Source organism: Oceanicoccus sp. (assembly GCF_029238675.1).
Classification (GTDB): domain Bacteria; phylum Pseudomonadota; class Gammaproteobacteria; order Pseudomonadales; family Dasaniaceae; genus Oceanicoccus.
This window is the reverse complement of record NZ_JAQWFR010000008.1, coordinates 57,672-115,342: the sequence shown is the minus strand read 5'-3', so window position 1 is coordinate 115,342 and position 57,671 is coordinate 57,672. Positions and strand designations below refer to the sequence as shown.

The 57,671-nt window shown below is 47.6% G+C and carries 56 protein-coding genes (1 of these 56 only partly in view); 34 read left to right on the top strand and 22 right to left on the bottom strand.

Annotation, left to right across the window (positions count from 1 at the left end):
• Nucleotides 1-82: 82 nt before the first annotated feature.
• The 5 genes from infB to pnp all read left to right on the top strand — a co-directional run bounded on the left by infB (nt 83) and on the right by pnp (nt 6,723).
• A complete protein-coding gene (gene infB / locus P8H32_RS03775) occupies nt 83-2,722 on the top strand; it encodes a translation initiation factor IF-2 (RefSeq protein ID WP_301088505.1) in 2,640 nt (879 codons plus the stop codon).
• 33 nt (nt 2,723-2,755) lie between these two features.
• On the top strand, nt 2,756-3,145 hold the full coding sequence (gene rbfA, locus P8H32_RS03770) for a 30S ribosome-binding factor RbfA (RefSeq protein WP_297291334.1): 390 nt from the start codon (nt 2,756-2,758) through the stop codon (nt 3,143-3,145).
• 5 nt (nt 3,146-3,150) lie between these two features.
• Nucleotides 3,151-4,110 (top strand): tRNA pseudouridine(55) synthase TruB, encoded by a 960-nt coding sequence (truB, locus tag P8H32_RS03765; RefSeq protein WP_301088504.1) that lies wholly within the window; start codon nt 3,151-3,153, stop codon nt 4,108-4,110.
• Between the two features lie 137 nt (nt 4,111-4,247).
• Complete coding sequence (gene rpsO / locus P8H32_RS03760; protein ID WP_297291338.1) at nt 4,248-4,517, top strand: 30S ribosomal protein S15; 270 nt, start codon at nt 4,248-4,250, stop codon at nt 4,515-4,517.
• An 82-nt stretch (nt 4,518-4,599) separates the two neighbouring features.
• Entirely contained in the window at nt 4,600-6,723 is a 2,124-nt protein-coding gene (gene pnp, locus P8H32_RS03755; protein WP_297291332.1) for a polyribonucleotide nucleotidyltransferase, read from the top strand.
• Between the two features lie 195 nt (nt 6,724-6,918).
• On the opposite strand, the gene P8H32_RS03750 is transcribed toward pnp, so the two are convergent.
• Both P8H32_RS03750 and P8H32_RS03745 read right to left on the bottom strand, forming a co-directional pair.
• Entirely contained in the window at nt 6,919-7,236 is a 318-nt protein-coding gene (locus P8H32_RS03750) for a Rieske 2Fe-2S domain-containing protein (RefSeq protein WP_297291111.1), read from the bottom strand.
• A 36-nt stretch (nt 7,237-7,272) separates the two neighbouring features.
• Nucleotides 7,273-7,545, bottom strand: a complete 273-nt coding sequence (locus tag P8H32_RS03745; protein ID WP_297291110.1) for a TfoX/Sxy family protein — start codon at nt 7,543-7,545, stop codon at nt 7,273-7,275.
• 100 nt (nt 7,546-7,645) lie between these two features.
• Between P8H32_RS03745 and P8H32_RS03740 the strand changes: the two genes are divergently transcribed.
• Together P8H32_RS03740 and P8H32_RS03735 are read left to right on the top strand one after the other, a co-directional pair.
• Complete coding sequence (locus tag P8H32_RS03740) at nt 7,646-8,371, top strand: M15 family metallopeptidase (RefSeq protein WP_301088503.1); 726 nt, start codon at nt 7,646-7,648, stop codon at nt 8,369-8,371.
• A 294-nt stretch (nt 8,372-8,665) separates the two neighbouring features.
• Nucleotides 8,666-9,151, top strand: coding sequence for a hypothetical protein (locus tag P8H32_RS03735; RefSeq protein WP_297292552.1), 486 nt, complete (start codon nt 8,666-8,668; stop codon nt 9,149-9,151).
• An 81-nt stretch (nt 9,152-9,232) separates the two neighbouring features.
• On the opposite strand, the gene ppa is transcribed toward P8H32_RS03735, so the two are convergent.
• On the bottom strand, nt 9,233-9,760 hold the full coding sequence (gene ppa / locus P8H32_RS03730) for an inorganic diphosphatase (RefSeq protein WP_297292551.1): 528 nt from the start codon (nt 9,758-9,760) through the stop codon (nt 9,233-9,235).
• Nucleotides 9,761-9,959: 199 nt separating this feature from the next.
• On the opposite strand from ppa, the gene P8H32_RS03725 reads away from it, so the two are divergent.
• The 6 genes from P8H32_RS03725 to P8H32_RS03700 all read left to right on the top strand — a co-directional run bounded on the left by P8H32_RS03725 (nt 9,960) and on the right by P8H32_RS03700 (nt 15,798).
• Nucleotides 9,960-10,235 carry a PilZ domain-containing protein gene (locus P8H32_RS03725; protein ID WP_301088502.1) on the top strand — a complete coding sequence of 92 codons (276 nt, stop codon included), beginning with the start codon at nt 9,960-9,962 and terminating at the stop codon, nt 10,233-10,235.
• A gap of 94 nt (nt 10,236-10,329) precedes the next feature.
• Nucleotides 10,330-11,703 (top strand): UDP-N-acetylmuramate:L-alanyl-gamma-D-glutamyl-meso-diaminopimelate ligase, encoded by a 1,374-nt coding sequence (gene mpl / locus P8H32_RS03720; protein ID WP_301088501.1) that lies wholly within the window; start codon nt 10,330-10,332, stop codon nt 11,701-11,703.
• 43 nt (nt 11,704-11,746) lie between these two features.
• Entirely contained in the window at nt 11,747-14,320 is a 2,574-nt protein-coding gene (locus P8H32_RS03715) for an MMPL family transporter (RefSeq protein ID WP_301088500.1), read from the top strand.
• A complete protein-coding gene (locus P8H32_RS03710) occupies nt 14,317-14,577 on the top strand; it encodes a YkgJ family cysteine cluster protein (RefSeq protein WP_301088499.1) in 261 nt (86 codons plus the stop codon). Before P8H32_RS03715 ends, P8H32_RS03710 begins: the two co-directional genes overlap by 4 nt.
• Before the next feature lie 2 nt (nt 14,578-14,579).
• Complete coding sequence (locus P8H32_RS03705) at nt 14,580-15,173, top strand: LON peptidase substrate-binding domain-containing protein (protein WP_301088498.1); 594 nt, start codon at nt 14,580-14,582, stop codon at nt 15,171-15,173.
• 121 nt (nt 15,174-15,294) lie between these two features.
• Nucleotides 15,295-15,798 carry a hypothetical protein gene (locus P8H32_RS03700; RefSeq protein WP_301088497.1) on the top strand — a complete coding sequence of 168 codons (504 nt, stop codon included), beginning with the start codon at nt 15,295-15,297 and terminating at the stop codon, nt 15,796-15,798.
• Here P8H32_RS03700 and P8H32_RS03695 read toward each other — a convergent pair.
• Nucleotides 15,783-17,075: a hypothetical protein gene (locus P8H32_RS03695; protein ID WP_301088496.1), complete on the bottom strand. Its 1,293-nt coding sequence runs from the start codon at nt 17,073-17,075 to the stop codon at nt 15,783-15,785. The genes P8H32_RS03700 and P8H32_RS03695 overlap by 16 nt on opposite strands.
• A gap of 5 nt (nt 17,076-17,080) precedes the next feature.
• Complete coding sequence (locus P8H32_RS03690; RefSeq protein ID WP_297292543.1) at nt 17,081-17,659, bottom strand: tRNA-(ms[2]io[6]A)-hydroxylase; 579 nt, start codon at nt 17,657-17,659, stop codon at nt 17,081-17,083.
• 125 nt (nt 17,660-17,784) lie between these two features.
• Here P8H32_RS03690 and fabV point away from each other — a divergent pair, with 125 nt between their 5' ends.
• The 5 genes from fabV to P8H32_RS03665 all read left to right on the top strand — a co-directional run bounded on the left by fabV (nt 17,785) and on the right by P8H32_RS03665 (nt 22,392).
• Complete coding sequence (fabV, locus tag P8H32_RS03685) at nt 17,785-18,975, top strand: enoyl-ACP reductase FabV (protein ID WP_301088495.1); 1,191 nt, start codon at nt 17,785-17,787, stop codon at nt 18,973-18,975.
• A gap of 94 nt (nt 18,976-19,069) precedes the next feature.
• Nucleotides 19,070-19,906, top strand: coding sequence for an MBL fold metallo-hydrolase (locus P8H32_RS03680; RefSeq protein ID WP_297292541.1), 837 nt, complete (start codon nt 19,070-19,072; stop codon nt 19,904-19,906).
• Nucleotides 19,907-19,948: 42 nt separating this feature from the next.
• Nucleotides 19,949-20,674, top strand: a complete 726-nt coding sequence (locus P8H32_RS03675) for a GDSL-type esterase/lipase family protein (RefSeq protein ID WP_297292540.1) — start codon at nt 19,949-19,951, stop codon at nt 20,672-20,674.
• Nucleotides 20,675-20,964: 290 nt separating this feature from the next.
• The gene (locus P8H32_RS03670; RefSeq protein ID WP_301088494.1) at nt 20,965-22,047 is read left to right on the top strand and encodes an OmpA family protein; all 1,083 of its coding nucleotides are present in this window, start codon (nt 20,965-20,967) and stop codon (nt 22,045-22,047) included.
• An 84-nt stretch (nt 22,048-22,131) separates the two neighbouring features.
• Complete coding sequence (locus tag P8H32_RS03665) at nt 22,132-22,392, top strand: DUF5062 family protein (RefSeq protein ID WP_297293263.1); 261 nt, start codon at nt 22,132-22,134, stop codon at nt 22,390-22,392.
• Nucleotides 22,393-22,412: 20 nt separating this feature from the next.
• On the opposite strand, the gene P8H32_RS03660 is transcribed toward P8H32_RS03665, so the two are convergent.
• The 11 genes from P8H32_RS03660 to gcvT form a co-directional block, all read right to left on the bottom strand.
• A complete protein-coding gene (locus P8H32_RS03660; protein WP_297293264.1) occupies nt 22,413-22,664 on the bottom strand; it encodes a hypothetical protein in 252 nt (83 codons plus the stop codon).
• 2 nt (nt 22,665-22,666) lie between these two features.
• On the bottom strand, nt 22,667-23,524 hold the full coding sequence (locus tag P8H32_RS03655) for a putative RNA methyltransferase (RefSeq protein WP_301088493.1): 858 nt from the start codon (nt 23,522-23,524) through the stop codon (nt 22,667-22,669).
• An 8-nt stretch (nt 23,525-23,532) separates the two neighbouring features.
• The gene (gene dapE / locus P8H32_RS03650; protein WP_297293266.1) at nt 23,533-24,669 is read right to left on the bottom strand and encodes a succinyl-diaminopimelate desuccinylase; all 1,137 of its coding nucleotides are present in this window, start codon (nt 24,667-24,669) and stop codon (nt 23,533-23,535) included.
• A 240-nt stretch (nt 24,670-24,909) separates the two neighbouring features.
• Nucleotides 24,910-25,563: a DUF2959 domain-containing protein gene (locus tag P8H32_RS03645; protein ID WP_301088492.1), complete on the bottom strand. Its 654-nt coding sequence runs from the start codon at nt 25,561-25,563 to the stop codon at nt 24,910-24,912.
• Between the two features lie 33 nt (nt 25,564-25,596).
• Complete coding sequence (locus P8H32_RS03640; RefSeq protein WP_297293268.1) at nt 25,597-25,794, bottom strand: YqaE/Pmp3 family membrane protein; 198 nt, start codon at nt 25,792-25,794, stop codon at nt 25,597-25,599.
• A 59-nt stretch (nt 25,795-25,853) separates the two neighbouring features.
• On the bottom strand, nt 25,854-26,489 hold the full coding sequence (locus P8H32_RS03635) for a methyltransferase domain-containing protein (RefSeq protein ID WP_297293269.1): 636 nt from the start codon (nt 26,487-26,489) through the stop codon (nt 25,854-25,856).
• Between the two features lie 16 nt (nt 26,490-26,505).
• Nucleotides 26,506-26,967 carry a chemotaxis protein CheX gene (locus P8H32_RS03630; RefSeq protein ID WP_297293270.1) on the bottom strand — a complete coding sequence of 154 codons (462 nt, stop codon included), beginning with the start codon at nt 26,965-26,967 and terminating at the stop codon, nt 26,506-26,508.
• Between the two features lie 187 nt (nt 26,968-27,154).
• Nucleotides 27,155-27,925, bottom strand: a complete 771-nt coding sequence (locus P8H32_RS03625; protein ID WP_301088491.1) for a DUF1499 domain-containing protein — start codon at nt 27,923-27,925, stop codon at nt 27,155-27,157.
• A gap of 79 nt (nt 27,926-28,004) precedes the next feature.
• Nucleotides 28,005-28,544: a PepSY domain-containing protein gene (locus P8H32_RS03620; RefSeq protein WP_301088490.1), complete on the bottom strand. Its 540-nt coding sequence runs from the start codon at nt 28,542-28,544 to the stop codon at nt 28,005-28,007.
• A gap of 82 nt (nt 28,545-28,626) precedes the next feature.
• Nucleotides 28,627-31,515: an aminomethyl-transferring glycine dehydrogenase gene (gcvP, locus tag P8H32_RS03615; protein ID WP_301088489.1), complete on the bottom strand. Its 2,889-nt coding sequence runs from the start codon at nt 31,513-31,515 to the stop codon at nt 28,627-28,629.
• Nucleotides 31,516-31,563: 48 nt separating this feature from the next.
• Entirely contained in the window at nt 31,564-32,691 is a 1,128-nt protein-coding gene (gene gcvT, locus P8H32_RS03610; protein ID WP_301088488.1) for a glycine cleavage system aminomethyltransferase GcvT, read from the bottom strand.
• Nucleotides 32,692-32,953: 262 nt separating this feature from the next.
• Here gcvT and P8H32_RS03605 point away from each other — a divergent pair, with 262 nt between their 5' ends.
• From P8H32_RS03605 to P8H32_RS03545, 13 genes are all read left to right on the top strand, one after another.
• Entirely contained in the window at nt 32,954-33,817 is an 864-nt protein-coding gene (locus P8H32_RS03605; protein WP_301088487.1) for a LysR substrate-binding domain-containing protein, read from the top strand.
• 77 nt (nt 33,818-33,894) lie between these two features.
• Nucleotides 33,895-34,998, top strand: a complete 1,104-nt coding sequence (gene hisC / locus P8H32_RS03600) for a histidinol-phosphate transaminase (RefSeq protein ID WP_301088486.1) — start codon at nt 33,895-33,897, stop codon at nt 34,996-34,998.
• A 27-nt stretch (nt 34,999-35,025) separates the two neighbouring features.
• Nucleotides 35,026-35,913 (top strand): prephenate dehydrogenase/arogenate dehydrogenase family protein, encoded by an 888-nt coding sequence (locus P8H32_RS03595; RefSeq protein WP_301088485.1) that lies wholly within the window; start codon nt 35,026-35,028, stop codon nt 35,911-35,913.
• Between the two features lie 215 nt (nt 35,914-36,128).
• Complete coding sequence (gene aroA, locus P8H32_RS03590; RefSeq protein WP_301088484.1) at nt 36,129-37,418, top strand: 3-phosphoshikimate 1-carboxyvinyltransferase; 1,290 nt, start codon at nt 36,129-36,131, stop codon at nt 37,416-37,418.
• A 1-nt stretch (nt 37,419) separates the two neighbouring features.
• Nucleotides 37,420-38,106: a (d)CMP kinase gene (gene cmk, locus P8H32_RS03585; protein ID WP_301088514.1), complete on the top strand. Its 687-nt coding sequence runs from the start codon at nt 37,420-37,422 to the stop codon at nt 38,104-38,106.
• 165 nt (nt 38,107-38,271) lie between these two features.
• A complete protein-coding gene (gene rpsA, locus P8H32_RS03580; RefSeq protein ID WP_301088483.1) occupies nt 38,272-39,948 on the top strand; it encodes a 30S ribosomal protein S1 in 1,677 nt (558 codons plus the stop codon).
• A 158-nt stretch (nt 39,949-40,106) separates the two neighbouring features.
• Complete coding sequence (gene ihfB, locus P8H32_RS03575; protein WP_085756999.1) at nt 40,107-40,400, top strand: integration host factor subunit beta; 294 nt, start codon at nt 40,107-40,109, stop codon at nt 40,398-40,400.
• A 231-nt stretch (nt 40,401-40,631) separates the two neighbouring features.
• A complete protein-coding gene (locus tag P8H32_RS03570) occupies nt 40,632-40,970 on the top strand; it encodes a LapA family protein (protein ID WP_297291413.1) in 339 nt (112 codons plus the stop codon).
• A 2-nt stretch (nt 40,971-40,972) separates the two neighbouring features.
• Entirely contained in the window at nt 40,973-42,169 is a 1,197-nt protein-coding gene (lapB, locus tag P8H32_RS03565; RefSeq protein ID WP_301088482.1) for a lipopolysaccharide assembly protein LapB, read from the top strand.
• A 27-nt stretch (nt 42,170-42,196) separates the two neighbouring features.
• Nucleotides 42,197-42,892, top strand: a complete 696-nt coding sequence (pyrF, locus tag P8H32_RS03560; RefSeq protein ID WP_297291415.1) for an orotidine-5'-phosphate decarboxylase — start codon at nt 42,197-42,199, stop codon at nt 42,890-42,892.
• A gap of 111 nt (nt 42,893-43,003) precedes the next feature.
• Nucleotides 43,004-43,291: a ComEA family DNA-binding protein gene (locus P8H32_RS03555; protein ID WP_301088481.1), complete on the top strand. Its 288-nt coding sequence runs from the start codon at nt 43,004-43,006 to the stop codon at nt 43,289-43,291.
• A gap of 258 nt (nt 43,292-43,549) precedes the next feature.
• Nucleotides 43,550-44,512: a DHH family phosphoesterase gene (locus P8H32_RS03550; RefSeq protein ID WP_301088480.1), complete on the top strand. Its 963-nt coding sequence runs from the start codon at nt 43,550-43,552 to the stop codon at nt 44,510-44,512.
• 23 nt (nt 44,513-44,535) lie between these two features.
• Nucleotides 44,536-46,314, top strand: a complete 1,779-nt coding sequence (locus P8H32_RS03545; protein WP_297291427.1) for an SLC13 family permease — start codon at nt 44,536-44,538, stop codon at nt 46,312-46,314.
• Nucleotides 46,315-46,568: 254 nt separating this feature from the next.
• Here the strand turns inward: P8H32_RS03545 and P8H32_RS03540 are convergent, their stop codons facing one another.
• The 5 genes from P8H32_RS03540 to glgA form a co-directional block, all read right to left on the bottom strand.
• Complete coding sequence (locus tag P8H32_RS03540; RefSeq protein WP_301088479.1) at nt 46,569-47,309, bottom strand: slipin family protein; 741 nt, start codon at nt 47,307-47,309, stop codon at nt 46,569-46,571.
• A 14-nt stretch (nt 47,310-47,323) separates the two neighbouring features.
• Nucleotides 47,324-48,682: a nodulation protein NfeD gene (locus P8H32_RS03535; protein ID WP_301088478.1), complete on the bottom strand. Its 1,359-nt coding sequence runs from the start codon at nt 48,680-48,682 to the stop codon at nt 47,324-47,326.
• Between the two features lie 12 nt (nt 48,683-48,694).
• Complete coding sequence (locus P8H32_RS03530; protein ID WP_297291423.1) at nt 48,695-49,189, bottom strand: c-type cytochrome; 495 nt, start codon at nt 49,187-49,189, stop codon at nt 48,695-48,697.
• A gap of 251 nt (nt 49,190-49,440) precedes the next feature.
• The gene (locus P8H32_RS03525; protein WP_297291422.1) at nt 49,441-50,028 is read right to left on the bottom strand and encodes a hypothetical protein; all 588 of its coding nucleotides are present in this window, start codon (nt 50,026-50,028) and stop codon (nt 49,441-49,443) included.
• Nucleotides 50,012-51,520, bottom strand: a complete 1,509-nt coding sequence (gene glgA / locus P8H32_RS03520; protein WP_297291421.1) for a glycogen synthase GlgA — start codon at nt 51,518-51,520, stop codon at nt 50,012-50,014. The genes P8H32_RS03525 and glgA overlap by 17 nt, the downstream gene beginning before the upstream one ends.
• A 184-nt stretch (nt 51,521-51,704) precedes the next feature.
• On the opposite strand from glgA, the gene P8H32_RS03515 reads away from it, so the two are divergent.
• The 3 genes from P8H32_RS03515 to glgP are packed head-to-tail and all read left to right on the top strand — an operon-like array spanning nt 51,705 to nt 57,411.
• Complete coding sequence (locus tag P8H32_RS03515; RefSeq protein WP_301088477.1) at nt 51,705-53,417, top strand: glycoside hydrolase family 57 protein; 1,713 nt, start codon at nt 51,705-51,707, stop codon at nt 53,415-53,417.
• Nucleotides 53,417-54,916 carry a 4-alpha-glucanotransferase gene (gene malQ, locus P8H32_RS03510; protein WP_297291419.1) on the top strand — a complete coding sequence of 500 codons (1,500 nt, stop codon included), beginning with the start codon at nt 53,417-53,419 and terminating at the stop codon, nt 54,914-54,916. The genes P8H32_RS03515 and malQ overlap by 1 nt, the downstream gene beginning before the upstream one ends.
• A complete protein-coding gene (gene glgP / locus P8H32_RS03505) occupies nt 54,913-57,411 on the top strand; it encodes an alpha-glucan family phosphorylase (RefSeq protein WP_301088476.1) in 2,499 nt (832 codons plus the stop codon). Before malQ ends, glgP begins: the two co-directional genes overlap by 4 nt.
• A 249-nt stretch (nt 57,412-57,660) precedes the next feature.
• Here glgP and P8H32_RS03500 read toward each other — a convergent pair whose 3' ends face one another.
• Nucleotides 57,661-57,671, bottom strand: the final stretch of a protein-coding gene (locus P8H32_RS03500) for a permease (RefSeq protein ID WP_301088475.1). The gene runs 1,030 nt beyond the window's last position; only the last 11 of its 1,041 coding nucleotides appear in the window; its start codon lies beyond the right edge, outside the window; its stop codon occupies nt 57,661-57,663.

Sequence of the window (57,671 nt, the reverse complement as noted above, 5' to 3'; positions counted from 1 at the left end):
GAGTCGATTGTTGAAATTGTCGAGGTCAGTTGCATTAGCAAATTGACCGAAGATGCCGAAGAAAGGTACTGGAGAGAACTGAATGGCAGAAGTTACAGTAAGCCAACTAGCCGAAGTCGTTGGCGCACCTGCCGACCGTCTGTTAACGCAGATGAAACAGGCAGGCTTAAAACACACCTCCGTTGATGAGGTGGTGTCAGATGAAGATAAGCAAACTTTGCTGTCGTTCTTGAAAACCAGCCATGGTGAATCAACGGATGCGCCAAAGAAAATCACGCTGAAAAGAAAAACCCTAAGCACGCTAAAAACCAGCGGTAGCCAGGGCAGAAAAACCGTTAATGTAGAAGTGCGTAAAAAACGTACCTACGTTAAGCGTGATCCTGCCGAGCTATTAGCGGAAGCCGCTGAAGCCGAACGTTTGGCTGAAGAAGCCGCGGCAGCTCCTGCTGAGGCACAAGCGTCAGAGATTGAAGAAACTCCGGTTGAAGCATCAAAAGCAGAAGAGCTTGTTGCCAGTACAGATGAGTTTGTTGAAGAAATTCAGGATAAGTCCCAAATGGATCCTGAAATGCTACGTCAACATGCGGCAGTCAAGCGCAAAGACAAAGAAGCCAAAGATAAAGAATTACAGCAAGCCGCGATTGCTGCTAAGAAAGCTGAGCAAGAGCGTGCAGAGAAAACCAAGGCGGTAGATAAGACCGCCGATGAAAAACCGGTTCGCCGGCGCCATGAAGCACCATCAGCTGCGAAAGATAAAGAAGACGAACTTTCTGATAAGAAAAAGAAGCGTAGCGGCAAGCTGGCACCAAAGACCCGGGGTAAAAACCGTACCCATAATATTAAAAACGTTGATGCCTTTATGGATGGTGAAGGTACCGATCATCGCGGCCGCCGTAAGCAGCGCGTATTAAAATTGCCTGCAGGTGCAAAAACACACGGCTTTGCCAAGCCAGCGGATACTAAAACTGTGCTTAATGTCGATATTCCTGAAGCTATTACGGTTGCTGAATTAGCAGCAAAAATGAATGTTAAAGGTATTGTGGTTGTTAAAGAGCTAATGAAGCTTGGTGTAATGGCGACTATCAACCAAAGTCTTGATCAGGAAACTGCGCAGTTAGTGGTTGAAGAATTAGGGCACACCGCCAACTTGGTGACTGGCCTGGAAATGGAAGAGCAGCTGGAAGATAGCTTAAACCTCCACGAAGGCACCATGGAAACAAGAGCGCCGGTTGTTACTGTTATGGGTCACGTTGACCACGGTAAAACATCGCTACTGGATTATATCCGTGAGTCCCGTGTTGCCAGTGGCGAAGCCGGTGGTATTACCCAGCATATCGGTGCCTACCACGTAGAAACTGATAAAGGCATGATCACCTTCCTGGATACACCGGGACACGCCGCGTTTACTGCTATGCGTGCACGGGGTGCCAAGAGTACCGATATCGTTATCCTGGTTGTTGCCGCCGACGATGGCGTTATGCCACAAACTGAAGAGGCGGTGAAGCATGCTCGCGCTGCTGGAGTACCATTAGTGGTTGCGGTTAACAAAATTGACAAAGAAGGTGCTGATCCCGATCGTGTACGTAACGAATTAGCTGCCAAAGATGTTATCCCTGAAGACTGGGGTGGTGATACACAGTTTATTAATGTGTCTGCTCATTCCGGTGAAGGTGTTGATGATTTATTAGAAGCTCTGCTACTACAAGCCGAATTGTTAGAGCTTGAAGCGCCAGCAGATATTCCGGGTAAAGGTATTGTGATCGAATCCCGTCTGGATAAAGGTCGTGGTTCTATTTCATCGGTATTGGTTCAGGCGGGTACATTACGTAAAGGTGATGTGGTACTGGCGGGTCAACAGTTTGGTCGCGTTCGCGCCATGCTCGATGAAAACGGTAAGCCTATTGATGTGGCTGGCCCCTCTATCCCCGTTGAAATTCTAGGTCTTGATGGTACACCGAATGCCGGTGATTCTTTTGTGGTGCTGGAAAATGAAAAACGCGCCCGTGAAATGGCGGAGTTCCGCCAGATTAAAGACCGTGAAGATAAACTCAAACGCCAGCAAGCGTCCAAGCTGGAAAATATGTTTGCCAATATGGGCGAAGAAGAAAGTAAGTCGCTCAATATTGTTGTGAAGGCCGATGTGCGCGGTTCCCTGGAAGCTATTCAAAGCTCATTATTAGAAATGGGCAACGAAGAAGTTCAAGTGAATATTGTGAGTGGTGGTGTCGGTGGTATTACTGAAACCGATATTACATTGGCGCTAACCTCTAATGCGGTTGTGTTTGGTTTTAACGTCCGTGCTGATGGCGCGGCCCGTAAAGCGGTTGAAGAAGAGGGCGTTGACCTGCGTTACTACAGCGTTATTTATGATTTAATCGATGATGTTAAACAAGCTCTGTCAGGTATGTTAAGTCCTGAAATGCGCGAAGAAATTAACGGTACGGCCGAAGTTCGTGATGTATTTAAGTCACCGAAGTTTGGTGCGATAGCCGGTTGTATGGTTATTGACGGTACTTTATATCGCAGCAACCCAATCCGCGTATTACGCGATGATGTAGTTATCTATGAAGGTGAGTTGGAATCACTGCGTCGCTTTAAAGATGACGTAGCAGAAGTTCGCAACGGTATGGAATGTGGTATCGGTGTGAAAAACTACAACGATGTTAAGCCTGGCGATAAAATTGAAGTGTACGAAGTGAAGGAGTATGCACGGACGCTTTAAGCGGGCGCGTGTTGTCTCAATAGAGCAAAACTGATGGCGAAAGAATACAGTCGTACGCAACGGGTTGGTGATTTCCTAAAACAGGAATTGGCCAGCCTGATACAGTTTGAAGTGCGTGATCCTCGCGTCGGTATGGTCAGTATTACCGATGTGGAAGTGAGTCGCGATATGTCCCATGCCAAAGTCTTTATGACAGTGCTGGGCAAAGATAGTGAAGAGGAAGCCTCTGAGTCTATCGAAGTATTAAACAAGGCGGCGGGCTTTTTGCGAACGCAAATTGCGAAAAATAATAATGCCCGCACTACGCCAAGACTGCGGTTTTATTTTGATAGCAGTGTTGGGCGCGGTCAGCATTTGTCGAATTTGATTGATAAGGCTGTTTCTGCAGATAAAGCTTTTTCAGATGATGAAAAGAGTCGTTAGAAACTGTGGCAAAAAAACGTCGCGGTAGACCGGTTAACGGCGTATTAATCGTCGATAAGCCAGCGGGTCAAAGTTCTAATCGGTCGCTGCAAATTGCCAAGCGATTGTTCTTTGCCCAAAAGGCAGGACATACCGGTAGTTTGGATCCATTGGCTACCGGTGTGCTGCCGGTGTGCTTTGGTGAGGCGACCAAGTTTTCCCAGTTTTTACTGGACTCTGATAAAGCGTACCGAAGTACTTTTTTATTCGGAGTGATCACCGCCAGCGGCGATGCCGATGGTGAAGTGTTGGAAGAGCGTGATGCCAGCGCGGTTACAGAGGCTGATGTATTAGCATTGCTACCCAGGTTTTCGGGTGAGATAGAACAAGTACCTTCGATGTTTTCAGCATTAAAACATCAAGGGCAGCCGCTGTATAAATTAGCGCGCAAAGGTATAGAAGTAGAGCGAAAGGTTCGTCAGGTAACGATATTTGATATTCGTTTAGAGGCGTTTCGCAGTGCAGAGGAAACCGGTGGCCAACCGGAAGCCGATGTTTATATCCACTGTAGTAAGGGCACTTATGTTCGCTCTATTGCAGAAGATTTAGGTTTAGAGCTGGATTGTGGCGCACATGTTAAAGCGTTACACCGAGTACAAGCGGGGCCTTTTAAAGAGGCTCAAGCGGTTTCCCTAACCACGCTGGAAGCTTTGGCGGAAAAGGTTGAGACCGAAGGCTATGAAGCCCTGGACGCTTTGCTAGAACCGGTTGATGTAGCAGTTATGCATCTGCCCGAAGTGACGCTAGCAGAGTCCGCCGTATTTTATATGTTACGTGGGCACGCTGTTTCAGTATCGGTGATGCCTGAAAACTGTCATGAAGGTGACATAGTAAGAATGTACTCTGAGTCGAGAGATTTTATCGGCATTGGAGAAGTGTTAGACGGTGGCCAGGTTGGGCCAAAGCGTTTAATAGCTGCGAATTAAGAGTTAACAGGTAGGGCGCTTACGAGTGTGTTACCGGTTGAAATAGCCTGTCTGTAAATATGCACGGTCAGGCTGAATAAATGGCAAAGCATAAAAGTGCTTTGCTTTTGCATATTAACTTTAATGAGGAAAGAAAAATGGCATTATCAGCCGCTGAGAAATCAGAAGTAGTAAAAGAGTATCAAACTGCAGAAGGCGATACCGGCTCACCAGAAGTGCAGGTTGCATTACTAACAGCCAATATCGAAAAATTGCAGGGTCACTTCAGTGATCACAATCACGATCACCACTCTCGTCGTGGTTTGATTCGTATGGTTAACCAGCGTCGTAAATTACTGGATTACTTGAAAGGCAAAAATTCAGAGCGTTACACCAGCCTGATCAAGCGTTTAGGTTTACGTCGTTAAGTAGTAAAAGTCGTGAGCCCCGGTGATGTAGGTTGAAGAACCCGGGGCTTTTATTGTTATCCCACAAGGGAGGATTTCATCAGTGAATCCAGTTAAAAAATCATTTCAATTCGGTGAACACACCGTAACTCTAGAAACAGGTCGCATTGCCCGTCAAGCTACAGGTGCCGTATTGGTATCTATGGGCGACGTACAGGTACTTTGTACTGTTGTAGCCGCCAAGTCAGCCAAAGAAGGCATGGACTTTTTTCCATTAGGCGTTCATTACCAGGAAAAAGCGTATGCGGTTGGTAAAATTCCCGGTGGTTTCTTCAAGCGTGAAGCGCGTCCTTCTGAAAAAGAAACGCTAACCTCACGTTTAATTGACCGTCCAATTCGTCCGTTATTCCCTAACGGTTTCAAAAATGAAGTACAGGTTGTTTGTACGGTTATGTCTGCGGATACGGAGACTGATCCAGATATCGCAGCGTTGATTGGTACTTCTGCAGCATTGTCTATTTCTGGCGTACCGTTTAATGGTCCAGTCGGTGCAGCCCGTGTTGGTTTCACTGCTGAGTCAGGTTATATCCTAAACCCAAGCTACAGCCAGTTGGCTGAAAGCTCGTTGGATATGGTTGTTGCCGGTACTGCTGATGCCGTACTAATGGTTGAATCAGAAGCGCAAGAGCTGAGCGAAGATCAAATGTTGGGCGCGGTTTTGTTTGCCCACCAGGAAATGCAAGCTGTTGTTAAAGTGGTTGCAGAATTAGCCGCTGAAGTTGGCAAGCCCCGTTGGGATTGGCAGCCAGAAGAAGAAAACACAGCGCTATTGGCCGCCGTTGCCACAGGCTTTAAGCAGGGCGTTGGTGATGCTTACCGCGTGATCGATAAAGCAGAGCGTTACAGCAAGCTGGGTGACTTAAAGACTCAGGCGATTGAGCAGTTGGCTTCAGGTGATGAAGCTGAATACGCCGCTGGTGACGTTCAGGACGTTTTCAAGAAGTTGGAAAAAAATACCGTTCGTCAGCGTATCCTTAATGGTGAAGCGCGTATCGATGGCCGTGACAGCAGCACTGTTCGTCCGATCAACGTTGAAGTTGGTGTATTGGATAAAGCTCACGGTTCAGCACTATTTACCCGTGGTGAAACTCAGGCGATTGGTGTTACCACTTTAGGCACTACCCGTGATGCACAGTTAATCGACGCCCTTGAAGGTAAGCGCGAAGATAACTTTATGTTGCACTATAACTTCCCTCCTTACTCTGTTGGTGAGTGTGGCCGTATTGGTTTCACTAGCCGTCGTGAAGTAGGTCATGGTCGTTTGGCGCGTCGTGGTGTTGCTGCTGTTCTGCCTAATGCTGAAGACTTTCCTTACACTATCCGTGTTGTTTCAGAGATTACTGAATCTAACGGTTCCAGCTCAATGGCTAGTGCCTGTGTAGCTAGTTTGTCGATGATGGAAGCGGGTGTACCGTTGAAAGCACCGGTTGCTGGTATCGCCATGGGTCTGGTTAAAGAAGGCGAGCGTTTTGCGGTATTGACCGATATCCTGGGTGATGAAGATCACCTGGGCGATATGGACTTTAAAGTAGCTGGTACTGCCGATGGTATTACTGCTCTGCAAATGGATATCAAAATTGAAGGTATCAATGAGCAGATCATGAGCATTGCTTTAGAGCAGGCTCTTGAAGCGCGTCTACATATCCTTGGCCAGATGAATCAGGTATTGAGCGAGTCCCGTACTACGGTTTCTGACAACGCGCCAAGCATGGCTACTTTTAAAATCGACAGCGACAAGATTCGTGATGTTATCGGTAAAGGTGGTGCAACTATCCGTTCTATTACTGAAGAAACCGGCGCTACTGTTGATATCGATGATGACGGTACTATCCGCATTTACGGATCTGATGCCGCCTCTCGTGACGCAGCGGTAGCTAAAGTAGAAGAAATTACTGCTGAAGCTGAAGTCGGTGCTATCTACGAGGGTACGGTTGCCCGTATCGTTGATTTCGGTGCTTTCGTTAATATCCTGCCTGGTAAAGATGGTCTGGTACACATCTCACAGATCTCTCAGGAACGTGTTGAGAAAGTGACTGACTACTTGGCCGAAGGTCAGGTGATCAAAGTTAAGGTACTCGATGTCGACCAGCGCGGTCGCATTAAGCTATCTATGAAAGAATTGGAAGAAGCGGCTCCAGCTGCTGAAGAAGATTCTGCAGCGGAGTAATTACTGCTGTAAAACATTAAGGGAGCCTATGGCTCCCTTTTTTGTACCCCGTCATTCCCGCGATACCTCGTCATTCCCGCGAAGGCGGGAATCCAGACTGCATCCTTATACTGTTATTTCCGCCAGAGCGGAAATAACAGCACTGGATTCCCGCCTTCGCGGGAATGACGGTCTTTTTTGGGGGTACTCCTACACTTAATCAACTAAGCTAATCATCCCATCAACAATCCCAAACCCAACCGCTTGCAACTGCTGCCCCTGACAAGGCCCCGAAACACAAGCCCCATCCTCAATTAAAAACAAGGCACCATGGGTAGAGCACTGAATCAACATCCCATCCATATCCAAAAATTTATCTTCCTGCCAATTCAATTCAACACCCAGATGTGGGCAGCTATTGCGATAAAGAAAAACCTGCCCATTCTTTTTAACGGCAAACAAGTTGTCGCCACCGACTTCAAAGCCTTTGGATTGCTCGTCGTCGATATCATCGATATGGCATAGTACGGTCATTTGCGATTAGCTCGAGAGGGGGGGTATTTGTAACGACTATGCGGTATTCGAATTAGCCAAATTTTCCGCTTGTTGTAAAAGCTCTTGCTTGGTTTGATTGTCCAGATCATTCCAGTGTGTATCTGTCATGGCCCCATGCAGTGCGTAAAGTAAGACTTTAGATACCCGAATACCGCGACCTTTAATCTCACTATAGGCCTCTACGACCCCTTTGTTCTGCAGGTCTTCACGGCTTTGTACACCAATAGCGCGCAGCCAGTTAATAGAGGTATTACCGAGGTTTTTCAGTTCTAGCAAATCACTTTGCATGCTTGTTCTCTGGTATGTTGTTATTATAAGTTGATTACATCCTGAACTTATAATAGCTATTTTTTTATAGATCAATCAACCATTAATTATCGGCGTTCTTATGCAGGCAGCGACTTCACTAACGGCAGGCCACCTCTATGGGTTGGACAGTAGCGATATCGACTTTGAAACGATGGGTTGCGGCATTCATCGAGAGGCCCTGAGGCCTTTTCAGAGGCTCCAGCTAGAGGCTAAAGCGGCAGGTTTTGAGTTGGTTATTGCCAGTGGCTACAGGGATTTTGAGCGCCAGCTATTGATCTGGAACGCCAAAGCCAATGGTGAGCGCCCCGTGCTGGACCAGAGTGGACAACCGGTTGATATGGCGCAGCTGGATCCGTGGCAACAGGTTCAGGCTATTTTACGTTGGTCGGCATTACCCGGGGCATCCCGCCACCACTGGGGAAGTGATATAGATATCTATGACCGTGCAGCCATAGCCGATGATTACCAACTACAGCTCACCACTGAAGAAACCGTCGGCTCTGGCCCCTTTGCCCCGTTACATCAATGGCTTGATCAGCAAATAAATACTGATAATGCGCAGGGTTTTTTTCGCCCATACCAGATTGATCAAGGCGGTATTGCACCGGAGCGCTGGCACTTAAGTTTTGCGCCTTTATCATCGTCATTTCAGCAAGAATTTGCACTGGACGATTGGGTTGCAGTGATTCAGGCGCGACCTGTCGCTTTAAAAAATACCCTGCTGGAAAATATTGATAGAATTTTTCAGCATTATATTGATATCCCCCAGGAAAATTATCCGCAAGCCTTTCAATTAACTGAATAATTAACAGCTTAACCAGCCAGAAAAAGCGGCTGGTAGTTTTTATAACAGCCACTTAGTTGTAATACTAAACCCTTGTTATTTAGCTAGTCCTTTAGACGTATTAACGGATAGACATTTCTTAATTACTATTTATACTTCTTACATCTAAGATATTATTTTGAATGCTTATTAAAGCATGGGGCCTCAAAAGATATTGCGGATGTTTTTTGGAAAATATTTGAATCGTCAAATATTGGTTATACAAGGCAGTGATCGTTTTATTTCACGGCCATGTACTTAATGGAGTGGATTATAGTGAGTATAAAACTTTTAGATAATGAAGCGTTTTATGGATATCGTGTTCGACGTACAGTGAATGGAAAGCTTTACCAGGAATATTTCTCACTGAAAAAAGACGGTAAACGCATGGTGCCCAAACTAAGAAAGCAGGTTGAAATGCTTGCCATTGCTCGTGATGAGGCGTTGTCCGAGGAGCAGATTAAGGTAAAGAAAAAGTTGAAAGCCTACCGATGTTTTAATGATGACGGATCCGTTAAGGGGATAAGTTATTTATGTAAAACTGAGAAAAGCGGTACAGTAACCCCTATATTTCAAGTGGGAATTGCTTCTGAGTTAGAGAATAAAATATTTTGTACCAGTTTTTCTATCCGGGCTCATGGAAAAGAGGAGGCGTGGTTGCAAGCTGTTAATGCTTACGCGAAGCACAAGCTGATTAATAGAAAAACCAAGCTTTATAAAAAACTGGTCGGTTCCTCTCCGAAGAAAGTCAGGGCAAAATAAAACCTGACAATAAGTCGTTGTAATATTACGTGCACAAAAAAGCCGGACATAAAGTCCGGCTTTTTTGTGTAGTTAATCTGCTTAGCCCTTATAGGCTTCAGCTGATTTCATAATCTCAGCTTTGGCGGCTTCACTGCCAGCCCAGCCATCAATCTTAACCCATTTGCCTTTCTCTAAATCTTTATAATTTTCAAAGAAGTGCTCGATCTGCTTGATCAATAATTCTGGCAGATCAGAAGGCTCCTGGACGTCTTGATAAATAGTAGACAGTTTGTCATGAGGTACAGCGATCAGCTTGGCGTCTTGGCCAGCTTCGTCGCTCATGTTCAAAATACCGATTGGACGGCTGCGGATAACAGCACCCGGTGCAACTGGATAAGGAGTAACAACCAATACGTCTAGTGGGTCGCCATCTTCAGATAAAGTGTTAGAGATATAACCGTAGTTGGCAGGGTAGAACATAGGTGTTGCCATAAAGCGGTCAACCAATAGGCAATCCATATCTTTATCAATTTCATACTTGATTGGGTCGTGGTTGGCAGGAATTTCAATAACGACATAGATATCGTTTGGCAGGTCTTTACCTGCTGGGATGTTGTTAAAGCTCATGATAAATGTCCAGATTGCAGTGTGTATTCGGGTTGTGCTTAAAAGTGTGCTCAAAAATAGCAGGCGCGATTATAAACTGACCAGCGAGGAATACCAATAAATCTGACTGGATTCTCTAAATCATTGAATCTATTGCTGTTTGTATGGTCTATGCTAACCTTATTAAAGTGAGTTTGAGTTTAAATACAAGGAAATAACAGTGTCCGGTAGCAATAAACGTGAACATGTAAGAACCAAGCTGCGTGCAGACGTAAAACTTTCCCATCCAGAGATCGGAGACCTTAATCTTCATACCGGCGATATTTCTGATGGTGGGGCGTATATTCTGGCAGAGGGCAACAGCTTGCCGCCTATTGGAGAGACGGTCAGTGTGCAGGTTCAGGGTATGGGGGGCGGAGATGCTCCTATTGTTAAAATGAAAGTCGTCCGGTTGGATAACGATGGTGTTGGCCTGGCCTTCGTCAAAGAAGATTAAGCGTGTCTCAGTACTTGGCCAATGTTACTATCAGCGCCAATAAAAATATCGACAATCCCAAATTGAGCTATCTAAATAACAAGAAGGGTCATTAATGCATATCCATATCCTGGGTATTTGTGGGACTTTTATGGGCGGTTTGGCCATATTGGCTCGCCAGTTGGGTCATACCGTCACCGGTTCTGACACTAATGTTTACCCCCCCATGAGTACCCAGCTTGAGGAACAGGGGATTAGCCTGACCCAGGGCTATGATCCTGTTCAATTAGATCCCGCTCCCGATTTAGTTGTAGTGGGCAATGCCATGTCCCGTGGCAACCCCTGTGTTGAGTACATGCTTGATCGCGGTCTGCGTTATACCTCGGGCCCGCAGTGGTTATCTGAACATCTATTACAAGACCGCTGGGTACTGGCCGCCGCCGGCACTCACGGCAAAACCACCACTAGCAGCATGCTGGCCTGGATCCTGGAATTTGCCGGTATGAAGCCAGGCTATTTGATTGGTGGCGTCCCCGGTAACTTTGGCGTGTCTGCCGCCCTGGGCGATTCGGCATTCTTTGTGATTGAAGCCGATGAATACGATAGCGCCTTCTTTGATAAACGTTCCAAGTTTGTCCACTATCGCCCTCGCACCGCCATACTCAATAACCTTGAGTTTGACCATGGCGATATCTTCGAAGATCTGGCCGCTATCCAAAAGCAATTCCACCATCTGGTAAGAATTATCCCCGGCAATGGTCGTGTGATAGTGCCAGCTGGTGACAATAACCTGCAGCAGGTACTCGACCAGGGGCTTTGGTCGGAATTGGAAAAAACTTCACTCACCGATAACTCGGCCCAGTGGCTGGCTAAAGCCAACAAAGCCGATGGCAGTGATTTCGATGTGCTATTTAACGGCGACACAGCCGGCACAGTACAGTGGTCCAATACCGGCGAGCACAATATCAATAATGCCTTGGCTGCGATTGCCGCCGCCAGGCATGTGGGCGTCACTCCCGAGATTGCCATAGAGGCTTTGCAACAGTTTCAGGGTGTAAAGCGTCGTATGGAATTAATCTATGATGATCGCGGCATCCTGGTTTACGATGACTTTGCCCATCACCCCAGCGCAATAGCAACTACTCTGGCGGGGTTGCGGGCACAGGTTAATGCACAAGCCGGTGAGCAACGCATTATTGCCGTTATAGAACCCCGCTCCAATACCATGCGCCTGGGTTCACATCTGGATCGGTTGGCCGAAGTCACCGCAGAGGCTGACCAGGTTATTTGGTATCAACCTGAGGGGCTGGACTGGTCACTACAATCGGTGGTCGACCACAGTGAGGGCAGGGCAGTCATCAGTGATTCAATCCCGTCGATCGTGCAGCAACTGGCGGCGGACAGTAAGGCCGGTGATCATATTGTTATTATGAGCAACGGTGGTTTTGGTGGTATTCATCTATTATTAACGACTGCATTGTCACAGTAGTCACTGTCACAGCAGTAACAGAATCAGTAGTAAGGATCATTTAGTGAGTAAAATTTTTTCCATCTATGACGTTTTGATTTTACGGCGCCCACTGTTGGCCCTGATACTCTCATTAGGCTTGATCGCTTGGCTGGCCACCCATATCCCCAATTTTAAATTGGATGCCTCGGCAGATGCCCTGGTTCTGGAGGGCGATCAATCCCTGAAATACTCTCGGGAAATCAGCACCCGCTATGCCTCGGAAGATTTTTTGCTGGTCACCTATCAGCCCAAACAAGATTTATTATCCAAACCGGTATTGGCCGAACTGGATAAACTGCGCACAGAGCTAGCGGCCCTTGAAGGGGTTTCTTCCGTGACGACTATTTTGGATGTGCCACTACTAGCCAGCCCGCAAGTCACCTTTGATGATGTATCCGATGGCGTTGTTGGCAGTTTACGCAACCCGAATATCGACAAGGAGCTGGTTAGGAAAGAGCTGGCAGAAAGCCCCATTTATAAAAACCTGCTAACCAGCAGCGATGGACGAACCACCACCTTGCAAGTCAATCTGGTTAGGGATGAAAAATACTTCGCCCTGCAAAACGCTCGGGATAAAATTTGGGAACAGCAAGCCAGCAACGGTTCAACGCCTGCACTGGAGGCTGAGCTGGCAGAGATTGTACAGGAACTTCGCAACCATACCGTCATGGCCAATGACAGGCAGTCGGTACTGGTAGCTAAAGTGCGCGTGCTACTCGATAACTACCGCGACAATGCCACCTTATTCCTCGGCGGCGTGCCGATGATTGCCACCGATATGATCAGCTTTGTGAAAAGTGATTTGATGGTTTTTGGTATTGGTATAGTGACGTTTATTATTATCACCATGTCAGTCATTTTCAGGCATTTGGTTTGGGTGGTGTTACCGTTATTAAGCTGCCTGTTATCGGCTACTTTTATGCTGGGCTTAATTACCTTGCTGGATTGGCGCATGACCATTATCTCCTCCAACTTTGTGGCCATTCTTTTAATTATCTCTCTATCCATCGCTATCCATTTAGTGGTGCGCTACCGCGAACTACTGGCGGCCAACCCGGAACAAGCGCAACAGGAACTGGTTAAAAATGCCACCTTCCTGATGATAAAGCCCTGTATCTATACCGCGCTGACTACCATCGTGGCCTTTGCTTCTTTAGTTGTCAGTGGTATTCGTCCGGTGATTGATTTTGGTTGGATGATGACGGTTGGGGTAACAGCCTCGTTAGTGATTACCTTTATTGTTTTACCCACGGGGCTATTACTATGGGGCAAGCCTTCAAGTATTCCCTCTAATAACAACAAGAGCGCAACAACAAGACGTTTTGCTGTATTTACCGAAGGTCATGGCTCGCTGATTTTATGGGGCGGTGCTTTGTTGGCCGTTGTCAGTATCTTTGGTATAAGTCAGTTAAAAGTTGAAAACCGCTTTATCGATTATTTCCATGACACCACTGAAATTTATCAGGGTATGGAAGTGATTGATGCCGAGTTGGGTGGCACCATTCCATTGGAAGTGATTATTGATGCCGCCCCTGAGCCTGATTTTGAAGTTGCGGTTGAAGTTGCGGTTGAAGAGGCTGTCGTTGAAACTGTAATTGATGATGGTTTTTTTGATGAGTTTGAAAATGATTTCGGTGGCGACGACTTTGGTGATGATTTCAGCGACGACTTTGCCGATGAAGAAACGGCAGACCCCAGCTATTGGTTTAACCGCGCGGGCCTAAGCCGAATTGAAGCAGTCCACGATTATCTTGATTCATTACCCGAGACCGGCAAGGTGTTATCACTGGCAACGCCTTATAAAGCCTTGCGCACTATAGCCACCGGTATTGATGATATTCAGCTGGCCTTAATTCAGCGTGCATTGCCGGAGGATATCAATGAAATATTGATCCACCCTTATTTAAATGAAGAGATTGACCAAACCCGGATCACGGTTCGAGTAAAAGAAACCAGCCGCACCTTAAGGCGCGATGAATTACTGGCGCAAGTGCATGAGCACCTGATTAACGACATGGGTTTTGCAGAAGAACAGATCCATCTAACCGGTATGTTAGTCCTGTATAACAATATGCTGCAAAGCTTGTACCGCTCACAAATTTTAACCCTGGGTGCTGTGTTTATTGCCATCCTGGCAATGTTTATCGTGTTATTCCGCTCCCTTCCCATTGCACTGATTGCACTGGCTCCCAATATTTTAGCGGCGGGTATGGTACTGGGTGGTATGGGCCTGGCAGGCATTCCACTGGATATCATGACGGTAACCATTGCAGCTATTTCAGTGGGTATAGCCGTGGATGATACGATTCATTACGTCCATCGTTTCCGCAGTGAGTTTGCCAAAGACCAGAATTATGTGGCGACCATGTATCGCTGCCATGGCTCCATTGGCAAGGCTATGTTTTATACCTCGGTGATTATCGTGATTGGCTTCTCAGTACTAGCGCTATCCAACTTTAACCCCAGTATTTATTTTGGTTTGTTAACCGGTACGGCCATGTTTGCGGCTTTAATGGGTGCGTTATTATTATTGCCACAACTACTGATTACTTTTAAGCCTTTGGGCCCCAATGTTGAACTTGCAAAAGACGCATGAGCTTTGAATGCCGGCAGCATTGTGGCGCTTGTTGTATAGCGCCTTCCATTAACGAGCCAATGCCCGGAATGCCCGAGGGAAAACCGGCGGGAGTGCGTTGCCTGCATCTGGATGAAAGTTATGGTTGCCAGCTATTTGGTAAACCGGAGCGACCTTTGCTATGTGAGCAGTTTCAAGCCGAAGCTTCCGTCTGTGGTGAAAACCGCCAGCAAGCTATCAAGCTGATTAACGCCTTAGAACAGGCAACGGAGTCATAAGCATGGAAACCATCCCCCTGTTTCCTTTAAGTACAGTGCTTTTTCCAGGTGGTAAAATTCCCCTGCAAATTTTTGAGCCCCGCTATCTCGATTTAATCAGTTCCTGTCTTAAGCATGATTCCGGATTTGGTGTCGTTTGGCTTCGTGAGGGTAGTGAGTTTTATCAGCCTGAAAAAGAACTGGACCCCCGTTTAGCGCAGGTGGGGACCTTTGCCAAAATAGTTGATTGGGATTCATTACCCAATGGCTTGCTGGGTGTCACCATTGCAGGCACAAAAAAATTTCGAGTTATCTCCAGTCACCAGCGCGACGATAAGCTCCATATGGCTGATATAGAGTGGGTAGAGCCCGAGCCCATTATTTCGCTACCAGAGTATTCTGATGAAATGGAAGGTCTGCTTAAGCAACTGCTTGACCACCCCCATATTGCCCGATTAAAACTCTCTCCTGTTATTGAAGATATAGCCGCGATGAGCTGCCTGTTAGCCCAGTTGCTACCCATTGATGAAAAGATAAAGTTTGAATTGCTATCCATCAGTGATCCCGAATTACGCATGGTGCAGCTAATGGATTTATTGGACGAATATAACCAGTAACGCCTTAGGTTTATTTCTTACATATCCACCAATATTGTCTATAATTTATCCATGCAATAATCATCAAACCGCATCGGGACGGTGCTACACCAAGCACTGCATGCAAAGCAGGAATACCATTATGCGACCCATTATTCTTGATGTTGAAGCGTCTGGATTAGGCCGAGGTAGCTACCCGATAGAAGTGGGTGTGGCTAATACAGAAGGGCAGGTTAATTGCTCTATTATCCGTCGTGAGCCGCAGTGGCAACACTGGGACCCCAGGGCTGAAATACTGCATGGTATCAGCCGCGAAATATTGCTGGAGCATGGTAAAGCACCTGCCGTGGTTGCAACGATGCTGAATGAACAATTAGCGGGCCAGATTGTTTATACGGATGCCTGGGGTAATGACAGCAGCTGGATAGCCCTGTTATTTGATGCGGCTGAACTCCCCCAGCAATTTCGGCTGGAATCCCTGCGCAGTTTGTTATCGGATGGTCAGGTAGATATCTGGCATAAAACCAAAGAGAAAGTCACCGCCGAGCTCGGCTATACCCGTCACCGTGCCAGCCATGATGCGTTAATCTTGCAGCAAACTTTTTGCCAAACCGCCGAGTTGGCCCAGCGTCAGAAAGTTGGGTAGTCTGCAATACGCAGGCTTAAGCTATCCATGGTGTTGTTCCCTTTAAAAGAGTAATCTCCTTTTAGCCAGTCCTGATAACTAACAGGCTGTAACTGCAAGCCTCGCAATAAATGAATAAACTTCAGGGTTTTAAAACCATCAAACCAATGGTGTAGGTGTTGTAAACGTATGGCGGGTGATTTGCCTTGTTGGTAGCAATGGGTCAAGGCTGCGGATAATTTTAATTTTTCAGCAATGATAACGAACAGTTCAGTATCAAGCCCATCGATAGTAGAAAACTTTTCACAGGCGGTAGTAAGGTCACACTGATCTTCAGCAAGCTTCGCCAGTAACTCAAGAAAGTATTTTAAATAATAAAAACTGTCAGGGTGATAAAGCGGCATCAATAAAGGGTTTTCGTTAGCGGCTAATTCAGTCACTGCTGGCCCCGTACCAAAAGGCACTCGGTCAGACTCTCTGGCCTGCAGTTTTATCACCGGCTGTTGCAGGGAAATAATCGAGCCGGTTTTAGCGAGTTTACTTAACAGGTAAAAATCTTCCGCCCCGGAACGTTTCGGAAATCCCCGCACCATAGCGTAATGGTTATAACGCATGGCAATGGTACTGCCCAGTGTCTGGTAGGCATAGGGAGAGCCTGCCCATTGCAATCCCGCCACATAATAATGCAGAGAAAACTCATACAATAACGTTGGCAGCCTGGGTGTATCATCGACAAAAATATGTTGGTAAGGAAAAATCAGCGCGGCAGAATAATCATCGGCGGCGCTATATTCCGCCAGGGTGTCCCTATAATTATCCGGCAGTATGGCATCGGCATCTGTATTGGCGATCCAGGGCGAAGTCACACAGTCCTGGGTGATTAGCTGGCAGGCAATATCGGCACCGATCTTTCTGGCCTGCCCGACACCTTGCTTATCGGCAATGGCCGCTCCTTTAATACAGCGGTCAACCAGCAAAATGCCTGATTGATTATCAAGCCCGATCAGCCGTAGTAGTTTATTGGCTGACTGCCATAAAACTTGTCCCTGACTAATGGTTGGCATCGCCAACAAAAGCTCCGCCCACTGAGTGTCTCGGTTAGACTCTGGGCGGTTGATAACAGCAACCAGCAAACAGTGGCTATTGCGCTTGGCAAAATCACAAAAACGTTGCAGTGTTGCCGTTGTTTCACGGTAAAAGGGAATAACGATACTTTGCGAAAACCCACTGGGAAATCCCTCAAGCTGCTGCACTTCCGGCTCCGCGTAAGTCTTTAAATATTGCGTGAGGGCCTTCATTGGATTTAATGCAGTGCAGCGCGTAAGGGCAGGGCAGCCACAATACCCGCTTCAATATCGATCAATTCTTGCAGGCGATTAAGGACCTCAGCCTGTTCAAAATACAGTAGGGCCAGATCCACCATTAAGCCTTCGTGGCGCTGTTCGGAGCGGGTAATAGAGGTATAAAATTTTTTCAGCTGGCCCGGTTCCAATGCTTCGGCGATCAAGCCAAAACGCTCAGCGCCGCGGGCTTCAATAATGCCGCCAATCAATAAGCGGTCCAGAAAATAGTCATCGCTGCCTTTGCGCAAGGCTTTGCGAAATTCATTCACATAGGGGTCTTTGTCGTCCTTGGCGGTGATCTTATTACGGCTGTGAATTACTTTAACCACCTCCCGGTAATGGCTCATCTCCTCAACGGCGAGATCTGCCATAGCTTCCACCAGCTCCACTCGATCGGGGTAGTGAGAGAGCATCGACACCGCCATTCCTGAGGCCTTCTTCTCCGCGGCGGCATGATCGAGCAAAAAACGGTCAAAATCAGCCAGTACCGTCTCGGTCCACTCACTGGGGGTGGCATAGGCCAGTTTGATTTTACTCATAGCTCGCAGTGCTCTTATCGGGGTAATTAGCGAAGAAGGCATTATAAAGGGGTGGTTTACTCACGCAAGGCGTCTATAATATCGGGCGTTTAATGCCCAGTCTTATAACCGAATAAGGACTCTTTATGATTATCAAACCTCGTGTGCGCGGTTTCCTTTGTGTCACCACTCATCCAACAGGATGTGAGGCCAATGTTAAAAGCCAGATCGACTATGTTAAGGCCAATGGCCCAGTAGAAAACGGTCCCAAAAAGGTTCTTGTTATCGGTGCATCTACGGGTTATGGCTTGGCTTCACGGATTACTGCGGCCTTTGGCAGCGGTGCTGCAACGCTGGGTTTGTTTTTTGAGAAAGAAGGTACTGAGAAAAAGCCGGGTACAGCGGGATGGTATAACTCTGCCGGCTTCCATAAACATGCCGAGGCAGAAGGGCTGTATGCAAAAAGCATTAACGGCGATGCCTTTTCCGACGACATTAAACAAAAAACCATTGAGACTATTAAAGCTGATTTAGGTCAGGTAGATCTGGTGGTTTATAGCTTGGCTTCTCCTGTTCGCCAGCATCCTAAAACCGGTGAGCTGCACCGTTCTACATTAAAGCCCATTGGTAAAGATGTGGTACAGCGCGCAGCGGATACCGACAAAGGTATATTAAAAGAAGTGTCTGTTACCGCAGCCAGCCAGGAAGAAATTGATAATACCGTCGCGGTGATGGGCGGTGAAGATTGGCAAATGTGGATCGATGCCCTGGATGAAGCCGGTGTATTGGCCGATGGTGCTAAAACCACAGCCTATACCTATATTGGTGAAAAGGTTACCTGGGATATCTATTGGCACGGCACCATTGGCCAGGCTAAACAGGATCTCGACAAGCGTGTTATTAATATCCGCGAGAAGTTGGCTGGTCGTGGTGGTGACGCTCGGGTTTCTGTGCTTAAAGCCGTAGTTACACAGGCGAGCTCGGCAATACCGGTTATGCCTTTATATCTTGGCTTGCTATTTAAAGTGATGAAAGAAGATGGCAGTCACCAGGGCTGTATCGAGCAGACTGATCTTCTATTCCGTGAAAGCCTCTATGGCACCAGCCCGAAACTGGATGATGAAGGCCGTTTACGTACTGACTATCTTGAGCTTCGCCCTGAAATTCAGGATAAGGTTGAAGAGCTTTGGGACAATATCAACGATGACAATATGTTTGAATTGAGTGATATGGCTGGTTATAAGCATGAGTTCTTAAAGCTGTTTGGTTTTGAGATTGATGGGGTTGATTATGATGCCGATGTTGATACGGTGGTTCCCATCAACAATCTGGTCTAGCCTGTATAGCGCTAAAACAGTTAAAAACGGGATATTGATTATCCCGTTTTTTATTAACCAGGATGAATATGATTGGAGGCTATGATTAGAACTTATGATTAATAGCATAGAACCAGGTCAACTTGTTCAGGTTAGTGATAGGGTGAGGCGCATTACTGCCCCCAACCCCGGGCCAATGACAGGTTCCGGGACTAACACTTATCTAGTGGGGCAGCAGTCCGTCGCAGTTATCGACCCCGGCCCCGCTGAACCTTCCCATATTGATGCCATACTGCAAGCCTGCGGTGATCAGTTGCGCTGGATACTGGCAACACATACTCATCCCGATCACTCTCCGGCGGCGGTTGCACTGGCTGAGGCAACCGGCGCTGTGATTATGGGCAATACCCTGGGCGAAAATGATGGTTTTCAGGATGAGAGCTTTAAACCGCAAAAGTCATTTCAGCACGATGAGTCTTGGCTAACGGAAGAGTTTAGCCTGCGAGCATTGCACACCCCCGGACATGTTAACAATCACCTGTGTTTTCTGGTGGAAGAAGATGGCCTGTTATTAACCGGCGATCATATTATGCAAGGCTCCACTGTTGTTATTATCCCGCCCCACGGTGATATGCAGGACTATATCGAGTCGCTGAGATTATTGCTGCCATACCCTGTAAAAGCACTTGGCCCAGGTCATGGCACCATTATTGAAAAACCTATTGAAGAAATTCAGGGTATTATTAATCACCGTCTGGGCAGAGAAATCAAGGTCGTTACGGTGATGAGTGACCGCCAGACTGGTACCCTGGAAACCTTAACTCCACTGGTGTACGACGATGTTGACGCTGCCTTACATCCGGTAGCCAGTTATTCATTGCATGCCCACCTGATTAAATTATTGAAAGAACAACGGGTAAAACTTCAAGGTGATACCTGGCATTGGCTTTAGCTTGTTGAGCCGGCAAAAAATATTCTAAAGAGAGCATCGATTATGCGTATGAAAAGTATCAGGGTGGCGATTATCCTGTCGCTGATTTTAGTGATGATACTGACCTATCTGTTTTTGCAGCTCCGGGAGGAGGGTAAAAATATGCGTAGCGAGGACCCTCGTGTATGGGATAGTGTTATTGCCAATTTTGAGGCCGAAGATAAAACAAACCCACCTCCACAGAATGCTGTTTTATTTCTGGGTGATTCCAACATTCGCCTATGGAATACACTGGCTGAAGATATGCGGCCTCTAGACGTTTTCTCCAGAGGCTTTGGTGGCGCCAAGATTATTGATCTTAGTTATTATGTTAACCGTCTAGTGACACCCTATAAGCCAAAAGCGATTGTTGTGTATATCGGTAGTAATGATTTTACGACGGCTTACGGTAACAAGGCCAAGACCCTGGCGCAGGTAAAGCCTTTATATTTACAGTTGCTGGATCGGTTAAATGGAGCGGCAGCTGACGCTAAAATTATTATAGTGGCACTAAAACCCACGACTCAAAACTGGCCCTTATGGCCTGAGTTGCAGCAGGTTAACCAATTTTTACAGCAACTGGCTGAGCAGCGAGAAGAAGTATTTTTTGTGGATGCCAACGCCAGCTTATTAACTTCAGGGGCAATACCTGATACGACTTTATTACTCTCGGACGGCAGGCATAATAATGCCGAAGGCTATAAAGTTTGGGGGGGTACGATAAAGGCCTTTTTAACTGATCACTTATAATGGTTTTCAAAATACACCAGACGTCATTCCCGCGAAGGCGGGAATCCAGTGCTGTCAATTTCCGCAGCCTGCCCTCGAGTGCTTTAGCCGGGTGCGGAAATAACAGCATAAGCATGCAGTCTGGATTCCCGCCTTCGCGGGAATGACGGTTCTTTGGGGGTTGCGGCCTCACTCCCTTCCTAACGTTCAAGCCCTCAGAAAGTTTTAATTGCCGTTATCGCTGCAGCCGTTACAATGTCGATGTTGTTAGTTTATAAAATGATTTTATAAATATATTTTAGGGGAGACCTATGAAAAATTACGCATCAGCTATCTTGTTAGCTTCCGCTACATTGACGACTTTTTCCGTTACGGCCATTGCTGAAGAAGGCAACTGGTACCTCAACCCCGCTATCGGTTATCAGGACTTTGATAGCGATAGAGACCTGGATGGTGAACCATTATTATCGATTGGCGCGGAATACCGTTATGGTGAGCACTGGGCTTCTGAAATTCGCATTATGGATTCTTCACCGGATGGTGATAACGGTGATGTTGATCTGCTGCAATACGGTATTGATGGGATTTACTATTTTGGCCGTATGGATAAGTTTGATCCTTACGCGGCAGTCGGTATTGGTCATGCTGAATTTGATGGTGACAACGGTGAAGATAACGAAACCCAGTACGATGCCGGTGTGGGCTTCCGCTATGCCTTTACTGAAAAGTGGTCATTAAAAGCTGATGCCAAAGTGATTTATGGTCACGATGATGATACCCAGGATACCTTATTGCTGGTGGGTTTAAGCTATGCCTTTGACGGTGCTGCCAGGCAATCCGAGCCAGTCGATGCTGATGCTGATGGCGTTGCAGATTCCAAAGATCAATGTCCTAACACGCCCACTGGAGCTTCTGTTGATGCTAACGGTTGTGCACTGGATAGCGATAGCGACGGTGTTCCAGATTATAAAGATGAATGCCCTGATACCCCGGCAGGCCGCCAGGTTGATGAGCGCGGTTGTAAATTTGTGCTGACCTCTACAGAAGAGATAGCGATCAATGTAAACTTTGCCACCGATTCCAGTGAAGTCACCGAAGCCTATATGGCTGAAGTAGAAAAAGCGGCCAACTTCTTAAAACAATATGCCGATGTAACCGCAGTCATTGAAGGCTATACCGATGATACTGGTAAGGCCAGCTATAACGAGTCACTGTCCCAGCGTCGTGCTGATGCGGTAATGGCGGTGCTGGTTGAGCGCTTTGGTATTGCGGCTGACCGCTTAACCGCAAAAGGTTATGGTGAAGCGAAGCCCATTGAGAGCAATGATAGCAAAGTAGGACGTGCTGCTAACCGTCGCGTGGTGGCGGTGATAAAAGCGGAAGTCGAAAAGTAGAGTGTTGACTGCCAGCTAATGGGAGAGGGCTTTTATCGTAAGATAAAGGCCCTTTTTTATAAATAAGACATTGAGGGATAAGCGTTGAAAAAACTAAAGAACGAAGCGGAGTTAGTGAAGCAGGCCATCAAAGTCGGCGATGTCTATGCCCAGAAGCGTGGCGTGGGTAAGTTTGAAGGCACGGATTCTTCCCACGACAAAGTAGAATATCTTTATCGCTTGTTGGTTCATGATAAATTGATTCAGCCCCTGGCCAAGGGAGAGGAAAAAGAGCCAGCTATGAAGCATAAGTTAGCCCTTTGGATACATCGACAACTGCCGGAAGATCATCCACTCAAGCAATAACAGCCTAAACAACAAAATCGTTAGTCGCGATTGCCCATTTTTTGGAAGCGATAAATAATTAAAAACACTTGGGCAGTTAGCGCAATCACAAAACCACTGCCGCCAACGATAAGCCCTAATAAAGCATAGCCCTCTTGTTCTATGGAAGGGTCCATCAGTTTATCTGCTGATTGAATAAAACCAATACCAATAAAAAATAGCAGTGCGCCAAGGGCATAGAGCCTTAAGATTTTAGGTTGATTGTTGATCAGGGCCTGCAAGGTTTTATGCATGGCTATTTCCCAGTATTGATAAAACAGTGTAACTGAATATCAATGGTGACCGATAGATGGTCTATATCGGCTAACAATTGTTTGCGCTCTGGCGAAGCCCGCCAAAAGTGGGGAGTCATAGCCAGCAGGTCTTGTATAGTGCTGTTATCACCAAGCTCAATAGGCAGGCATATGCGGGTGCTGTTTAGTGGTTTAAAACAAGTATCTAAAGCCGTTTGTGGATTAAAGGCTTCTTCTTTAACTTGCGGATAAATAATTTCACGCAATTCCAATAAATGTTGTTTTCCAGTACTGGCGATAATCAATAAGCCATTGGATTTTAGGCAGCGTTGAAATTCTTCACTGGCAATAGGGGAAAATAGACTAACCAGAATATCGGCGCAGTGTTCTGCAACGGGAATGGCCTGGCTTTTAGCAACAAACCATTGAATGGTTTTATGTTGCCTGGCTGCAGCCAGTACCGCATGTTTGGAAATATCAACGCCAACTATCTCGCTGTCACCGGGATAGTCAATCAGGCCCTGTTGAATTTTGTTTGTGTAGTAGCCTTCACCACAGCCGGCATCAATAACCGTGACCTGGTTTAATGTCTGAGCTTTAACATAGTCGCTAACAAGACCGTTTAGCGATGTGGCAACAGGGCCATAAAGTTCTTTGGCTAAAAACCGCTGGCGTGAGGCCACCATCTCGGCATCATCACCCGGTGAACGGGATTTTTTATTTTGTACCGGCAGTAGATTGGTATAGCCCTGTTTGGCAATATCGAAGCTGTGATTGTTGTCGCAATACCAGCGGCCTTGTTTATTATTGATTTGCTCTTTGATTAACGGCAGCTGGCATAATGGACAAATAATTTGCATGAGAGGTGCTAGGCGAGCAAGTTAACCATAATGTTTTCATACATAGTAGACAGAGTATTTAAATCATCAGCCGCGATGGCTTCATCCACTTTATGGATGGTGGCATTAACCGGCCCCAGCTCTACCAGCTGGCTGCCAGTAGGCGCGATAAAGCGTCCGTCTGAGGTGCCACCCGCAGTAGAGAGTTCGGTGTCGATATTGGCGCTATCACGAATGGCTTTTACCGTTGCATCAATTAAATCACCTTCCGAGGTCAGGAAGGGTTGGCCACTCAGTTTCCAGAGAATATCGTAATCCAGTTCATGCTTGTCTAATATCGCTTCAGTGCGCTGGCGCAGTACTTCTTCTGTTAGCTCGGTAGAAAAACGGAAATTAAATATAATATTCAGGTCACCGGGAATGACATTGGTTGCACCGGTGCCGCCATTGATATTGGAAATCTGGAATGAGGTGGCGGGGAAGAAGTCATTACCATTATCCCATGGTTCTGCGGCAAGCTCTGCCAGAGCGGGTGAGGCTTTGTGGATAGGGTTATCAGCCAGATGGGGGTAGGCCACATGGCCCTGGATACCTTTGACGGTAAGCTCGCAGCCAAGGGAACCACGACGTCCATTTTTAATCACATCGCCAACCTGATTGGAGGAGGAGGGTTCACCCACCACACACCAGGTGATTTTTTCGTTTTGCTGTTCCAGCCATTCCATCACTTTAACAGTGCCGTTAATGGCTATGCCTTCTTCATCACTGGTAATCAGGAAGGCAATACGGCCTTTATGATTGGGGTGTGCTGTTACAAAACGCTCACAGGCGGTAACCATCGCCGCCAGGCTGCCCTTCATATCGGCGGCCCCACGACCATAGAGCATGCCGTCTTCGATAACTGGTTCAAACGGTGGGTGTTGCCACTGTTCAACAGGCCCGGTGGGTACTACATCGGTATGGCCTGCAAAACACAGAATAGGGCCCTCATCACCGTGAACGGCCCAAAAGTTATCGACATCACCAAAGCGCAGTATTTCAGCTTTAAAACCTACAGCCGCCAGGCGTTCGATCATTAATGGCTGGCAACCTTCATCCTCAGGGGTTACTGAAGCTCGTGAAATAAGGTCGAGGGTCAGTTCAAGGGTGGGTGTTAGTGCTGTCATTGGATGCCTGATGTTGATGTTGATTGGGGTGTTTTGCCAGACCTCATTCCTGCGAAGAAACGTCATTACCGCGGTGGCGGGAATAGCAGCATAAGCATGCAGTCCGGGTCCCCGCCTTCGCGGGGGCGGCGGTTATTATAAGCTTCTTGTTTAATAAAACCACCATTCCACTTCAGCCATGTTGGGGACTGCTTAAAGTTAATGCGATCAGTGGGGCCAGAAGTTTTTAATCATGGTGGTTTATCCTTGTTTTAGCTGCTTGATAAAGGCGTCAGATTCCCGGATGGCTTGTTCCATATTATCGATTAAGGCGTTAACGTTTTTATTAACCGTACCCAGTTCGTTTTTAAGTGAACTGATGGCCCTGGCATTCAGATTGTGTTTTAGATAGAGGGTGTTGTCCCGCAAGGTGTTGAGTACAGGGTCAATCGACTTTTCTGTTTTGCGCATGGCGTTGAGCAGGTTTTTATAGCGACGCTGGGTTTCCTTTAGCTTTCTTTCGCTGTCTCTGCGCAGGTTGGTGCTGGTATATTGGTCGAGTTCATCACTCCATTCATCAAATAGCGCGCTGGCCACAGAATCGACTTTTTCAATACGGTTGCTAATTTCTTCAGCGGCTTCAACGCTGTTTTCATATTCATCGTTAAGCTGGTTATAGACTTCTTCCAGTTCGCCGCCATCAAAGTTCACTACCGACTTAAATTGCTCAAGGGCGGATTTGAATTGCTCCTGTCCTTCGATCTGGGCTTCCTGGGCTTGTTCAATACGGTCGATCAGGATATCCCGTTTGTGATAACCCACTTCCTCCATGGCGGAGTAGTAGGTGCTTTCGCAGCCGCAGAGGAAAACACCCAGTACAACGATAAAGAGTATGGCTAATGGCTTTGTTGACATAAGAGCACCTGCAAAAATAACGGGATGTAGGGTTTAGTCTTTATTGTCGCCCAAGGCATTTTCAATTTTCTGGTCGGTCTTATATTGGCTCAGGGCGTAGACGGACCAAATGGCTGCGGGAATCCAGCCAACTAAGGTGAGTTGCAGTATCAGGCAGATAATGCCCGCTATAGGGCGACCAATAGTGAAAAATTGTAGCCAGGGTAGAAGTAATGCAAGTAGTAGACGCATGATGATCTCCTTTCTTGAGGTTGGATTATTGTAGAACTAATCAACAGGGCTGTGAAGCTTTAGGCGTTCTCAATCACCAGCAAGGCCCCGGTGGCACGACGGGGTTCATCGACCTGACGGTGTTCCAGTTCCCCATAAAACTCATCTATACAGCGCTCAGCCATAGTAAAAAAAGGAGGGCGCTCAGGGTCAGCAATGACGATTTTCCCGGCTCCTGCCTCGCAGGCGCGCTTGATCAGTTGATATACCGTATCGGCCAGTTCATCCCAAAAACAAACATCGGCAGCAATAATTAAATCATACTGGGCTAATTGTTTGTTGGTAATTTTTTCAAAATACTTTTGCTGGGTGGTGATATCCACCGCATTATGTTCGGCATGCAAATGCAGATAAGGAAACACGGCATTATCGGCATCTACCGCTGTTACTTTAGCGTCGAAATGCCTGGCGCAGTGGATACCTGCCAAGCCCCAACCGCAGCCCAGTTCCAAAACCTTAGAACCCTTTTCCGGTGGGTTTTCTGTCAGGTAATCCATCATTAAATAACTGGAACCCCAAAATTTATTACCATGAATCGACGGGGAATCTTGTTCCCGTTTGATACGGCGAATATCTTTATGCTGCGACGTGAGAATTTTAACGCCAAAGGCAGTGCGAGTATTTTTTTCTAGAGGGTTTGCTGTGTTTTTTTGCATAATATTTGATTTTTAGCTAGCTAAAGCATAGCTCGAGATAAAATTGCCCCGCCGTGGTATCAAAGGGAAGTATAATTGGGTTGCCTTTAACTTTATGTTCAATGATTTTGTCGTTGCCTGACCAGATTGAGGGTAAGGTAAGATCAAACTCTATACCCTGTTCCGAGTAGAGGCGTTTGGCGCTACCGGTAATCATATTGGTAATTTCTCCCACCACATCCAATACGGTATCGTCGATAACACTAACACGTTCACCCAGCATTTTTTCGGCAATATCTAGTATGGCAGGCTCCGAGAAACCGATCGCCAGAGAACCGTTGACCTCTTGCCCTGCCAAATCAATCATGCCAGTGACATCCCCCAGACTTTGCTGTCCTTGCTTAAGAGAAGGTTTGCCCGGTTTCGCTTGAACCATCGCCATGGTGGCCAACACACTAATTGTAGATTCCAATAAGGGGTTGATATATTTAACGTTCATAAAGCAGAAGGGCTTTTGTTTTGTTCGTTACTAAAGACTAGTTGGGCTTTTGTGGTTTGTACAATATCCGGGGATGATGCAGCTTAGTGATTGCAACAAAGCAATAGGGTTCACACAACTGATAAAAAATAAAAGTTTTCAGTTGAATGCGGCTAAGGTCATTGCCGTTCTTTACCTGAGACTTTACTTATTTGTTAGAGTCAGCAAAGAGAGTCTGGAAGCTCATAATGCGTTTGGCATTGGCGCCCAAATCACTTCGCCCAACCCGTGATACTGAGCGCAGGTCAATGATACTGCGAGTCTCTCCAGTTCCTCCATCCTCTTCACCCTCTGCGGAGTTAATACGAATAACAATATCGTCCTTAAAGCCAAACCAGAAAGTGGTTTCAACGGCTTCAATTCTGCCTGTTGTTTCATCCTGTGCATAAATTACCCAGCCCATGGTTTCAGCAGTGGTCACGGCCCTGGCAAAAGCTTCTGCCGGGGTCAGCTCTGAGTTTAATGAAGCTACCTCGGGGAAGAACTCCTTTTGAATGGCGGCAATTTCAGGGGTATAGGCTAAAGGATTACTATTCTCACCACGTTGTTTTACTGCTGCTACAAACTGTGGTGGGTTGTTATAGTCGGTGGTGATATTGTGGATACCGGCTTTGGTGGCGTCATCACCACGCATAAAGGCCGCTACCAGCACCAGTGGTGGCAGGGCAAACAGGCTGGCATAGCGCAGGGCGGTTTTGGTGCCTGCTGCGGGTTTACGGAATAGCCAAATCGCGGTGATAATCTGGATCAGTAAACTGCCCAGCATGGCAATGGCTAGCAACAGCAAGCCAACAGTAAAAGGCCAAAGACCAAACCGAGACCCCAGTGCTGAAAGCGGTAATAAAACAAGCAGCACAATCGCCAGGTTTCGAATTCGAAGTGCGCCTTTTGAAGGGCCGTTAGTTGCCTCTGTTGGCATGGGGTTTTCTCCTCGGGTGAGTTATTAAGGTTATCCGGCTATCGAACCGTCCGATAAAGGTTTGTACCATGATTATAGATTAACTCAATAACACCACTGTAATAAATGACCCGATACCTAATAGTGAGGTAACCAGGGTTAATCGCTGTAACTTCGGCGTTTGCCAGGCCATGATAAAACCCGAAATCAGCAATAAGGCCAGTGCAATAGCAAAGCCAGCGGCATAAATTTTAAATAATATACCGCCCTTGGCTTTATGTAGCTGCACCAGGTTTCTATACCAGTTGGTATGCTTGACGGTTAGTCTGGCGATCAGTGGATTGTCGGTAGGGTCAAGGGCAATATCTTTTTTGGAGCCGGTCCATTCCAGGGTAAAGTGATTGCCCGCTGTTTTTATTTTGGCATCGCCTGAAGGTGTGGCGATGGCTAATTTTTGCAGTTCAGATTGTGCCAGTACAACCAGTTCTTCCAGATTTGGCTGAATAGGCCTGTCCAATTGAATGGGATGGTATTTGATGTCGTAACTACCCTTTACTCCCCAAGTGTACAATGCGCCGGTAAACAAAAACATACAGGCAACGGGTAACATAAAAGCCGCCAGCAAAGCGTGCAATTTCATTAGCTGCATTCTACTTAACATAAATCCCTCATTTAAGATGTATTCCAGCCAACTGAACGTTGTAATACTCTACCTTAAAGTTTTACTCCGCTCGATAACTATCAATATCAGGACAGGCACATACCAAATTTCTATCCCCAAACACATTATCAATTCGAGCCACCGGCGGCCAAAACTTATGCTCACTTCCCACCGGAAATACCGCCTGCTCGCGAGTATATTGATGCTGCCACTCAGATGCCGTAGCTTCCATCGACGTATGCGGCGCATTTTTTAGCGGATTATCATTCTCATCCAGTTCGCCCGCTTCAACCTGGGCAATTTCTTTACGAATGGTAATCATCGCCTCAATAAAACGGTCCAGCTCTTCTTTGGGTTCGCTTTCTGTGGGTTCAATCATTAAGGTGCCCGGTACCGGAAAAGACATGGTAGGAGCATGAAAACCAAAATCCATTAAACGCTTGGCCACGTCTTCCTCGCTGATGCCGCTTGCTTCTTTTAAGGGGCGCATATCAATAATACACTCGTGTGCAACGCGGTTATTTCGTCCGGTATATAACACAGGGTAGTGCTCGGATAGTTCCCTGGCAATATAGTTGGCACTAAGAATGGCCACCTGGGTAGCTTTTTTGAGGCCTTCTTCACCCATCATCGCCACATACATCCATGAGATCGGCAAGATAGCGGCGCTACCCCATGCGGCGGATGACACCGTATCGTTATCCAGCGCTAAACCTTCGATAGGTTGGGCGGGGTTATTCGGCAGGAAGGGGGCAAGGTGTTTGCCGACACCGATAGGGCCCATACCAGGGCCACCACCGCCGTGTGGAATGCAGAATGTTTTGTGCAGGTTGATATGGGATACGTCGGCACCAAATTTACCCGGGGCTGCAATGCCGACCAGGGCATTGAGGTTGGCGCCATCTACATAAACCTGACCACCGTGTTGATGAATTAAATCGCAGATATCGGTAATGGTTTCTTCAAATACACCATGGGTAGAAGGGTAAGTTACCATTAAGGCTGCCAAATCATCGGCATGGCGTTCGGCTTTGGCTTTTAGGTCTGCCATATCGACGTTGCCATTGGCATCGCATTCGGTAATCACTACACGCATACCGGCAACCGCCGCACTGGCAGGGTTGGTGCCGTGGGCAGAACTGGGGATTAAGCAAACATCACGATTAAAATCGCCGCGGCTTTCATGATATTTTTTAATCGCTAATAGGCCGGCATATTCACCCTGGGCACCGGAGTTAGGTTGTAATGAAATCGCATCATAACCGGTGGCTTCAATCAGCATTTTTTCCAATTGCTTAAACATCGCCAAATAACCCTGCGCCTGATACTGCGGTGCGAAGGGGTGCATGCTGCCAAACTCCGGCCAGGTAACGGGAATCATTTCCGCCGTTGCGTTTAGCTTCATGGTGCAAGACCCTAGCGCAATCATGGAATGGTTAAGGGCAATATCTTTGCTTTCCAAACGCTTCATATAACGCAGCATTTCGGTTTCTGAATGATGCTGGTTAAAAACCGGGTGCGTTAAAAAGTCACTGCCGCGGCGGTTCTTTTCGGGAATCGGGGAGTGGTTGGCGGTTTCTACATCGATAGATTCAATGCTGAAATCAATATTGTTGCCAGATATCACGGCCCATAGCGTTTCAATATCGTCGCGGGTGGTGGTTTCGTCCAGGCTAATGCCCACGCGGTCATCCCCAATAATACGCAGGTTAATACCGGCACTAACGGCGCGGTCAACAATGTCAGTTTGTTGGTCGCCAACATGGTAAGTCAGCGTATCAAACCAATCGGTATTTTCCGGTGACAGGCCCAGCTTATTTAAACCGTTAGCCAGAATGTTGGTCAGGCGATGAATACGGTTGGCAATGGTTTTTAAACCTTCAGGCCCATGATAAACCGCATAGAAGCTGGCCATAATCGCCAGCAAAGCCTGGGCGGTACAAATATTACTGGTGGCCTTTTCACGGCGGATATGTTGCTCGCGGGTTTGCATCGCCATCCGTAAGGCCTGGTTGCCGTGGCGGTCAATCGAGACACCAATAATACGGCCCGGGGTAGAGCGCTTGTATTTATCTTTAATGGTAAAAAAGGCAGCGTGAGGCCCACCAAAGCCCATGGGGACACCAAAGCGTTGGCTGTTGCCTACCACGACATCGGCACCTAATTCGCCGGGAGGGGTTAGCACTACCAGACTCATAATATCGGCGGCTACGACGACTAAGGTATTTTGTTCGTGGGCTTGTTCGATCAGGGTGCCAAGGTCGGTGATATGACCGTAGGTGCCTGGGTATTGTAACAATGCGCCAAAGACATCCTGGCCTGCCAGTTCTTCGGCTTCACCAAGAACTAATTCAAAACCATAGGTTTCGGCGCGGGTTTTTAATACGGCAATGGTTTGTGGGTGGCAATCATTGGCCACAAAAAACTGGTTGGAGCGATTTTTTTTGTTGACGCGTTTTAATAACGCCATCGCTTCAGCAGCAGCGGTACCTTCATCCAGCATGGAGGCATTGGCCAGCTCCATGCCGGTTAGGTCCATGACCATTTGCTGGTAGTTAAGCAGGCCTTCTAAACGGCCTTGGGCAATTTCAGGTTGGTAAGGGGTATAGGCGGTATACCAGCCTGGGTTTTCCAGTACGTTGCGTAAAATAACATTGGGCGTTTTAGTGGGGTGATAACCTTGACCAATCATATTGGTCATGACGGTATTTTGTGCGGCCAGTTGTTTTAGTTCCGCCAGTGCTTCGCTTTCGGTTTTAGGCGAGGGTAAGTCCATCGCTTTTTTCCGCAGGATATTGGCGGGGACGGTGCTATCAATTAATTCATCCAGTGAACTAACCCCAAGCTGTTGCAGCATGTCTTGTTGTTGCTGGTCGTCGGGGCCGATATGACGTTGAACAAATTCGTCATGGGCTTCCAGCTCTAAAAGGGATGCGTTGTTATTTAACATGGGGTTCTCCAGTTTTTCTATTTTTTTTGATGGAATATATTCCACCGTTTACCTGGCGTAGTTCTGTGACACAAAAGGCATCTTGACGACTTCAACAGGGATTTGTTTTTTTCTAAGCAAGACAAAAAACTGGCTGCCGATGGCAGCATAATCTTTGTCGACATAGCCCATCGCTACCGGGCCACCTAAAGTCGGCCCAAAACCACCGCTGGTTACGCTGCCGATAATTTCTCCATCGGCATTAACCAGTTCTGCACCTTCACGTACTGGTGCGCGGCCTGAGATTTTAAAGCCTACTCGCTTGCGTGGTGCGCCGTCGGCGATTTGTTGCAGGATGATGTCAGCCCCTAAAAAGCCAGCTTCTTTTTCTCCGCCTGCGCGGCGTGATTTGCTGATGGACCAAATAAGTCCGGCTTCTATAGGGGTGGTTTCGGTATTCATATCGTGGCCGTAAAGGCATAAGCCCACTTCAAGGCGCAATGAGTCACGGGCACCCAGGCCAATGGCTTCAACCTGTTCAAAGGCCAATAATTTCTGCGCCAGTGCTACCGCTTTATCAGCGGGTACAGAGATTTCATAACCATCTTCACCGGTATAACCTGAGCAGGTGATAAAGCATTGAGTGCTGTCGCCATCAAGTTCAAGACTGTCGAAGCAGCCACCCATAAAACGCAATTCGGTGGCGGCGGGTAGTAATTCGTCCATAACGGATCGGGCCTGTGGTCCCTGTAATGCCAACAGGGCATGCTGGTCCATGATTTCGATTTCAAAACCGGGCAGGTGTTTTTGCAGGTGGGCGATATCCTGTTGCTTGCAGTCGGCATTAACGACTAGAAAAAATTCATCGTCGGCCCAGCGGGTAATAATTAAATCATCGAGGATGCCGCCGGCTTCGTTGGTGAGTACGGCATAGGTTTGTTTAAAGGGGGGGAGTTGGCCAAGGTCTACCGGTACCAGTTTTTCCAACGCTGCGGTAATACCTGCACCTTTTATACGTACCTGCCCCATATGGGAAACATCGAATAAACCAGCCTGCTCGCGGGTGTGCAGGTGTTCCTTTAATACCCCCAGCGGGTACTGCACCGGCATATCATAACCGGCAAAGGGTACCATTTTGGCGCCCAACTCACGATGGAGTGCATTGAGAGGTGTGGTTAAAAGCTCTTGCTCAGGCATAGTCGATACCGGTCATTGCTGGTTTGAAGGGTGGCTATCATAGCGTCAGTTGCTGCATAACAGAAATTAATAATTATTATCTATTGATAAGATTTTGTTATGATGTGTTCTGTCCTTCACAAGAAGAAACGTCATTCCCGCGAAGGCGGGAATCCAGTACTGTAGATTCCCGCCTTCGCGGGAATGACAGGGTGGCATCGCGGGAATGACAGGGTGGCTTCGCGGGAATGGCGGGGTGTTAATGATATATAGGTGTTCTTTAATGAAAAATTTACCCATTGAAATGTTACGTTCTTTTGTGGTGGTTCATCAGGAGGGCGGTTTCACCGCAGCAGCGGAAACCTTGGGGCGAACCCAGCCAGCTATTAGCCAGCAACTGAAAAAGCTGGAGTTATTATTGGATAGGACGCTAATGGACAGGGATAGCCCAAAGCTGGAACTCACTCCCGCTGGCGAGTCCCTATTAAATTATGCTCGCCAAATACTCTCCCTTAATGACCAGGCGGTGGGCTATTTTTCCAATCCGCCAGTCAGTGGCCGTATTCGTTTTGGTATCCCCAGTGAGTTTGCTATTACCTTACTCCCCAAAATCGTTAGCCGTTTTGCCAAGGCCTACCCGGATGTAACTTTGGAAGTCACCTGTGATTTGAGCCGCAACTTATTGTCAGAAGACCAACGCAATGAATACGATTTAATTTTGGCATTGCACGATAAAGTCACCACGGCGCAAAGGCGCTCAATCAAAAATTTTATCAAAACCGATGAGCTGGTATGGGTCAGTAGCGCCAGTTCCCGCGCCCATACTCAGGATACCCTCCCGCTGGTTGCAGCACCCAGCGGTTGTATATATCGCCAGCGGGTATTGCGCATGCTGGGTAAAGCCAAGCGCAGTTGCCGTATTGTTTATACCATTCCCGATTTAACCGGTATTCAGGCTGCGATTGATGAGGGTTTGGGGGTTACGGCCCTGGCGAGAAGTACGGTGCCAGATTCCTTAACCATCATTGAGTCGTCAAAGCATTTACCTGAGTTGGGTACCGTAGGAATTAGTTTGAAGCAGATGGACCACAGCAAGAACAGTGCGGTACAGTTGTTGGCGGATTATATTAAAGCGGGGTTGGCTTAGAGGTTGGCTTAGAGATCGCCTGTCAGGCTGCATTGCTTTACAATAACCGGCTTTAACCAATCAGGTGGAGTTATTCAGTGAGCTGCGATTATATAGCTTTAGCCAATCAGGGCGTGCAGGGCTTAAGTCCTTATCAGTCGGGTAAGCCGATTGAAGAGTTGCAGCGGGAGCTGGGGCTTGAGTATATTGTGAAGTTGGCTAGTAATGAGAACCCCCTGGGGCCTAGTGCAAAAGTGTTGGCGGCGGTCGATAAGGCGGCGGCTGAGATTGCTCGCTATCCCGATAGCAATGGCTTTGAGCTTAAAGCGGCCTTATCTGCTAAGTTGGATGTCGCTACTGAGCAGATCACATTGGGTAATGGGTCTAATGATTTGTTGGAATTGATTGCCCGTGCCTATTTAGAGTCTGGAAAATCCGCTGTTTATTCCCAGCACGCTTTTATTGTCTATCCATTGGCGATCCAGGCCTGCGGTGGTCGTTCTATTGTGACCAAGGCTAAAGACTGGGGGCATGATCTTAATGCCATGGCTGATGCAATTGCCAATGATACCCGGTTAGTATTTATTGCTAACCCTAATAACCCAACAGGTACCGTGGTTGATGAGGCTTCGCTGGTTAACTTTTTAGATAAGGTGCCTGCCAATGTGGTTGTGGTATTAGATGAAGCCTATTTTGAATATGTAGAAGCTGAAGATGACGATACCGTTGATGGTGTGGCACTGCTTAAGCATTACCCTAATCTTATCGTTACTCGGTCTTTTTCCAAGGCTTATGGTTTGGCGGCTTTAAGAGTGGGTTATGCGGTCGCTTCGCCAGAAATTACCGATGTATTAAATCGTGTACGTGCGCCGTTTAATGTTAACTCTATGGCGCTTGCTGCTGCACAGGCAGTGCTGGCTGATGATGAGTACTTGCAGCAGAGCAGGCAGGTTAATACTGATGGTATGAAGCAACTGACCAACGGTTTTGATAAGTTAGGACTTAACTATATTCCTTCTGCTGGTAATTTTATTGCGGTGGAGTTTGCTGCCGATACCGCTGAGCTTTATCAAAGGCTGTTAAAGGAGGGTGTTATTTTACGCCCGGTGGGTGTGTATGAAATGCCCAATCATCTTCGAGTTTCAGTTGGCCTTGAAGAAGAAAACGCGGCGCTATTAAGCGCCTTAAAGAAAGTGTTATAACAAAAAACATTTAGGTTTATTCACCCTATGACCATTGCGATTAATCAAATTACTGTTTTAGCCGTTGGCTTAATTGGCGGCTCGTTGGCAAAGGCGTTAAAGGCGAATGGCTTTAGCGGTGAGATTGTTGGCTGGGGGCGTCGCGAGGTTTCATTAAAGAAAGGTTTGGAGCTTGGCGTTATTGATCGCTATAGCCTGGACTTAAAAGAGGCTGTTACAGGTGCAGACTTGATTGTTGTTGCCACGCCCACTTTAATTGCTGCGGATATGCTTAAGCAGTTGGCTTCGATAGTGGATGAGCAGGTGATTATTACCGATGTGGCCAGTGTTAAAGGTAACCTGTTCACTGCCGCCAAAGAAGCGTTTGGTAAAGTGCCCCCCAATTTGGTGTTGGGTCATCCGATTGCCGGTTCTGAAAAAAGCGGTGTAGATGCAGCCAGGGCTGATTTGTTTGTAAATCATCGCGTTATTCTGACCCCCACTGAAGAAACTAATCCCGATGCATTACAAGCAGTAAAATCCCTTTGGGAATCTACCGGCGCCGACCTGGTAGAAATGTCGGTGGATGAGCATGATGAGGTTTTAGCTGCCACCAGCCATTTGCCTCATGTTTTGGCTTACACCCTGGTTGATGCTCTGGCAGGTAGCCCTGAGCAGCAGAATATTTTCCGTTTTGCAGCCGGTGGGTTTCGAGACTTTACCCGTATCGCATCCAGCGACCCGACTATGTGGCATGAGATTTCTCTGGCTAACCGCGATGCACTATTAAAAATGATTGATAGGTTTACCGATCAGTTAGGTGATTTGCGTCAGGCAATTGCCAATGGTGATAGCGACAATATTGTCGGTTCTTTTACCCGTGCTAAATCCGCAAGGGATAAGTTTGCACAAATGCTTGAAGAGCAACAAAAGTAATAAAGTCTCGACCCCGTCATTCCCGCGAAGGCGGGAACCCAGTGCTGTAAATTTCCGCTATGCGGAAATAACAGCATAAGCGTGCAGGCTGGATCCCCGCCTTCGCGGGGATGACGAAGTAAGGAAACTCGCGGGGATGACGGAGTAGGGAAGCGAGAATGACGTGGTTTTGACAAGTATGCTAGTATGCACCCCCTTTTTTATAGAGCTTATTCATGTCGTCCCTTGAACAATTAGTCCTCCAGCCGATTGTCGGTGTTAATGGTGAAGTGATTATTCCCGGTTCCAAGAGCCTGTCTAACCGTGCCTTGCTTTTGGCGGCGTTGGCGGAAGGTGAAACCCGGATTAAGAACCTACTGGATTCGGATGATATTCGTCATATGCTAAATGCCCTGAAACAGTTGGGTGTGGATTATCAGTTGTCAGAAGATCGCACGGTCTGTGTGGTTGAAGGCAAAGGCGGGGCGTTAGCTAAGTCGGGTAGTTATGAATTGTTCCTGGGTAATGCTGGTACGGCTATGCGCCCACTAACGGCTGCGCTATGCCTGGGCGGCGGTGACTATACCTTGACCGGTGAGCCTCGGATGTTTGAGCGCCCGATTGAGCATTTGGTCGATGCTCTGTTGCCTTTGGGTGCCAATATTGAGTATTTGGAAGCCGCCGGTTATCCGCCGCTTAAAATTACCGGTACAGGCCTGGTTGGTGGTGAGATTGAAATTGATGGCAGTATTTCCAGTCAGTTTTTAACCGCGCTATTGATGTCAGCGCCTTTAGCCAGTGAAGATATTTCTATCAAGGTAAAAGGCGACTTGGTTTCCAAGCCTTATATCGATATTACTCTGGATCTCATGGCCAGGTTTGGGGTTAACGTTACTAACAATGATTACCAGAGCTTCTCGGTTGCTGGCGGGCAAGCTTATCTTTCGCCCGGCGAGATTATGGTGGAAGGGGATGCTTCCTCTGCTTCTTACTTTTTGGCGGCGGCTGCCATTGGTGGCGGTACCGTAAGAGTTTACGGTGTGGGCAAAAACTCTGTGCAGGGGGATATTCGCTTTGCCGATGTGCTGGCACAAATGGGTGCCGAAATTAGCTATGGCGAAGATTATATAGAAGCAACAAAGGGTAAGCTGAATGGTGTGGATGTCGACCTGAATCATATTCCCGATGCAGCAATGACCATTGCGACTACCGCTTTATTTGCCAATGGCCCCACTAAAATCCGTAATGTCTATAACTGGCGCGTCAAAGAAACCGATCGTTTGACGGCAATGGCCACCGAGTTAAGAAAAGTGGGAGCCGAGGTTGTAGAGGGGCAGGACTTTATTGAAATCACGCCTCCCGCCAAAGTCATTTCTGCCGCTATTGATACCTATGATGACCACCGTGTCGCTATGTGCTTTTCGCTAGCCGCTATGGGTGATGCAGCGATTACTATTAATGACCCCGGCTGTACCGCTAAAACTTTCCCCACCTATTTTGAGTTATTTGGAAATATCTGTGCCTGATATGAAAACCGCCCCTGTAGTTACCATTGATGGCCCCAGCGGTTCTGGTAAAGGCACTATTTGCCAGTTATTAGCGAAAGAGCTTGGCTGGCACTTGCTTGATAGTGGTGCTTTATACCGGATTGTCGGTTTGGCGGCAGAGCGTAAAGGCGTGCCTTTTGATGATGCCACCGCGTTGGCGGATTTGGCTGCCGATCTTGATGTTGAGTTCCACCCCGGCGAGCCGGGAGAGCCTTCAGCCGTCCTATTAGACGGCGAAGATATTAGCAACGAAGTCCGCTCTGAAACCACCGGCACGCTAGCTTCTTATGTGGCCATCCATAACCCGGTTCGAGACGCTTTAAAGGCCTTGCAAAGAGGTTTTGCCAAAGCCCCTGGCCTGGTCGCCGATGGCCGTGATATGGGCACGATTATCTTCACCGACGCCCCGGTTAAAATCTATCTGGTTGCCTCCGCCGAAGAACGGGCAGAGCGGCGCTTTAAGCAGTTGAAAGCCAAGGGGGAAAGTGTTAATCTCGCCGCCCTTTTGGAGGACATCCAACTGCGCGATGAGCGGGATATGAACCGCCCGGTAGCGCCGCTAAAGCCCGCTGACGATGCCATTGTGATCGACAGCACCGGCACTGCGATAGAGGATGTGTTTAAGCAAGTACTGGATACGGTCAAGAGCACCATCCTAACTGTTTGATTCCAATAGATTTAATGTTCCATTCGTGGCGAGACTCCAGCTGTCGCTTCGGATGGATTTTTTGTAAATGGCCCATAGGAGCTGGTCCTATGGAGGGTAGCGAAAACCCCCCGACTTCCAAAAAGTCAGGTTTTTCTGCCAGCTTTAAAACAGGTATATAGAGTAATGGAAAGTTTTGCGGATTTATTTGAAGAAAGTTTAAATACTATCGATATGAAGCCAGGTTCAATCGTAACCGGCGTAGTTATTGATATCGATAGCGATTGGGTCACAGTTCACGCTGGCCTGAAATCAGAAGGCGTTATCCCACGCAGCGAATTTGTTAGTGAGAGCGGTGAGCTTTCATTAGAAGTTGGTGACGAAGTACAGGTTGCGCTAGAAGCGGTTGAAGACGGTTGGGGTGCTACCAAACTGTCCCGCGAAAAAGCTAAGCGCGCTGAAGCCTGGAAAGTACTTGAAGCCGCTTATGCTGGTGAAGAGTCAGTTATCGGTGTTATCAACGGTAAGGTTAAAGGTGGTTTTACTGTTGACGTTAATTCTATCCGCGCATTCCTACCCGGTTCTTTGGTAGATGTTCGTCCAGTACGTGAGACGACTCACCTGGAAGGCAAAGAGCTGGAATTTAAAGTTATTAAGCTAGACCAGAAGCGTAACAACGTGGTTGTTTCACGTCGTGCTGTTATGGAAGATGCTAACAGTGCCGAGCGTGATGAGCTGCTGGCTACTCTACAAGAAGGTCAGTCTGTTAAGGGTATCGTTAAGAACCTGACTGACTACGGTGCTTTTGTTGACTTGGGCGGTGTTGATGGCCTATTGCACATCACTGATATGGCTTGGAAACGCATCAAGCACCCATCAGAAATCGTTAATGTGGGTGACGAAATCGACGTTAAAGTCCTGAAATTTGATCGTGAGCGTAACCGTGTTTCTCTTGGCCTTAAGCAGCTGGGTGAAGATCCATGGGTATCTATCACTGGTCGCTATCCAGAAGGCGCTCGTGTGCAGGCCACTATCACTAACCTGACTGATTACGGTTGTTTCGCCGAGATCGAAGAAGGTGTTGAAGGTCTGGTTCACGTCTCTGAAATGGATTGGACGAACAAGAACATCCACCCATCTAAGGTTGTTAACTTAGGTGACGAAGTGGAAGTGATGATTCTGGATATCGACGAAGAACGTCGTCGTATCTCTCTGGGTATCAAGCAGTGCATGGAAAATCCATGGGATGCCTTTGGCCGTCAGTTCAACAAAGGCGACAAGATCTCTGGTGCTATTAAGTCTATTACTGACTTCGGTATCTTTATCGGTCTGGATGGTGCTATCGACGGTCTGGTTCACTTGTCTGACATCTCTTGGAACGAGACGGGCGAAGACGCCGTTCGCAAGTACAAGAAAGGCGATGAGATTGAGACTGTTATCCTGTCTGTAGATCCTGAGCGCGAGAGAATCTCTTTAGGTATCAAGCAGTTAGAAGATGATCCATTCAATGACTACGTGACTGAAAACGATAAGAACTCTATCGTTAAAGGCACCATCAAAGAAGTGGACGCTAAAGCTGCCATCATCACCTTATCTGGCGATATCGAAGGCACCTTGAAAGCCTCTGAAATCAGCCGCGACAAAGTTGAAGATGCTCGCAACGCCCTGAAAGAAGGTGAAGAAGTCGAAGTTAAGATCATTACTGTTGATCGTAAGAATCGCACTATTGCACTGTCTATTAAGGCTAAAGACATGGCTGATGAGAAAGAAGCCATTAAAGCGCACAAAGAATCTGAAGCAGAAGCTACTGCTCCTGCCACCATTGGTGACCTGATCAAGGCCCAAATGGGCGGTAACGAGTAAGATTCCGATTTTCGCAATATAGCCTGTGCTAGTTCACGGTTTGCGCTAAGTTGTTGATGGGGGTGAATTTTTCCCCTATTAATAATTAGCGCATATCGCTATCCGGTGCTACTCTTGTCCTAGTTAGTAAGTCTGGGAATAAGTAACGGGTAGTGGATATGACAAAATCTGAGCTTATAGAGCGCATTGCGTCACGGCAAACTCAGTTGTCCCTTAAGGATGTAGAGTTAGCAGTTAAGACAGTTATTGAGCAAATGTCGCAGACATTGGCGACCGGCGAGCGGATAGAAATCCGTGGTTTTGGCAGCTTTTCGCTGCATTATCGGGAGCCTCGCCAAGGCCGTAACCCTAAAACGGGCGAAACCGTTGAGTTGAGTGGTAAATATGTCCCTCACTTCAAGCCCGGCAAGGAAATGCGCGAGCGAGTTAACGAGAGTCTGCAGCGAGGTTGATCTGTTCGATAGAGTGGCCTTAGCGCCATATTGCAGAAACTGAATATGAACGGTATGGTCCTATGGCTATACCGTTTTTTTTGGGCCGTTATTTTATGTCTACCACACCCCTGTCATTCCCGCGAAGGCGGGAATCCAGCCTGCATGCTTATGCTGTTATTTCCGCTGGGGCGGAAATTTACAGCGCTGGGTCGCGGGGATGACAGGGATAGAGAATTCGAGAGGGGTTAAATGGTGCGCTCGTTACAGCGTTTATTAGTTGGTTGCTTATTGATAGTCGTACTGGCTTTTGGGGTTCTATTCTCCATTCAAAACACCGATAAAGCCGCGCTGGACCTACTGATTATCCAATTACCTGAGCAACGTGTATCACTTTGGGTACTACTGGCCTTTGCTACAGGCGGTATAGTCGGCCTGCTGGTCAGCAGTGCTGCCATTATCCGACTCAAAAGCCAGGGCTTGTTACTGCAACGCAAACTGGATAAACGTGAGAAAGAGCTGGCAAACCTTCGCACCGCCGATTTCAGGGCACCTATCACCGCTAAACCTAACAAAGGCAGCAAGAGCTAATTATGGCCGACCTCTGGCAATTACTGCTGGTATTTACCGCTATCGCCATCGGTTGGTGGCTGGGGCGGCGTGTGCGTGTAGCTTCTGGCGATGATGGTGCTGCCTTGCATCATCAATACTATAAAGGCTTGAACTTCCTGATTAATGACCAGCCCGATGGTGCTTTGGATGCGTTTATCGAAGCGCTGGAGGTCAATAGTGAAACTCTTGAAACCCATATCGCCGTAGGCAATTTAATGCGCCGCAAGGGTGAGGTTGAGCGCGCTATCCGTATTCACCAAAACTTGTTATCCCGGCCAAGCTTACCCAGAGTGCATTTACACCAGGCGCATTTGGAATTGGCCCGCGACTTTATTAGCGCCGGTTTACTGGACCGGGCCGAGCGTCTGTTGCAAGACCTGATCAAAGAAGCGCCCGAGCTAAAAGAAACGGCCATGCATCATCTGCTGGAAATCTATAAAGACGAAAAAGAGTGGCAACAGGCTATAGATATTGCCGAGCAGTTACTGCCCAGGCGTTCGCTTTTAAAGGCGTCTCCCCCGGTCGATAAAACTGTCCCGGCGGCATTGTCCCACTACTGTTGCGAACTGGCCGAACTCTCATTAGTGAAAAACGACTACCATTCAGCCCGTGCCCAGCTAAAAAAATCACTGTCTTACGATCGTAACTGTGTTCGTGCCTCTTTATTGATGGCCGATATTGAGTTTCGCACTGGTCATTATGACAGGGCGATAAAAAACCTGCGTAAAGTTCGGGAGCAGGACCCGGCGTTTATCCCGGAGACTATTGATCTATTACGCGCAAGTTTTGAGCGTCTGGGAGATAACGAGGGTTTTTACCGCTATATGCTGGAGAGTCTGGATATCTATCCCTCCGCCACTATTTTGCTCAATCTGGTGGACGATATTAACGCCAAAAAGGGCATGCCAGCGGCGGCAGACTTTTTGGGTAAAGAATTAAAGAAAAGGCCTTCCCTGAAGGGTTTGGCGAAATTGGTTGAGTTTCATATCGCCAATACCTCCGGCCAACCCAAAGAAAACCTGACCATTTTGCAGCTATTAATCGAGCAGCTAATGCAAAGCAAACCCCAATACCAGTGTCATCACTGTGGTTTTTCTGGCAAGCGTTTGCATTGGTTATGCCCCGGTTGCAACCAATGGGGCCAGATTAAAGCCATACGCGGCGCTGAAGGCGATTAAGCTATAACATTAAATAAGAGAGCACCTATGACAACAACATCCCCCGTTATTGTGGCTATGGATTATTCCGACCTGGCTTCTGTAGAAGCCCTGGCTGACCAACTGGATCCCAGTCAGTGCCGGTTAAAAGTAGGCAAAGAATTATTTACCCATTGTGGCCCCCAGGTTGTTCGCAGTATTCAGGATCGTGGTTTTGATGTCTTCCTCGACCTTAAATTTCATGATATTCCCAACACCGTTGCCGGTGCGGTAAAAGCCGCGGCAGATTTAGGGGTGTGGATGGTGAATGTCCATGCCTCCGGGGGCGCCAGAATGATGGAAGCCGCAAAAGAAGCTTTAGCCAACTACCAATCAGCGCCTTCACTGATAGCAGTCACCGTATTAACCAGTATGGAACAACAGGATTTACAGGGTATTGGTTTAGACTGCGAGCCCATCGACCAGGTGGTTCGTCTGGCTCGCCTGACCAAAGACTGCGGTTTGGATGGTGTAGTTTGTTCCGCTAAAGAAACAGAAATACTAAGAAAAGAAATCGGTGATGATTTTCAATTAGTCACACCGGGCATCCGTCCCGCCAATGCCGAGCAGGGTGACCAACGCCGTGTGGCAACGCCGTCTTCAGCGATGGCATCGGGCAGCAGTTATTTAGTGATTGGTCGTCCTATTACCCAGCATGCTGATCCTCTCGCTGCACTGGCAGCTATTAATCAGCAGCTAAGTTGAAAAAATATTACCCAGGTGTTGCCACTTTTAATAGCTGTGGTAACATCCTTCGGGTGAGCGGGATCTTACCCGTTTAATGGACTAATTAACTGACAAACAAGGAGCGTTATCATGCGTATATTCCGTTATTTTTTCTTATCTCTTTATTTGATTTTTTCTGGTTTTGTTTTTTCGCCATCGGCTTTAGCCGTTGAGCCGCAAAGGCCTGTTAATATTAATACCGCTGATGCGGCAACCTTATCCGCTTCCCTTAAGGGTGTGGGTGATAGCAAAGCACAGGCCATTGTTGCCTACCGTGAAAGCTATGGGCCGTTTAAAGCCGTTGAAGAATTAACCGCCGTCAAAGGTATTGGTGAATCTTTACTCAATAAGAACCGAGAGCATATCAGTCTCAAGTAATCGGTTTTAAACTTCACCGCGTCATTCCCGCGCAGGCGGGAATCCAGCGCTGTAGATTTCCGCTTTAGCGGAAATAACAGCATAAGCATGCAGTCTGGATTCCCGCCTGCGCGGGAATGACAGTAATTTCGGCTTTTGCGATACCCTTGCTGGGTGGTCGTATTCCCTTTATTTATTGATGTCAAAACCTGCTGCTGTGTTAAGCTAGTACTTATAACAATAACCAACTTTTTAGCATTGTTAGTAGGAATTTTTACTGTGGCCCATATCGATCTTTTTAATGGCGATGCCGATGGCATTTGCGCCCTTACTCAATTACGTAATGCTGACCCCATTGAAAGCACTCTGGTTACTGGAGTAAAGCGCGATATACAGTTGATGGGTAAAATTGATGCCAAGGCTGGTGATAAAGTTACCGTTTTGGATGTCTCCCTGGATAAAAACCGCGAAGGCTTGAATAAAGCATTGGCTGCTGGAGCGGAAGTGTTTTATGTGGACCACCACTTTGCCGGTGATATTCCAGAAAGTGACAAACTGACGGCAATCATTAACCCCGCCGCCGATGTCTGTACCAGCATATTGATCAATAACCATTTAAAAGGTCAGTTTGTTGAATGGGCTATCACTGGTGCCTTTGGTGATAACTTAAAAAACAGCGCTAACGTTTTAGCTAAGCCGCTAAATTTATCCGAGCAGGATTTAACCAGCTTGGAAAACCTCGGTATTTATATTAACTACAATGGCTATGGTTCCAATCTGGAGGATTTGCACTTCACCCCTGAAGCGCTTTATCGACAGGTTAGTGTTCATGCCAGCCCCTTCGGTTTTATCAATGATAGCCGCGAAAGTTTTGAAAAACTGGAGAACGGCTATAATTCTGATATGGCCTCCGCTGCAAGCTTGCAGCCAGAATTTGTCAATGATTCAGTCGCCGCCTATATTTTGCCTAATGAAGCATGGGCGAGAAGAGTGAGCGGTGTTTATAGTAATGACCTCGCCAATGGTACACCTGGCCGCGCCCATGCGGTATTAACCGTTAAAGCCAATGGCAATTATTTAATCAGTATACGGGCACCTTTAGACAATAAAACCGGCGCCGATGAACTGTGCCGCAGTTTTCCGACTGGCGGTGGTCGTGCAGCAGCTGCAGGTGTTAATGATTTACCGGCTGACCAGTTACAGACATTTATTGATCGCTTTAATCAGTTCTACGCAAGCTAAGGACAAGGTAAACGATAGTGACCATGGCTTTAACTCCAGAAGCAATTCAAACATTGGCGGTAATCGCTTTTTGTTTTGGTTTGTTGGTTTTTTCCCGCTACCCGGCCGATGCCATTTTGGTGGCCGGTGTTGCTTTACTGACGCTATTAAATATTATTACCCCTGCGGAAGCTTTGATAGGTATGTCCAATGAGGGGATGGCAACCGTTGCCGTGCTATTTGTTGTGGCCAGGGGGTTGGCGCAAACCGGTGTAGTAGGGTGGGTCTCCAATAGTTTATTGGGGCGCCCCAAAAATATCGCTACCGCACAATTTCGCTTAATGCTGCCCGTAGCTGCCTTAAGTACCATGCTAAATAACACACCGGTTGTGGCTATGATGGTGCCGGCCGTTACCGATTGGGCTAAGCGTAATAACCTTAGTGTCTCGCAGTTAATGATGCCTCTTAGCTATGCAGCTATTGTTGGTGGCACCTGTACATTGGTGGGTAGCAGTACCAACCTTGTGATTAATGGCATGTTAACCACCCACAGTGGAGATAGCGGCCTGAGCATGTTCGACCTTGCCTGGGTGGGTATTCCCTGCGTGATTGTTGTTGTTGCTTTTACTATCGGTTTTAGCCGCTGGTTGCTGCCGCATCGCGGTGAAAAAGATCAGCAGGTCTTTGGTGATGCTCGCGAATATATTGTGGAGATGGAAGTTGAGGCGGATAGTCCTTTAGTGGGCAAGAGTATCGAAGAGGCTGGTTTGCGACAGTTGCCGGGAATGTTTTTGGTAGAAATAGATCGCGATGGTCGATTGATGACAGCCGTGTCCCCCAATGAAATGCTATTAGCCGGCGATCATTTAATTTTTGCTGGGGATGTTCGCTCTGTTGTCGACCTGAAAAATATCCATGGATTAAAAGTTGCTGAGAAACAGGTGTTTAAATTAAACAGCGGTGCCCATGCTCGCTGTTTGGTAGAAGTGGTTATTTCCCGCAATTTTCCGCAGTTGGGTAAATCCATTAAAGATATGCGTTTTAGAAATATATATAGCGCCGCTATTATTGCTGTTGCTCGTGATGGTGAGCGTATAAAAACCAAAATTGGTGATATTTATTTAAAGCCTGGTGATACTTTACTGCTTGAAACTCATGACCAGTTTGTTGGTCAGCAGCGTTACAGTAAAAACTTTTTATTGGTCAGTGAAATTGAAAACTCCCGTCCAGTCAGGCACGAGCAGCGTAACCTGGCTGCCGCAATTATGCTGGCTATGGTGATTACAGTGGCGTTGGGTATATTGAGTATGTTTAAGGCAGCACTGCTGGCCGCTGGCTTAATGATAATTACCCGCTGTGTCAAAGTGCAGGACGCTAGAGAAAGTGTGAATTGGCAGGTTATATTAGTGATAGCTGCCTCAATTGGTCTCGGTGGCGCTCTGGAGAAAACAGGTGCAGCTACCGTTATTGCAGAAGGCCTGATCGGTATAGCAGCCCATTCGCCAACCGCCACCCTGGTCGCCTTGTTTGTATTAACGGCGGGTTTCTCGGCAGTGATCTCAAACTTGGCTGCTGCGGTATTAATCTTTCCAATAGCTATTGCGGCCAGCCAGCAGCTGGGGGTGGATTTACTCCCCTTTGCAGTAACATTAATGATTGCCGCCTCTACCTGTTTTGCTACGCCAATTGGTTATCAAACTAACTTGATGGTCTATGGGCCAGGTAACTACCACTTTAGTGATTTTATGAAAATCGGCTTACCGTTGACGATTATGGTGGGCATAACTACGGTGTTAGTTGTGCCGGTTATCTGGCCTTTTTAGCCCTCGGCTATATATACCTGCGTCGTGTAAGCAGTGCCGGTAATAAAACAGGACCACTACACAATGGCTTCTACCACTTAGTGAGGCTGGGGTAGAAACTTGGTGGCCTAGAGGAAGGGTTCAAATAAACAAATCACCAATATCGCGCTTCAAGTGTTTACCTATCGTATCCAGCGCCACATTACCGATCACTCCCTTTACAGATCACCCCTGTTTGCAGATCACCCCTGGGGTTATCGGCCAGTGCAGCTGTGCTAAGGTTGATTAAAATGTTTCATCAGGTTAATGGGCATCGGGAAAACAATGGTCGAACTTTTATCACCGGCCAACTCAACTAATGTCTGTAGATAACGTAGCTGCAGAGCCTGATCCTGCTTGGCTAAAACCTTTGCGGCATCTAGCAATTTCTCTGAAGCTTCATATTCCCCCAGCGCATGAATGACTTTGGCACGGCGTTCCCTTTCTGCTTCAGCCTGCTTGGCAATGGCACGAATCATACTTTCATCCAGATCGACATGCTTGATTTCAACATTGGCGACTTTAATGCCCCAAGCATCGGTTTGCTTGTCGAGGATCATTTGGATATCAGTATTGAGCGTCTCTCGTTCTGCCAGCATATCGTCCAGTTCATGCTGGCCCAGCACCGAGCGCAGGGTGGTTTGTGACAGTTGACTGGTGGCTTCAAAAAAATTCTCTACCTGAATAATGGATTTTTCCGGATCGACTACTCGAAAATAAATCACGGCATTCACTTTGACTGAGACATTATCCCTGGAGATAACATCCTGAGTGGGTACATCCATGACCACGGTGCGTAAATCGACCCTGACCATTTGTTGTAGCAGGGGGATAACAATAATCAGGCCCGGGCCTTTGACTTTATAGAAGCGGCCTAAAAGAAAAATAACCCCGCGCTCATATTCCCGCAGCACCCGGAAAATCGAGATCAACAGCACGACTATCATCAGTGCCAGGGTGAGAGTGAAAAAATCCATATAAAATTCCATGGTTATGCTCCCGTTGTTTTTTTGACTGTTAAAATTACGCCATCGGTTTCAAGCACAGTCACCTTGTCGTTGACCGATAAAGGTTGATCACAGCGTACCTGCCATTGTTCGCCTTGCAGGTGCACCATGGCTTGCTTATCCAACATTTTGCTAACGACCGCAGGCATGCCTTTTAAGTGGGCCAGGCCGGTGACAACCGTTTGCCTGCGGGCTTTTAATGCCAGCCCAAGGGCAGCGATTAATAACAGGCCACTAAAGGAGGTAAAGGCAATAATGACCGGCAGGGCAATTTGATAACCCGGCAGCTCGGTATCCATCAAAATCACGGAGCCAATAACAAAGGCCATTAACCCTCCAATACCGAGAATGCCAAAGCTGGGGGCAAAGGCTTCGGCAACCATTAAACCCATGCCAAAAATAATTAAACCCAGCCCTGCATAACTAATCGGTAAAAGCTGGAAGGCATACAGCGCCAGCATAATGCAGATAGCGCCCAGAATACCGGGTACCGCAAAACCGGGATTGGAAAACTCAAAAATCAATCCATAAATGCCGATCAGCATTAATATATAGGCAATATTGGGGTCGGTAATCACCGAGAGAAAATCACTGCGCCAATCGATAGGGTGTTGATAAATCTTCGCGTGCTCAGTCTCTACCATGATTTTGTTACCGTTAACTAACAGTGTTTGACCATTCAGTTGTTGTAATAAATCATCGAGATCGTCGGCAAGTAGATTAATAACCTGTAAATCCAGCGCCTCCTGCGCACTTAAGCTGGCACCCTCACGCACCGCCTGCACGCCCCATGCTTGATTGCGCCCATGCAACTGGGCCAGACTTTCTATATAAGCCGTAGCATCGTTAACCACTTTGCGTTGGAAGGCATCAGTGAGAGGTAGCCCCGGTTCGTTATCGGCTTCGGTTTTATTGTCTTCCTGTTTATCGGTGGGGAAGGTGGGCAGGGTGGGTGTGCCCATTTGTACGGGTGTTGCTGCGCCTAAATTAGTGGCGGGCGCCATCGCGGCAATAGGGCAGGCATAGAGAATATAGGTACCAGCGCTGGCCGCTCTTGCGCCATTGGGCGCCACATAACCTACCACTGGAATATCGGTCGCTAAAATCGCTTTGACGATTTGTCGCATAGAAGCATCCAATCCACCCGGCGTATCAATTTGCAATATCACCAGGCTGGCGTCAGCTTGTTGCGCTTTGTCCAGACCGCGAATCATATGGTCGGCGGTGGCTGGGCCAATCGCACCTTTAATATCAATTAGCCAAACCGAATCAGTACCAGACCTGGCTGCCAATAAAATAAACAGCAATAATAATAGCAGCAGGATAGCCAGAAGATGCTTCATCGCAAGACCACTCTAATAAGGGTAGCGAGGGTAGGTTCTGTATCGATAGGCCTGATAAGGCTCCAGCTCATAGTGGGACTCAAGAAAAGCCACCAGGTCGATCAGTTCAGTCACGGTCAATACATCGTTGTAATTGCGCATAGGAGACAGGTCGCTATCATCACCTTCTTCCGGTTTATAAGTTTTTGCCAGTTTGTGAGAAGGGTTAATAATAGAAGTCAATAATTCTGCATAAGTAATGGGTTTGTCCACATAACCGCCGAGCTGGATAGGCGGGTTAATGTCTTTTTTCAGGGCTGGATTATTGATAAAGGGGTCTTCTACATCCTTAATGGTGTGGCAGGCTAAACAGTTAAACGAAAGAAAAACGGCTTTGCCTGTTGCAAGACTACCGGATGGCAAACTAAACCCCTTGCCTGAAGCCACTCCACCTCGCTCACAGCCACTTAGGCCAAATACAAGTAGTGGCAGTATCAATAGTAATTTAATCAGTGTGGATGGATACATGGGTTTGCTCCTTATTGAAAAATGGTGGCAGTCCCGGAAACCATAAAGTGCTTGTCGTTTATAGAATTGACGGGGGTCAACAATAAATACTTTTACAGCGGTAGAGTGGCCCATATAAAAGACCGAACTGTTGTAGGGGGGATTACAATCCACCCTATAAGTTATTGCGGCTAGGAGGAAAATATACCGTGGCCGGAGCTGCCCAACTTCACACCCGCCAGGTTTGGTAGTGCGGGTCTTATCAAAACCTGTCAATCATTATCCGAAAAATTTTGTTTAATGGTTTTTAGCTGCTGCCGATATTGCTCCGCATCACCATAATCGGTAAATAAACAATAGCGATGATGCATGCCTTTTTTGAGTTTGGCATTTTTGATGGGACACCAATATTGTTCAGTCCGTGCAGCCACTTCTTGCACATAGGCGGCAATACCATTGCCATAGCTGCAGTAGGCGCAGTTAATTTTTTCTATACTATTTAAATAGCGCAGTTTAAATCGATCAAAACTTAAAAAGTCGCTGCGTTTAACTTTGGGTATATTATAAATCGGGAAACAGATAGCCTGATATAAGCTAACCGCAATATCGAGAACAACAAAAGGGACAATCAGCGAGTAAATCACTGGCGCCGTCAGTATCACCGCCCATCGGGCTCGCCTGATATAGTCCAGCGCGCCAACCTTTAGACTGCGATGCAGCGATAAGACTTCCCGCTCAAAGATAACCCGACCATTATATATTCGGTAGCGTAACTGTTCGGCCCGTTGGTATAGCGCCTCTTCAATTTGCTGTTCCAGTTCGCGAATCTGTTGCAATAGTTTATTAATAGTATCGTTCATAACGGTTTACTCCGGCAGAGGCGGTTATATGCTGGTAGATAGCCTTATAATGTTGTGCACTGCGCTGCCAGGAAAAATCTTTACTCATAGCGTTTTGTTGCACCACTCGATAGGTTTCAGGATTCTTATATAATCTGATAGCAGATTTGATGGCCGATAACAGGCTGTTCTGATTGTGGGGTGAAAATAAAATACCCGAGGCTGTGCCCGCCGACAGGCTCTCGGTAGTGATATTAACCACGGTATCCACCAGACCGCCAACGTTGCTGGCAATGGGCGGGGTGCCATAGCGCTGGCTATACATTTGCGTTAGACCGCAGGGTTCAAAGCCCGAAGGCATTAAAAAAAAATCTGCGCCGGCAATAATCTGGTGAGCCAGCGCGTCTTTATAGTCAATCTTTACGGCTATTTGTTGGGGGTGTTTTTGTGCCCAGCTTACTAAGGCCTGTTCATAACGGGCATCACCACGGCCCAGTAAAACCAGTTGAATCGGCAGTTTTATTAATTCCCCCAAACTATCCAGCAGTAGGTCAATCCCTTTTTGTTCGCTTAGCCGTCCCACCCAGCCCAATACACAATGGTTAGGGTTTTGCTCAAGGTTAAATTTTTTTTGCAGCTCACCCTTATTCAAGGGCTTATCATTCAGCGTTTTCTCGTCATAGGTTTGGGAAATATAATGATCATGCTCAGGGTTCCACTCGGTCGTATCAATACCATTGCAGATACCGCTAAAGGTATCCTGGCGATACCTGAAAATCGCATCCAGGCCGCTACCGGTTAAGGGTTGGGTTAATTCCCTGGCGTAATTTGGGCTAACGGTTGTTAGCCAGTCCGCAAACATTAAACCGCCTTTGATAAAACAAAGTTGGTCGTGAAATTCCAGCGCATCAAAGCGCCAGAGAGCGGGGTCCAAACCAAGATTAACAAAAGTGGAATAAGGAAACAGACCTTGGTAGGCCGCGTTATGCACCGTAAATATCGTGGCAGGGGCTTGCGGGTGCTGACGAAGCCATGCAGGTACCAAACCGGTATGCCAGTCATTGCAATGAACAATGTCGGGTTGCCAATCCAGTGTTGCCCTGCCCAGGGCCATATCGCTAATCACTTGGCAAAACTGATAAAAGCGTTCTGCGTTGTCCGGCCAGCCTGCCGAGCTGGCATCCCCATAGGGCCCTCCTGAACGATCAAACAATCCAGGGGCGTCCACCAGCCACAGGGTGAGTTTGGTTTCCGGTAATGTGGTTTCAAGCAGGCTTATCCCGTTTAGGGCTATGGACTTTATAGGCTGTTGCTTCAATAGGTCTAACGCCTCCTTATAGGCCGGCATAACCCATCGAATATCAACCCCCAGTGTTGCTAGAGTTTTAGGCAGGTTAAAGGCGACATCCGCCAGCCCTCCCGTTTTAGCCAGTGGATAAATTTCACTGCTGGCGAATAGCACTTTTAGTGGTTTATCGGTGGCTGTAATCGGAGGAGGAAGTTGTGAGTTCATAAGTAGCAAACTAACTCACAAAATGCCTTGCCTATTGATGGCGGTCAATATCTTCCAGACAAAATTATTCGCTAATAGCACAACGTTCCTAACCTGTCATCCCCGCGTAGGTGGAGATCTACAGTGCTGGATTCCCGCCTTCGCGGGAATGACGAATTCTTGAATAGTAGTTGGCGGGGGTTGCATGTTGGCTGATATACCAACACTCAAAGTGGTATTTTGCTGGCATATGCACCAGCCGGATTACCGTGACCATCGGCAGGGTGAATACCAGTTACCCTGGACTTATCTACACGCCATCAAAGACTACGTCGATATGGTGGCTCACCTTGAGCGCAACCCGCAGGCGCGTACGGTGATTAACTTTGCCCCCATACTGTTGCAACAGATTGACGATTACAGCCAACAGGTACAGCGCTACTTTAGTGCTAATATGGTCATTAAAGATAGCTTGCTTAATGCCTTGGTTAACCCTGTTTTGCCCGCGGCGAATGATTATCGCCACGGCCTGATAAAAGCCTGTTTACGGGTTAACGAACAGCGCTTGATAGCACGTTTTCCCCCTTACCAGCGGCTGGCGGAACTGGGGCAATGGTTTAGCGATCACCCCGATCAAATAGGCTACCTTAATAGCCAGTATTTTATTGATCTGTTGATGTGGTATCACCTGGCCTGGCTGGGTGAAACCGTACGCCGTAGTCACCGCAAGGTTAAAAAACTCATCCGTAAAGGGCACCACTTTAGCTACCATGACCGCCGTGAACTGCTAGCGATTATCGGTCATAATCTGTCATCGTTAATAGGCCGCTATCGACAATTGATGGAACAGGGCCAGATTGAACTCTCCATGTCACCCTACGCCCATCCGATAATGCCTTTGCTGATTGATATGCAGAGCGCCCGCCAATCCATCCCCGATATCACGATGCCCGTTGCCAATCATTATCCGGGAGGCGAAGAGCGGGCCCGTTGGCAACTGCAACAGGGTCTGGATACCTTTGAACACTATTTTGCTTGCCGCCCGGTGGGTTGTTGGTTATCTGAAGGGGGTATCAGTGATACTGCAGTGGCCTTGTTAGATCAGTTTGAATTTGAATGGACGGCCAGTGGTGAAAGTGTATTACGGCATAGCTTAGCCCTTGAAAATAAGCCTCTGCCTGATGATAAAGCCACCTTTCTATACCAGCCTTATCAACTTAAAGAGAACAAGACCCTTTGTTTTTTTCGTGATGATGAATTGTCGGATTTAATTGGCTTTAGTTATTCCGATTGGCACGGGGATGATGCCGTGGCCAATTTTATTGATCGACTGGAAGCTATTGCAAACAATCCGGCCATAAAACAGGACGCCGTCGTTAGTATTATTCTCGACGGTGAAAATGCTTGGGAACATTACCCGGATAATGCCTATTACTTTTTGCAGGGACTTTACCGATCCATAACAGATCACCCCAACTTGCAACTCACCACATTGGCTGATGCGACTCGCGATGCCGGGCAGCGTGTTGCCACGCTGCAACAACTGGTGGCAGGTAGCTGGGTTTATGGCACTTTCTCCACATGGATTGGCGATCAACAAAAGAATCGCGCCTGGGATATGTTGGTGGATGCCAAACAGAGTTATGACCGGGTCATTGCCGAGGGGCATTTAACCGCAGGCCAGCGGGCATTGGCAGAGCAGCAACTGGCTATCTGCGAAAGCTCCGATTGGTTTTGGTGGTTCGGTGATTATAATCCCGCTGCCACCGTCAGTGATTTTGATCGCCTGTTTAGAATGCACCTGGCCAATTGTTACCAGTGCCTGGGTTTGGAGCCTCCCGCCTATTTAATTGAGGTCTTTACCCACGGCAGTGGGAGCCCCTTGCATGGCGGCGTGATGCGTAAAGGTAGCCACTAATGGCTGCTAATAAGACAGAAGTGTTAGATACCCGCCGGGCCGGTGTGCTGTTACCGGTAACCTCGTTGCCTGCGGAGGATAATCAGGGTCTTGGGGATTTTGGCGGAGCCTGCCGGTTTATTGATTTTTTGGCGGCATCGGGTATGAGCGTTTGGCAGATTTTACCCCTTGGGCCAACCCACAAAGACCTTTCGCCCTATTTATGTACTTCCTCTCATGCGGGCAACCCCCTATTAATTGACCTGCAATGGTTGCGTGATATGGGGTGGTTATCTGACACGTTGAAAGCAGGGCAGTTTGCCAGTATCAGCGAGTTTCGACTGGCCTGTTTGCAACAAGCCTTTGAACAATTTAACGAGCAGCCCACCCATGCTTATCACCATAGCTATCAGGTCTTTATTCACCAGCATCACGACTGGCTCAAGGACTTTGCACGGTTTACCGCCATTGGCCGTTACCACCAGGGCGCAGCATGGATGGACTGGGAACCAGCGCTACGTGACCGTGAACCAGCCGCACTGGGCGAGATTGAACAAACGCTGTACCGGCAAATTGAACAAGTAAAATTTGAACAATGTATTTTTTATAGCCAATGGCAGCAAATAAAAACCTATGCCCATCGTCGTGGTATTTTGCTCTTTGGTGATATGCCTTTGTTTGTTGCCCACGATAGTGCAGAGGTTTGGGCCAACCGGCACTATTTTCGGGTTAACCGCCACGGTGCCGCCACTGTACTGGCCGGTGTACCGCCAGATTATTTTTCCGCTTGCGGGCAACTATGGGAAACGCCGGTCTATAACTGGCCGCAACACCAGGAGGATGGTTTTCAATGGTGGATTGAACGCCTGGCTACACAGATGGAACTTTATGACCTGATACGAATTGATCATTTTCGTGGTTTGGATGCCTGCTGGGAAATTGCTATGGATGCCGGCCATGCCCTGGCAGGACATTGGCAAAAGACACCGGGCCTGCAGTTACTGCAAACGCTGCAGCAGCATTTTGGTCACTTACCTCTAGTGGCAGAAGATTTAGGTTTTATTACAGAAGCTGTTCGCCAGTTGCGTCAACGGTTTCAGTTACCGGGTATGGCCGTAATGCAGTTTGCCTTTGATGGCGGCGATAACAATCCTTATCTTATACAACACCATCATAAAAATACGGTCGTCTATACCGGCACCCATGATAACGATACTACGCTGGCCTGGTACCAAGCCCTGGCGCCGAGCATGCAGAAGAGGGTGGATACCCTGATTAACCGGCCCACGCTATCTATGCCCTGGTCCCTGATTGACTATACCCTGGCCTCCGATGCCAGACTGGTGATTATCCCCATACAGGACTTATTGGCCCTGGGTGCAGGGCATCGGTTAAATACCCCGGGTACCACCAGCGGTAATTGGTGTTGGCAATTTGCCTGGCAGCAGTTGGGCGCAGGCTTGCCAGAACGCCTACAGCAGCTAACCAAGCGTCATCAACGCCAGGTGTTATACCTATGACGCTGAAATTACAAAGAGCACTACCCGCCTCATTACAGGTATTGAATGAGTTGGCCAATGATATTCGCTGGAGCTGGAACCATGCGGGGGATCAACTCTGGCGCAGTATTGATCCCGATAGTTGGCAGTCATTAAAAAATCCCTATGCGATTTTGCAAACCACGCCCAGTAGTCGCTTTAAACAACTGGCGGAAGATCCAGAATTTTTAAAAAGATTACAGTGGTTGCTTAGCGATCGTGAACGATATTTAAATCGACAGGGTTGGTACCAGCAACAGCATGGGGAGGCACCCTTACAACAGGTCGCTTATTTTTGTATGGAGTATGGTCTGGGTGAAGCGTTACCTTTATACGCAGGTGGTCTGGGAATTCTGGCCGGTGATTATTTAAAGGCGGCCAGTGATCTCGGTGTACCCGTGGTAGCCTTGGGTCTGCTATTTGATCAGGGCTACTTTCGCCAGACATTGGATAGCGATGGTTGGCAGCAGGCCTTATACCCCAACTGCGATACGGCCAGTTTACCGATTTCACCGGTACTGGCGGAGTCCGGCGAATGGTTGCAGGTAGCGGTCGAGTTGCCGGGCAGGCATTTATTACTGCGTTTATGGCAGGTACAAGTCGGTCATATCCGTTTGTATCTACTCGATAGTAATCACCCGCAAAACAGCGTCGCTGATCAGGGGATTTGTAACCAACTCTACCCGGCTGAAACCGAAATCCGTTTTATTCAGCAGCTAGCTTTGGGGGTTGGTGGTTGGCGTGCCCTGCGGGCATTGGATTTACCGGTGGATATTTGCCACCTTAATGAAGCCCACTGCGCCCTGGTTATATTGGAGCGGGTCAGGGAGGTCATGCAACAGAGGTCGTTAGATTTTGCTACGGCCCTGTGTCTGGTGCGGGCGGGAAATATTTTAACCACCCATACTGCGGTGGCAGCGGCCTTCGATCGTTTTCCTTTAGCGATGGTGGAAAAGTATTTTTCCGTTTATGCGCAGCAATTTAGTCTCATTCCCCAATCTGTAATGGCACCGGGTATCGATCACGACAAAACCGATAAACCCTTTTTTAGCCCAATAACCCTGGCTCTAAATGGCTGTATTGCGGTTAATGCCGTTAGCCAATCTCATCGGGGGGTTATGCAAGAGATGTTATCTTCTCGTTATCCACGCTGGCCGCTTGAGGATATCCCTGTTTCAAAAATCACCAACGGCGTACATGTGCCAAGCTGGGATTCCGCTTGGGCGGATCAACTATGGACGGAAGCGGCGGGCAAAGACCGTTGGCTGGGGGACTTAAGTGGTTTGCAGCAGGCGATTGACCGGCAAAGCGATAACAGCTTATGGGCGTTTAAATGTGAAGAGCGAGCAGACCTGATTCATTATGTCAGGCAGCGCTATGCCAAAGCCTTAATTCAGCGCGGGGCTTCAGAGCAGGCCATATCAGCCGCAAACTATGTGCTGGACCCTAACGTATTAACACTGGGCTTTGCTCGCCGTTTTACGGATTATAAGCGGCCGGATTTATTACTAAAAGATAAGCAACGCTTAGCTCGTCTATTATGCAATCGCGGTCGTCCAGTGCAAATCATTGTCGCCGGAAAAGCCCACCCGCAGGACCATCAGGGCAAATTATTAATTCAGGAATGGGTAGCCTTTTCTCAATGGCCAGCGCTAAAGGATCGCTGTGTCTTTTTACCGGATTACGATATCGCCTTAGCTCAAGAGTTAGTACAGGGTGTCGATATCTGGATCAATACCCCCCGATCACGTTGGGAAGCCTGTGGCACCAGCGGTATGAAAGTGCTGGCTAATGGTGGTTTAAATATATCCCAGTGGGACGGCTGGTGGGCGGAGGCCTGGCAGCCGGACTATGGCTGGGCCATAGGGGATCTTGAAGGGAAGCCTGGCCCGCAGTCTGATAAAAAAGAAGCGCAACAACTTTATCACCGTTTAGAAACCGAAGTTATTCCCGCCTTTTATCAACGTGATACTGAGGGTTTGCCCCGGCAATGGTTGCAACGGATTCGTGCCAGTATGGCGGCATTGGCACCGGCCTATAGTTCTAACCGAATGGTCAGGGAGTATGTGGACCGTTTATATATCGATAGTGCCAAGCGGTTTTATTCAAGGGGAAAAAACACCGAGTGTCTTTTATCACTGGTTGAATGGCAGCGGGTACTGGATACACATTGGAGTGAAATTCGTTGGGGTAAACAATCCCTGGTGGAGAGGGAGGGTGGTTTTGATATTGAGGTGCAGATTTATTTAGGTGATGTACCGGCACAGTGGGTCCGTGTTGAACTTTATGCCGAGCAGCCCACTGAAAAAATAACGTTACAAAAAAAAGCAGCGATGGTTGGTAGCGTGGGCGGGGCTATCTATCAGGCATCCGTCAAAACAGAGCGGCCATCATGGCATTACACCCCGCGGATTATTGGCTGGCATCAAGAGGCGGTAGTGCCATTAGAGTGTCGCCATATTTTATGGAAGGATTAATGTAGGGTAGATTACAATTTACCCTACAAGAAAATTGAACCCTCCCTGTTATTGATAGTCGTCAATAACCTTCCGCAAAAAATGCCAGCATAGCCTTACAGTAAAGGGGGCTTGGCCAATGACAAGGATCAATTGCATGCACCTATTGCGGCAACGTCTATTGTCTGTAATGCCCAATTAGTAACGGCCGATAATAATCTGCGAAGCAGCGAGTTACTTGATACGGTTTGGTAGATATAATCCATTACCCTACAGCGTCA

What these genes read in the sequence shown, in the direction of transcription:
- infB (WP_301088505.1), top strand. Translation starts at nt 83, where the DNA reads ATGGCAGAAGTTACAGTAAGCCAACTAGCCGAAGTCGTTGGCGCACCT.
- rbfA (WP_297291334.1), top strand. Translation starts at nt 2,756, where the DNA reads ATGGCGAAAGAATACAGTCGTACGCAACGGGTTGGTGATTTCCTAAAA.
- rpsO (WP_297291338.1), top strand. Translation starts at nt 4,248, where the DNA reads ATGGCATTATCAGCCGCTGAGAAATCAGAAGTAGTAAAAGAGTATCAA.
- P8H32_RS03750 (WP_297291111.1), bottom strand. Translation starts at nt 7,236, where the DNA reads ATGACCGTACTATGCCATATCGATGATATCGACGACGAGCAATCCAAA.
- P8H32_RS03745 (WP_297291110.1), bottom strand. Translation starts at nt 7,545, where the DNA reads ATGCAAAGTGATTTGCTAGAACTGAAAAACCTCGGTAATACCTCTATT.
- P8H32_RS03740 (WP_301088503.1), top strand. Translation starts at nt 7,646, where the DNA reads ATGCAGGCAGCGACTTCACTAACGGCAGGCCACCTCTATGGGTTGGAC.
- ppa (WP_297292551.1), bottom strand. Translation starts at nt 9,760, where the DNA reads ATGAGCTTTAACAACATCCCAGCAGGTAAAGACCTGCCAAACGATATC.
- mpl (WP_301088501.1), top strand. Translation starts at nt 10,330, where the DNA reads ATGCATATCCATATCCTGGGTATTTGTGGGACTTTTATGGGCGGTTTG.
- P8H32_RS03710 (WP_301088499.1), top strand. Translation starts at nt 14,317, where the DNA reads ATGAGCTTTGAATGCCGGCAGCATTGTGGCGCTTGTTGTATAGCGCCT.
- P8H32_RS03705 (WP_301088498.1), top strand. Translation starts at nt 14,580, where the DNA reads ATGGAAACCATCCCCCTGTTTCCTTTAAGTACAGTGCTTTTTCCAGGT.
- P8H32_RS03700 (WP_301088497.1), top strand. Translation starts at nt 15,295, where the DNA reads ATGCGACCCATTATTCTTGATGTTGAAGCGTCTGGATTAGGCCGAGGT.
- P8H32_RS03695 (WP_301088496.1), bottom strand. Translation starts at nt 17,075, where the DNA reads ATGAAGGCCCTCACGCAATATTTAAAGACTTACGCGGAGCCGGAAGTG.
- P8H32_RS03690 (WP_297292543.1), bottom strand. Translation starts at nt 17,659, where the DNA reads ATGAGTAAAATCAAACTGGCCTATGCCACCCCCAGTGAGTGGACCGAG.
- fabV (WP_301088495.1), top strand. Translation starts at nt 17,785, where the DNA reads ATGATTATCAAACCTCGTGTGCGCGGTTTCCTTTGTGTCACCACTCAT.
- P8H32_RS03680 (WP_297292541.1), top strand. Translation starts at nt 19,070, where the DNA reads ATGATTAATAGCATAGAACCAGGTCAACTTGTTCAGGTTAGTGATAGG.
- P8H32_RS03675 (WP_297292540.1), top strand. Translation starts at nt 19,949, where the DNA reads ATGCGTATGAAAAGTATCAGGGTGGCGATTATCCTGTCGCTGATTTTA.
- P8H32_RS03670 (WP_301088494.1), top strand. Translation starts at nt 20,965, where the DNA reads ATGAAAAATTACGCATCAGCTATCTTGTTAGCTTCCGCTACATTGACG.
- P8H32_RS03660 (WP_297293264.1), bottom strand. Translation starts at nt 22,664, where the DNA reads ATGCATAAAACCTTGCAGGCCCTGATCAACAATCAACCTAAAATCTTA.
- P8H32_RS03655 (WP_301088493.1), bottom strand. Translation starts at nt 23,524, where the DNA reads ATGCAAATTATTTGTCCATTATGCCAGCTGCCGTTAATCAAAGAGCAA.
- dapE (WP_297293266.1), bottom strand. Translation starts at nt 24,669, where the DNA reads ATGACAGCACTAACACCCACCCTTGAACTGACCCTCGACCTTATTTCA.
- P8H32_RS03645 (WP_301088492.1), bottom strand. Translation starts at nt 25,563, where the DNA reads ATGTCAACAAAGCCATTAGCCATACTCTTTATCGTTGTACTGGGTGTT.
- P8H32_RS03640 (WP_297293268.1), bottom strand. Translation starts at nt 25,794, where the DNA reads ATGCGTCTACTACTTGCATTACTTCTACCCTGGCTACAATTTTTCACT.
- P8H32_RS03635 (WP_297293269.1), bottom strand. Translation starts at nt 26,489, where the DNA reads ATGCAAAAAAACACAGCAAACCCTCTAGAAAAAAATACTCGCACTGCC.
- P8H32_RS03630 (WP_297293270.1), bottom strand. Translation starts at nt 26,967, where the DNA reads ATGAACGTTAAATATATCAACCCCTTATTGGAATCTACAATTAGTGTG.
- P8H32_RS03625 (WP_301088491.1), bottom strand. Translation starts at nt 27,925, where the DNA reads ATGCCAACAGAGGCAACTAACGGCCCTTCAAAAGGCGCACTTCGAATT.
- P8H32_RS03620 (WP_301088490.1), bottom strand. Translation starts at nt 28,544, where the DNA reads ATGAAATTGCACGCTTTGCTGGCGGCTTTTATGTTACCCGTTGCCTGT.
- gcvP (WP_301088489.1), bottom strand. Translation starts at nt 31,515, where the DNA reads ATGTTAAATAACAACGCATCCCTTTTAGAGCTGGAAGCCCATGACGAA.
- gcvT (WP_301088488.1), bottom strand. Translation starts at nt 32,691, where the DNA reads ATGCCTGAGCAAGAGCTTTTAACCACACCTCTCAATGCACTCCATCGT.
- P8H32_RS03605 (WP_301088487.1), top strand. Translation starts at nt 32,954, where the DNA reads ATGAAAAATTTACCCATTGAAATGTTACGTTCTTTTGTGGTGGTTCAT.
- P8H32_RS03595 (WP_301088485.1), top strand. Translation starts at nt 35,026, where the DNA reads ATGACCATTGCGATTAATCAAATTACTGTTTTAGCCGTTGGCTTAATT.
- aroA (WP_301088484.1), top strand. Translation starts at nt 36,129, where the DNA reads ATGTCGTCCCTTGAACAATTAGTCCTCCAGCCGATTGTCGGTGTTAAT.
- cmk (WP_301088514.1), top strand. Translation starts at nt 37,420, where the DNA reads ATGAAAACCGCCCCTGTAGTTACCATTGATGGCCCCAGCGGTTCTGGT.
- rpsA (WP_301088483.1), top strand. Translation starts at nt 38,272, where the DNA reads ATGGAAAGTTTTGCGGATTTATTTGAAGAAAGTTTAAATACTATCGAT.
- ihfB (WP_085756999.1), top strand. Translation starts at nt 40,107, where the DNA reads ATGACAAAATCTGAGCTTATAGAGCGCATTGCGTCACGGCAAACTCAG.
- P8H32_RS03570 (WP_297291413.1), top strand. Translation starts at nt 40,632, where the DNA reads ATGGTGCGCTCGTTACAGCGTTTATTAGTTGGTTGCTTATTGATAGTC.
- lapB (WP_301088482.1), top strand. Translation starts at nt 40,973, where the DNA reads ATGGCCGACCTCTGGCAATTACTGCTGGTATTTACCGCTATCGCCATC.
- pyrF (WP_297291415.1), top strand. Translation starts at nt 42,197, where the DNA reads ATGACAACAACATCCCCCGTTATTGTGGCTATGGATTATTCCGACCTG.
- P8H32_RS03555 (WP_301088481.1), top strand. Translation starts at nt 43,004, where the DNA reads ATGCGTATATTCCGTTATTTTTTCTTATCTCTTTATTTGATTTTTTCT.
- P8H32_RS03545 (WP_297291427.1), top strand. Translation starts at nt 44,536, where the DNA reads ATGGCTTTAACTCCAGAAGCAATTCAAACATTGGCGGTAATCGCTTTT.
- P8H32_RS03540 (WP_301088479.1), bottom strand. Translation starts at nt 47,309, where the DNA reads ATGGATTTTTTCACTCTCACCCTGGCACTGATGATAGTCGTGCTGTTG.
- P8H32_RS03535 (WP_301088478.1), bottom strand. Translation starts at nt 48,682, where the DNA reads ATGAAGCATCTTCTGGCTATCCTGCTGCTATTATTATTGCTGTTTATT.
- P8H32_RS03530 (WP_297291423.1), bottom strand. Translation starts at nt 49,189, where the DNA reads ATGTATCCATCCACACTGATTAAATTACTATTGATACTGCCACTACTT.
- P8H32_RS03525 (WP_297291422.1), bottom strand. Translation starts at nt 50,028, where the DNA reads ATGAACGATACTATTAATAAACTATTGCAACAGATTCGCGAACTGGAA.
- glgA (WP_297291421.1), bottom strand. Translation starts at nt 51,520, where the DNA reads ATGAACTCACAACTTCCTCCTCCGATTACAGCCACCGATAAACCACTA.
- P8H32_RS03515 (WP_301088477.1), top strand. Translation starts at nt 51,705, where the DNA reads ATGTTGGCTGATATACCAACACTCAAAGTGGTATTTTGCTGGCATATG.
- malQ (WP_297291419.1), top strand. Translation starts at nt 53,417, where the DNA reads ATGGCTGCTAATAAGACAGAAGTGTTAGATACCCGCCGGGCCGGTGTG.
- glgP (WP_301088476.1), top strand. Translation starts at nt 54,913, where the DNA reads ATGACGCTGAAATTACAAAGAGCACTACCCGCCTCATTACAGGTATTG.